Origin of the sequence: Citricoccus alkalitolerans (genome assembly GCF_039528175.1) — a bacterium.
Lineage (GTDB): Bacteria > Actinomycetota > Actinomycetes > Actinomycetales > Micrococcaceae > Citricoccus > Citricoccus alkalitolerans.
Window position 1 is genome coordinate 637611 of sequence record NZ_BAAALH010000002.1, and the last position, 57671, is coordinate 695281.

General features: G+C 67.3%; 50 protein-coding genes and 3 tRNA genes. 26 read left to right on the forward strand and 27 right to left on the reverse strand.

Features of this window, described 5'->3' with window-relative positions; translation table 11 throughout:
- The first annotated feature begins 85 nt into the window (after positions 1 to 85).
- A complete protein-coding gene (locus tag ABD134_RS08825) occupies positions 86 to 727 on the forward strand; it encodes a hypothetical protein (protein WP_344228715.1) in 642 nt (213 codons plus the stop codon).
- Between the two features lie 95 nt (positions 728 to 822).
- Here ABD134_RS08825 and ABD134_RS08830 read toward each other — a convergent pair whose 3' ends face one another.
- Together ABD134_RS08830 and serS are read right to left on the reverse strand one after the other, a co-directional pair.
- Positions 823 to 1746 (reverse strand): HAD family hydrolase, encoded by a 924-nt coding sequence (locus tag ABD134_RS08830; protein ID WP_378108242.1) that lies wholly within the window; start codon positions 1744 to 1746, stop codon positions 823 to 825.
- Positions 1747 to 1877: 131 nt separating this feature from the next.
- Entirely contained in the window at positions 1878 to 3182 is a 1305-nt protein-coding gene (serS, locus tag ABD134_RS08835; protein ID WP_344228717.1) for a serine--tRNA ligase, read from the reverse strand.
- A gap of 75 nt (positions 3183 to 3257) precedes the next feature.
- On the opposite strand from serS, the gene ABD134_RS08840 reads away from it, so the two are divergent.
- Positions 3258 to 4490, forward strand: a complete 1233-nt coding sequence (locus ABD134_RS08840) for a diacylglycerol/lipid kinase family protein (protein WP_344228719.1) — start codon at positions 3258 to 3260, stop codon at positions 4488 to 4490.
- 3 nt (positions 4491 to 4493) lie between these two features.
- On the opposite strand, the gene pheA is transcribed toward ABD134_RS08840, so the two are convergent.
- Positions 4494 to 5489: a prephenate dehydratase gene (pheA, locus tag ABD134_RS08845; protein WP_344228720.1), complete on the reverse strand. Its 996-nt coding sequence runs from the start codon at positions 5487 to 5489 to the stop codon at positions 4494 to 4496.
- Entirely contained in the window at positions 5486 to 5812 is a 327-nt protein-coding gene (locus ABD134_RS08850; protein ID WP_344228721.1) for a rhodanese-like domain-containing protein, read from the reverse strand. The genes pheA and ABD134_RS08850 overlap by 4 nt, the downstream gene beginning before the upstream one ends.
- Before the next feature lie 81 nt (positions 5813 to 5893).
- Between ABD134_RS08850 and ABD134_RS08855 the strand changes: the two genes are divergently transcribed.
- Positions 5894 to 7303, forward strand: coding sequence for an amidase (locus ABD134_RS08855; protein WP_344228723.1), 1410 nt, complete (start codon positions 5894 to 5896; stop codon positions 7301 to 7303).
- A 6-nt stretch (positions 7304 to 7309) separates the two neighbouring features.
- Here ABD134_RS08855 and ABD134_RS08860 read toward each other — a convergent pair whose 3' ends face one another.
- The gene (locus ABD134_RS08860; RefSeq protein WP_344228725.1) at positions 7310 to 7945 is read right to left on the reverse strand and encodes a DUF4190 domain-containing protein; all 636 of its coding nucleotides are present in this window, start codon (positions 7943 to 7945) and stop codon (positions 7310 to 7312) included.
- Between the two features lie 70 nt (positions 7946 to 8015).
- Between ABD134_RS08860 and ABD134_RS08865 the strand changes: the two genes are divergently transcribed.
- From ABD134_RS08865 to pgm, 3 genes are all read left to right on the forward strand, one after another.
- On the forward strand, positions 8016 to 9230 hold the full coding sequence (locus ABD134_RS08865) for a M4 family metallopeptidase (RefSeq protein ID WP_344228727.1): 1215 nt from the start codon (positions 8016 to 8018) through the stop codon (positions 9228 to 9230).
- A 161-nt stretch (positions 9231 to 9391) separates the two neighbouring features.
- Complete coding sequence (locus ABD134_RS08870) at positions 9392 to 9715, forward strand: hypothetical protein (protein ID WP_344228729.1); 324 nt, start codon at positions 9392 to 9394, stop codon at positions 9713 to 9715.
- Between the two features lie 93 nt (positions 9716 to 9808).
- A complete protein-coding gene (gene pgm / locus ABD134_RS08875) occupies positions 9809 to 11539 on the forward strand; it encodes a phosphoglucomutase (alpha-D-glucose-1,6-bisphosphate-dependent) (RefSeq protein ID WP_344228731.1) in 1731 nt (576 codons plus the stop codon).
- A gap of 18 nt (positions 11540 to 11557) precedes the next feature.
- Here the strand turns inward: pgm and ABD134_RS08880 are convergent, their stop codons facing one another.
- The 4 genes from ABD134_RS08880 to ABD134_RS08895 form a co-directional block, all read right to left on the reverse strand.
- The gene (locus tag ABD134_RS08880) at positions 11558 to 13168 is read right to left on the reverse strand and encodes an aldehyde dehydrogenase family protein (protein ID WP_344228733.1); all 1611 of its coding nucleotides are present in this window, start codon (positions 13166 to 13168) and stop codon (positions 11558 to 11560) included.
- 112 nt (positions 13169 to 13280) lie between these two features.
- Positions 13281 to 14192, reverse strand: coding sequence for a glycerophosphodiester phosphodiesterase family protein (locus tag ABD134_RS08885; RefSeq protein ID WP_344228735.1), 912 nt, complete (start codon positions 14190 to 14192; stop codon positions 13281 to 13283).
- A 16-nt stretch (positions 14193 to 14208) separates the two neighbouring features.
- Entirely contained in the window at positions 14209 to 15120 is a 912-nt protein-coding gene (locus ABD134_RS08890) for an HAD family hydrolase (protein WP_344228737.1), read from the reverse strand.
- 60 nt (positions 15121 to 15180) lie between these two features.
- Positions 15181 to 16131 carry a carbohydrate kinase family protein gene (locus tag ABD134_RS08895; protein WP_344228739.1) on the reverse strand — a complete coding sequence of 317 codons (951 nt, stop codon included), beginning with the start codon at positions 16129 to 16131 and terminating at the stop codon, positions 15181 to 15183.
- Between the two features lie 242 nt (positions 16132 to 16373).
- Between ABD134_RS08895 and ABD134_RS08900 the strand changes: the two genes are divergently transcribed.
- Positions 16374 to 17684 (forward strand): uracil-xanthine permease family protein, encoded by a 1311-nt coding sequence (locus tag ABD134_RS08900; RefSeq protein ID WP_344230812.1) that lies wholly within the window; start codon positions 16374 to 16376, stop codon positions 17682 to 17684.
- Between the two features lie 87 nt (positions 17685 to 17771).
- On the opposite strand, the gene ABD134_RS08905 is transcribed toward ABD134_RS08900, so the two are convergent.
- Together ABD134_RS08905 and ABD134_RS08910 are read right to left on the reverse strand one after the other, a co-directional pair.
- Positions 17772 to 18701, reverse strand: coding sequence for a hypothetical protein (locus tag ABD134_RS08905; RefSeq protein WP_344228741.1), 930 nt, complete (start codon positions 18699 to 18701; stop codon positions 17772 to 17774).
- Between the two features lie 6 nt (positions 18702 to 18707).
- Positions 18708 to 19430: a dienelactone hydrolase family protein gene (locus tag ABD134_RS08910; RefSeq protein WP_344228743.1), complete on the reverse strand. Its 723-nt coding sequence runs from the start codon at positions 19428 to 19430 to the stop codon at positions 18708 to 18710.
- A 170-nt stretch (positions 19431 to 19600) separates the two neighbouring features.
- On the opposite strand from ABD134_RS08910, the gene aqpZ reads away from it, so the two are divergent.
- Positions 19601 to 20386 (forward strand): aquaporin Z, encoded by a 786-nt coding sequence (gene aqpZ / locus ABD134_RS08915; RefSeq protein WP_344228744.1) that lies wholly within the window; start codon positions 19601 to 19603, stop codon positions 20384 to 20386.
- A 117-nt stretch (positions 20387 to 20503) separates the two neighbouring features.
- On the opposite strand, the gene ABD134_RS08920 is transcribed toward aqpZ, so the two are convergent.
- Positions 20504 to 21073 (reverse strand): YceI family protein, encoded by a 570-nt coding sequence (locus ABD134_RS08920; RefSeq protein ID WP_344228745.1) that lies wholly within the window; start codon positions 21071 to 21073, stop codon positions 20504 to 20506.
- A 384-nt stretch (positions 21074 to 21457) separates the two neighbouring features.
- Here ABD134_RS08920 and ABD134_RS08925 point away from each other — a divergent pair, with 384 nt between their 5' ends.
- Positions 21458 to 22756, forward strand: a complete 1299-nt coding sequence (locus ABD134_RS08925) for an NAD-dependent epimerase/dehydratase family protein (RefSeq protein WP_344228746.1) — start codon at positions 21458 to 21460, stop codon at positions 22754 to 22756.
- Between the two features lie 18 nt (positions 22757 to 22774).
- A complete protein-coding gene (locus ABD134_RS08930) occupies positions 22775 to 23980 on the forward strand; it encodes a glycosyltransferase (RefSeq protein WP_344228747.1) in 1206 nt (401 codons plus the stop codon).
- Between the two features lie 186 nt (positions 23981 to 24166).
- On the opposite strand, the gene ABD134_RS08935 is transcribed toward ABD134_RS08930, so the two are convergent.
- Positions 24167 to 24250: transfer RNA gene (locus ABD134_RS08935), tRNA-Leu, on the reverse strand.
- A gap of 268 nt (positions 24251 to 24518) precedes the next feature.
- On the opposite strand from ABD134_RS08935, the gene ABD134_RS08940 reads away from it, so the two are divergent.
- The 7 genes from ABD134_RS08940 (at position 24519) to ABD134_RS08970 (ending at position 34390) form a co-directional block, all read left to right on the forward strand.
- Complete coding sequence (locus ABD134_RS08940) at positions 24519 to 25427, forward strand: FHA domain-containing protein (protein WP_344228749.1); 909 nt, start codon at positions 24519 to 24521, stop codon at positions 25425 to 25427.
- A complete protein-coding gene (locus tag ABD134_RS08945) occupies positions 25424 to 25963 on the forward strand; it encodes an FHA domain-containing protein FhaB/FipA (RefSeq protein ID WP_344228751.1) in 540 nt (179 codons plus the stop codon). Before ABD134_RS08940 ends, ABD134_RS08945 begins: the two co-directional genes overlap by 4 nt.
- A gap of 5 nt (positions 25964 to 25968) precedes the next feature.
- Positions 25969 to 27540, forward strand: coding sequence for a PP2C family protein-serine/threonine phosphatase (locus ABD134_RS08950; protein WP_344228752.1), 1572 nt, complete (start codon positions 25969 to 25971; stop codon positions 27538 to 27540).
- Positions 27540 to 28955, forward strand: a complete 1416-nt coding sequence (locus ABD134_RS08955) for an FtsW/RodA/SpoVE family cell cycle protein (protein ID WP_344228753.1) — start codon at positions 27540 to 27542, stop codon at positions 28953 to 28955. The genes ABD134_RS08950 and ABD134_RS08955 overlap by 1 nt, the downstream gene beginning before the upstream one ends.
- Positions 28952 to 30400, forward strand: coding sequence for a penicillin-binding transpeptidase domain-containing protein (locus ABD134_RS08960; RefSeq protein ID WP_344228754.1), 1449 nt, complete (start codon positions 28952 to 28954; stop codon positions 30398 to 30400). The genes ABD134_RS08955 and ABD134_RS08960 overlap by 4 nt, the downstream gene beginning before the upstream one ends.
- Entirely contained in the window at positions 30397 to 32145 is a 1749-nt protein-coding gene (locus ABD134_RS08965) for a protein kinase domain-containing protein (protein WP_344228755.1), read from the forward strand. Before ABD134_RS08960 ends, ABD134_RS08965 begins: the two co-directional genes overlap by 4 nt.
- A gap of 94 nt (positions 32146 to 32239) precedes the next feature.
- Entirely contained in the window at positions 32240 to 34390 is a 2151-nt protein-coding gene (locus tag ABD134_RS08970; RefSeq protein WP_344228757.1) for a protein kinase domain-containing protein, read from the forward strand.
- Between the two features lie 57 nt (positions 34391 to 34447).
- On the opposite strand, the gene ABD134_RS08975 is transcribed toward ABD134_RS08970, so the two are convergent.
- A complete protein-coding gene (locus ABD134_RS08975) occupies positions 34448 to 35140 on the reverse strand; it encodes an anthranilate synthase component II (RefSeq protein ID WP_344228759.1) in 693 nt (230 codons plus the stop codon).
- A gap of 218 nt (positions 35141 to 35358) precedes the next feature.
- Here ABD134_RS08975 and ABD134_RS08980 point away from each other — a divergent pair, with 218 nt between their 5' ends.
- Positions 35359 to 35655 (forward strand): cell division protein CrgA, encoded by a 297-nt coding sequence (locus ABD134_RS08980; RefSeq protein ID WP_344228761.1) that lies wholly within the window; start codon positions 35359 to 35361, stop codon positions 35653 to 35655.
- Here ABD134_RS08980 and ABD134_RS08985 read toward each other — a convergent pair.
- The 3 genes from ABD134_RS08985 to ABD134_RS09000 all read right to left on the reverse strand — a co-directional run bounded on the left by ABD134_RS08985 (position 35652) and on the right by ABD134_RS09000 (position 38292).
- Positions 35652 to 36191 carry a DinB family protein gene (locus ABD134_RS08985; RefSeq protein ID WP_344230814.1) on the reverse strand — a complete coding sequence of 180 codons (540 nt, stop codon included), beginning with the start codon at positions 36189 to 36191 and terminating at the stop codon, positions 35652 to 35654. The genes ABD134_RS08980 and ABD134_RS08985 overlap by 4 nt on opposite strands.
- Positions 36192 to 36672: 481 nt before the next feature.
- A complete protein-coding gene (locus ABD134_RS08990; RefSeq protein ID WP_344230816.1) occupies positions 36673 to 37362 on the reverse strand; it encodes a rhomboid family intramembrane serine protease in 690 nt (229 codons plus the stop codon).
- A 384-nt stretch (positions 37363 to 37746) separates the two neighbouring features.
- Positions 37747 to 38292, reverse strand: coding sequence for a peptidylprolyl isomerase (locus ABD134_RS09000; RefSeq protein WP_115933452.1), 546 nt, complete (start codon positions 38290 to 38292; stop codon positions 37747 to 37749).
- 199 nt (positions 38293 to 38491) lie between these two features.
- Between ABD134_RS09000 and ABD134_RS09005 the strand changes: the two genes are divergently transcribed.
- Entirely contained in the window at positions 38492 to 39370 is an 879-nt protein-coding gene (locus ABD134_RS09005) for a hypothetical protein (RefSeq protein WP_344228765.1), read from the forward strand.
- Between the two features lie 147 nt (positions 39371 to 39517).
- Here ABD134_RS09005 and ABD134_RS09010 read toward each other — a convergent pair whose 3' ends face one another.
- The 10 genes from ABD134_RS09010 to dnaA all read right to left on the reverse strand — a co-directional run bounded on the left by ABD134_RS09010 (position 39518) and on the right by dnaA (position 52057).
- The gene (locus ABD134_RS09010) at positions 39518 to 39766 is read right to left on the reverse strand and encodes an ATP-binding protein (RefSeq protein ID WP_344228767.1); all 249 of its coding nucleotides are present in this window, start codon (positions 39764 to 39766) and stop codon (positions 39518 to 39520) included.
- Positions 39767 to 40342: 576 nt separating this feature from the next.
- Positions 40343 to 40415, reverse strand: a tRNA-Ala gene (locus ABD134_RS09015).
- A 221-nt stretch (positions 40416 to 40636) separates the two neighbouring features.
- Positions 40637 to 40710, reverse strand: a tRNA-Ile gene (locus ABD134_RS09020).
- A 171-nt stretch (positions 40711 to 40881) separates the two neighbouring features.
- Complete coding sequence (locus ABD134_RS09025) at positions 40882 to 41475, reverse strand: DUF3566 domain-containing protein (RefSeq protein ID WP_344228769.1); 594 nt, start codon at positions 41473 to 41475, stop codon at positions 40882 to 40884.
- Positions 41475 to 44213: a DNA gyrase subunit A gene (gene gyrA, locus ABD134_RS09030; protein WP_378108240.1), complete on the reverse strand. Its 2739-nt coding sequence runs from the start codon at positions 44211 to 44213 to the stop codon at positions 41475 to 41477. The genes ABD134_RS09025 and gyrA overlap by 1 nt, the downstream gene beginning before the upstream one ends.
- A gap of 119 nt (positions 44214 to 44332) precedes the next feature.
- A complete protein-coding gene (gyrB, locus tag ABD134_RS09035; RefSeq protein ID WP_344230820.1) occupies positions 44333 to 46423 on the reverse strand; it encodes a DNA topoisomerase (ATP-hydrolyzing) subunit B in 2091 nt (696 codons plus the stop codon).
- 443 nt (positions 46424 to 46866) lie between these two features.
- Positions 46867 to 47448, reverse strand: a complete 582-nt coding sequence (locus ABD134_RS09040) for a DciA family protein (protein WP_378108239.1) — start codon at positions 47446 to 47448, stop codon at positions 46867 to 46869.
- Positions 47445 to 48644 (reverse strand): DNA replication/repair protein RecF, encoded by a 1200-nt coding sequence (gene recF, locus ABD134_RS09045; RefSeq protein ID WP_344228771.1) that lies wholly within the window; start codon positions 48642 to 48644, stop codon positions 47445 to 47447. Before recF ends, ABD134_RS09040 begins: the two co-directional genes overlap by 4 nt.
- Before the next feature lie 38 nt (positions 48645 to 48682).
- Complete coding sequence (dnaN, locus tag ABD134_RS09050) at positions 48683 to 49813, reverse strand: DNA polymerase III subunit beta (protein WP_344228773.1); 1131 nt, start codon at positions 49811 to 49813, stop codon at positions 48683 to 48685.
- Positions 49814 to 50608: 795 nt separating this feature from the next.
- Positions 50609 to 52057, reverse strand: coding sequence for a chromosomal replication initiator protein DnaA (dnaA, locus tag ABD134_RS09055; RefSeq protein ID WP_344228775.1), 1449 nt, complete (start codon positions 52055 to 52057; stop codon positions 50609 to 50611).
- 365 nt (positions 52058 to 52422) lie between these two features.
- Here dnaA and rpmH point away from each other — a divergent pair, with 365 nt between their 5' ends.
- From rpmH to ABD134_RS09090, 7 genes are all read left to right on the forward strand, one after another.
- Positions 52423 to 52560, forward strand: a complete 138-nt coding sequence (gene rpmH, locus ABD134_RS09060) for a 50S ribosomal protein L34 (RefSeq protein ID WP_115932474.1) — start codon at positions 52423 to 52425, stop codon at positions 52558 to 52560.
- Positions 52561 to 52598: 38 nt separating this feature from the next.
- Positions 52599 to 53060 carry a ribonuclease P protein component gene (gene rnpA / locus ABD134_RS09065; RefSeq protein ID WP_344228778.1) on the forward strand — a complete coding sequence of 154 codons (462 nt, stop codon included), beginning with the start codon at positions 52599 to 52601 and terminating at the stop codon, positions 53058 to 53060.
- On the forward strand, positions 53057 to 53422 hold the full coding sequence (gene yidD / locus ABD134_RS09070; RefSeq protein ID WP_344228780.1) for a membrane protein insertion efficiency factor YidD: 366 nt from the start codon (positions 53057 to 53059) through the stop codon (positions 53420 to 53422). Before rnpA ends, yidD begins: the two co-directional genes overlap by 4 nt.
- 6 nt (positions 53423 to 53428) lie before the next feature.
- Complete coding sequence (yidC, locus tag ABD134_RS09075) at positions 53429 to 54397, forward strand: membrane protein insertase YidC (RefSeq protein ID WP_344228782.1); 969 nt, start codon at positions 53429 to 53431, stop codon at positions 54395 to 54397.
- A gap of 2 nt (positions 54398 to 54399) precedes the next feature.
- The gene (locus ABD134_RS09080) at positions 54400 to 55080 is read left to right on the forward strand and encodes a Jag family protein (protein WP_344228784.1); all 681 of its coding nucleotides are present in this window, start codon (positions 54400 to 54402) and stop codon (positions 55078 to 55080) included.
- A gap of 25 nt (positions 55081 to 55105) precedes the next feature.
- Entirely contained in the window at positions 55106 to 55801 is a 696-nt protein-coding gene (rsmG, locus tag ABD134_RS09085) for a 16S rRNA (guanine(527)-N(7))-methyltransferase RsmG (RefSeq protein ID WP_378108316.1), read from the forward strand.
- A 76-nt stretch (positions 55802 to 55877) separates the two neighbouring features.
- Positions 55878 to 56831 (forward strand): ParA family protein, encoded by a 954-nt coding sequence (locus ABD134_RS09090; RefSeq protein ID WP_378108237.1) that lies wholly within the window; start codon positions 55878 to 55880, stop codon positions 56829 to 56831.
- The last annotated feature ends 840 nt before the right edge of the window (positions 56832 to 57671 follow it).

A 57671-nucleotide genomic window follows, 5' to 3' on the forward strand; every position in this document is an offset into this window, starting at 1 on the left:
ACGGCCCTCGACGTGGTTAAGAGAAGTTGTCACGAGGGAGGTGGCCCTGCCGGCCGGGGCGCGGGTTGCTGGCAGAATCAAGGCCATGCCCAACTATGTCCTGACGATCAACCAGCGTGATTCGCGGGAAGTCGGGGACATGGTCGGCGACCTGTTGCGATCGCTGCGGCCCGTGAGCACGGTGGTGCCATTCCAGCGCTCCTTCGGCGACGAGGCCATCGGCATCGTGCCGGACGCCCGATCTGCCGTCGATGCCGCCATGCGGGCCCTGCGCCAGCGGCGCTGGAATGTGGGCATCGGTGTCGGCCCTGTGGGTCCGGCCAGCGCGGAGCACGGCGGTTCCCTGCCGGACACCCAGGTCATCCACGACGTCGGCGGGCCGGGGTTGGTCTACGCGCGGCGGGCGGTAGAGGAGGCGGCCAGGACCGGGACCCGCGTTCCGGTGGCCGTGGACGGCCCCGACGCGGACGTGGCCGAGGAGGCCGAGGCCGTGCTGCGACTCATCGGGCAGTTGGTGCTGACCCGCACTGATGCGGAATGGGCGGTACTCGACCTGCTGGTCCCGGGGGTCCGGGGACAGCAGAAGCCCGTGGCCGCCGAGCTCGGGATCACGGTGCAAGCCGTCTCCAAGGCGGTGCAGCGCTCCTTCTGGAATGAGGAGCACGCCTGCCGCCCAGCGGCCGAACGACTGCTCTCACTGGTGGACGCGGTCGAACTCCCGCGTTGAGGTTCTCCCTTGCTGACTGTCGGTCGACTCTGGGTGGGTGTCCGAGCCGGACACCCACCTGAGATCGACTGAGGACGCCGTGGTAGTGAAGTGGATCAGGTGAGCAGCGAGCGCAGGACGGCGGCGGCGCCGTTCTCACTGACGTTTCCGGTCACTTCATCGGCGACCTTGACGACCTCCGGCGGCGCCTGGCCCATGGCCACACCGCGGCCGGCCCATGCCAGCATCTCGATGTCGTTGCGACCGTCACCGACGGCCACCGTGTCGTCGATGTGCACGCCCAGGTGGTCGCGCAGGGCCTCCAGCCCGGACGCCTTGGTGACGCCGGCGGCGGCGATGTCCAGCCAGGCGGACCAGCCCACGGAGTACGTGACACCCTGCAGGCCGATGGATTCGACGGCCTCGCCGAATTCCTCGGCCGAGGAATCGGTCGAGAACACGACGAGGCGCACCGCGGTGGCCTCCATCAACTCCTCGAAGGTCACTCCCTCGGCCTGGACACCGAAGCTCATGTCCTGGAAGCGCTCGGTGGACAGGAAGCGTCCACGGTCGTCCTCGATGGCGTACTTCGCGCTCGGCAGGCGGTGGCGCAGGGAACGCAGAGCCGGCGCCGGGTCGAAGGTCCTGCGGTCGATGACCTCGTAGCCGGCCTCGAGGTCAGTGGACAGCTTCAGGGTGACGCCGCCGTTGCTGCAGACGCTGTGCCCCTGCTCCAAGCCGATGGTCTGGATGATCGGCAGGGTCGCCGCGAGCGATCGGCCCGTGGCGATGAGGACGTGGTGGCCTGCCTCGACCACGGCACGCGCGGCCTCCCGCACCTCATCGTCCATGTGGCCGTCGTGGTCCACGAGCGTTCCGTCCACGTCCAGGCACACCATCTTGCGGGACTCGTTGCCGTGGGGCTGGTGGCCCGACGAGGTCATGTCCGAGGTGGGACGGTAGGTGGTCTGGAGGGAACCGGTGATCGGGTTCCGGTCTTCATGCCGGTCTTCGGTGCCGGCGTTCCTTGAATTGAGCATGCCCCTAGTCAAGCAGACCGCACGGACACGCAGTAGTCGGTTCCCTGTCGGCGGATGACGGGACGGTTAACACTCACAGGTTGTCCCCAGTGTGGACATCTTGTCCCCAGGGTGGATTCCATCCTGAGGGGCTACTTCGAGAGGACCGGCAGGACCTCGAGGCCGCCCAGGTAGGGCCGCAGGGCCGCCGGAACGTTGACGGAGCCATCCGCATTCTGGTGGTTCTCCAGAATGGCCACGAGCCACCGGGTGGTGGCCAGGGTGCCGTTGAGGGTGGCGACCATGCGCGTGCCGCCCTTGGAGCCGCTCTTGCCGCCTTCTCCGGCGGTCACGCGCTCACGGATGTTCAGGCGGCGGGCCTGGAATGTGGTGCAGTTCGAGGTGGAGGTCAGCTCCCGGTACGTCTCCTGGGTGGGGACCCAGGCCTCACAGTCGAACTTGCGGGCGGCACTCATGCCGAGGTCGCCGGCGGCCGTGTCGATCACGCGGTAGGGCAGCTCGACCATGGCGAGCATCTGCTCCTCCCAGTCCAGGAGCCGGGCGTGCTCCTCGGCGGCGCGCTCCGTCGAGGTGTAGATGAACATCTCCAGTTTGTTGAACTGGTGCACGCGGATGATGCCGCGGGTGTCCTTGCCGGCAGAGCCCGCCTCGCGGCGGTAGCAGGTGGACCAACCGGCGTAGCGGATCGGCTCTTCCCCCAGTTCAAGGATCTCGTCCGCGTGATAGCCGGCCAGTGCGACCTCGGAGGTGCCGACCAGGTACAGGTCGTCCCGCTCGAGCTTGTAGATCTCGTCATCGTGCTCCACGTCGAAGCCCGTGCCCTGCATCGTCTCGGGACGTACCAGGGTGGGGGTCATCATGGGGATGAAGCCGTTCTTCAGGGCTAGGTCCAGGCCCATCTGCATCAGCGCCAGTTCCAGGCGGGCGCCCACCCCCTTGAGGAAGTAGAACCGGGACCCGGAGACCTTGGCACCGCGCTCCATGTCGATCGCGCCGATCAGCTCACCGATCTCCAGGTGATCCCGTGCGGCGAAGCCGTCGGCGGAGAAGTCCCGGATGGTGCCCACGGTCTTGATGGTGCTGAAGTCGTCCTCACCGCCGGCGGGCACGCCATCCTCGATGAGGTTCGGGAACCGGCGCTGCAGGCCGTCGAGCCGGGTCTTCGCCTCGTCTGAGGCGGCCTCGGCCGCCTTGACGTTGGCGGAGAGCTCCTTGACCTCTGCCAGCAACCGCTGCTTCTCTTCACCCTTGGCGGCGGCGACCCGCTTGCCGAAGGCCTTCTGCTCGGCGCGGAGCTCCTCGAACGCCGTGATCGACGAACGGCGCTCCGCGTCGGCGGACACGATCTGCTCGACGAGTGACTCGTCGGCGCCGCGTGCGCGCTGGGAGGCCACATAGAGGTCCGGGTTTTCAATGAGGTGCTTGACGTCGATCACGCACACCAGCCTAGCCAGTCTCCGGCCGCGTCACTGCAGGATGGCGATGCCGGGCCTCCCCGTAGACTGCTGCTCATGCCCGTTGAACTGGTCCTGGTCATCATCGCCCTCGTCCTCGTGGTGGCCGCGCTGGCTTTCGCCACGGGGCTCTGGACCGGGCAGCGGCGCCTGCGCCATCGTATGGACCGCCTCGACGGCCAGGTCACCTCGCTGCACGGCAACGTCCAGACCCTGCCGGGCCGGATGGACGACCTCAACGGCAGAGTCCAGGCCCTGGACGGGCAGGTCAGCGAGATCGCTGACGCACCCCTGGTGGCTCGCGCCATGGACCACCCCCAGCGCGTTGCCCTCGTGCTCAACCCGTCCAAGAACGGGGCGGACCGCATCCGCGCGAAGGCCACTGCCGCCGTCGCCGAGGCCGGACTGCCCGAGCTGAAGGTCTACGAGACCACCGTGGAGGACCCAGGCCAGAAGATGGCGCGGGATGCCATCCGGGACGGCGCCGACGTCGTGATCGCCGCAGGTGGCGACGGCACGGTGCGGTTCGTGGCCGAGGAACTGGCCGGGACCGACGTCGCGCTGGCGCTCGTGCCGATGGGCACCGGCAACCTGCTGGCGCGGAATCTCAAGCTGCCGTTGGACGACCACCAGGCCTGCATCAACACGGCCATCCACGGGTCCACGCGCGAGATCGACTCCGTCACCATCAAGCTTGAGGGCACCGACGGCGAGGTCAAGAAGAACACCTTCCTGGTGATCGCCGGCGCGGGCATCGACGCGGAGGTCATGGGTGACACCCGTGATGACCTCAAGGCTCGGGCCGGCTGGCTGGCCTACGGTGAGGCGGGCATGCGCCACCTGGCCGGCAAGCGCAAGGAGATCTCCGTCTCCCTCGACGGCGGCGCCCCCCAGCGGCGCAAGGTCCGGTCCGTGATGGTCGCCAACTGTGGCGAGCTCACCGCGGGAATGGACTTCATCCCGGACGCCCGGTTCGACGACGGCCTGCTGGACGTGGTCATGCTCTCCCCGCGCCATGTGGGCGACTGGGTCCGCATCGCCGCCAAGACGCTGTCCAAGTCCACCACGGAGATCCCCGTGATGGAGACCCACCAGGCGACCCGGTGCCGTGTGGTGCTGCACGAGCCGATGGTCGCCCAGCTCGACGGTGACGCGATCATGGAGGTCAAGGTCATCGACGCGCGGGTCAAGCCGGATTCCCTGCGGGTGCAGATGCCGGCCACGGACGTGCCGGACTCGGCCGCCGCCCCGGCCATGCGGCCGGAGGCCGTCCCGGAGGCGGCGGACTGAGCCCTACCGCTCCATGATGGCCGTGACCCACTCCTGCCCGGCCCGGTAGGCCGCATCCTGGGTGTGCGCCGGGATCGAGTACTTCAGCTTGTCGGCACGGGGGTAGGACCCGAGAAAGCGGATGCCGGGGATCATCCGGTACAGGGCGGCGAGCGCGGCCTTCACCCGCTCCTCGGCCACATGGCCCTCGAAGTCGATCGAGAAGAAGTAACTGCCCAGGCCGGCCCCGGTGGGACGGGACTCGATCCGCGAGAGGTTGATTCCGCGCGTCGAGAACTGGTCGAGGATGTCCATCAGCGCGCCGGGGTGGTCCTCCGGCAGTGGCACGACGACGGTCGTCTTGTCCGAGCCCGTCGGCGCCGGCACGGGGCCCGGGCGGGAGACGAGGACGAACCGGGTCACGGCACCGGCCGTGTCCTCGATGGCCGAGGCCAGCACGGGCAGGCCGGTCTGCTCCGCCACGAGCGGCGCACAGACGGCGGCATCGTAGGTCGTGGAGTCGTCGAGCAGGCCCCGGGCCGCGCCGGCGGTCGAGTTGCCCGGGACGAACTCCGCCTGGGGGATGTGGGCCGCGGCCCAGTTGCGCACCTGCGCCCAGCCGTGGGTGTGGGTGGAGACCGTCCGGATCTCGTTCAGCTGAAGCTGACGCCGGCCGACCAGCACGAAGCTGATCGGCACGAGGATCTCCCGCCGGATCTGCAGGTTGTCGTCCGCGGCGATGTCATCCAGGGTGGCGGTGACGCCGCCCTCCACAGAGTTCTCGATCGGCACCACGGCAAAGTCGGCGGTGCCGTCGCGGACCTCCGCGAGCGCTGTGATCACCGAGCCGACAGGGTCGCACTGGGCTCCCTTGGTGTCCGGGACCTGGCGCAGGGCCGCCTCCGTGAAGGTCCCGGCGGGGCCGAGGTAGACGTACCGCGCACGCTCGGTGCCCGTTTCGCCCGGGGTGGGCGAGCCGGCGTCGTACGTGGGTTCGGCCGGCGGAACAGCAGCGTTCACTTGACGGTCGGCTCGGCTCCGCCGTCCGCCTCCATGGGCCGTTCGGACTCGAGCCAGGCACCGGAGCCGCCGGCGATGTTGATGGCGGAGTAACCGCGGTCCACCATGAATCCGGCCGCGCGCATGGAGCGGCCGCCGGTTCGGCAGATCACGTAGTAGTCGGTGTCCGGGTCCAGCTCCTCGATCCGCTCGGGCAGCTCACCGAGGGGGATGTGCAGGGCGCCGGCAGCGCGGCCCAGGACCCATTCATCATCCTCCCGGACATCGAGGATGGTGGCGTTCTCGGGGACGTCGCCGACTGGGACGGTTTCGAACATGCTCATGGTGACCAGCCTATCGAGGGGGGCGGACGGCTGGAACCATGCGACCCGGCGTCGCCCGATGGCGCTCGTTACAGTGGGGGGATGAACCACCCGGATACCCCCGCCGATGCGACCGGCTCCAACCTGGATGGCCTGACCGCCCTGCAATTGCGGGACGCCCTGGCGGCCGGGGAGGAGTCCGCCGTCGCCGTCACGCGGCACTTCCTGGCCGTGACCGAGGGGCGCAACCCCGAACTGGGGGCGTTCATCACCTTCGACCCGGAGGCAGCCCTCCAGCGCGCCGAGGAGCTGGACTGGCGCTTCGCCGACGCCGGCGTCACCGGTTCCCTGCACGGATTGCCATTGGCGTTCAAGGACCTGGTGGACGTGGCCGGGATGCGCACCTCGTACGGCTCCCGCGTGACGGCGCAGGCCCCCGTGGCCACAGAGGACGACCCGCTGGCGGCCGCACTGCACGCCGCCGGGGCCCTCTCCACCGGCAAGACCACCGTTCCGGAGTTCGGCCTGCCCTGCCACTCGGAGAACCTCATCTCCGCCCCGGCGCGCAATCCGCTCGACCCGGAACGCACCGCGGGCGGCTCCACGGGCGGTGGTGCCGCGGCCGTGGCGGCCGGCATGCTGCCGTTCGCCCCCGGGAGCGACGGCGGCGGGTCCATCCGCATCCCGGCGGCGGCCTGCGGACTGGTGGGCCTGAAACCGGGGCGGGGGACCGTTCCCACCGATCAGCAGGACGACTCGGTGCGAAACCTCACGGTCTCGGGGCCGTTGGCGCGCAACGCCGCGGACGCCGCCCTGTTGTACGACGCCATGCTGGGCGGCCCCGGCGGCGAGGGTCGAAGCCTGCCGCGGGCCCTGGAGGCCGCGTCGGGACAACTGCGCATCGGGTACTCCACCGCCTCCCCCTTCTCCCCGGACCTGGACATCACGCTGGCCCGGCCGGCCGTGGACGCCCTCACCGCCGCCGCCGCGGCTCTGGGCCGGGACGGGCACGAGGTGGTGGAGGCCGACCTCTCCTACGCGACCGGGTACCACCGGGATTTCCGCACCGTATGGACGTCGGCCCTGACCAAGGTCCCCCTGCCGGAGGGGGCAGAGCCTCTCCTCGGGCCGCTATCCGCCCACTTCCTGGAGCTGGCCCGGGGCTACTCCGAGGACCACCTCGTCACCTCGGTGGGACGCCTGACCGACTGGGCCGCCGATGCCCGCCGTCAGCTGGCCGCGCACGATGTGGTGCTGACGCCGGTCCTGGCCTTCGCCCCGCCGGCGATCGGCACGTTCACCGCCCTGCCCCCGGCCGAGGACTACGAGCTGCAGTGCCGGTTCACGCCGTACACGTCCATGGTCAACGTCATGGGGCTGCCGGCCATCTCCGTCCCCGTACTACGGGACGCGGACGGGTTCAGCTGGTCCGTCCAGGCCATTGGCCGGCCCGGAACGGAGGGCCCCTTGCTGGCGCTGGCCGCCCGGATGGAACAGTTGCTGGCCGGTTAGACCCGGTCAGACGAAGAGCAGCGCCATGAATCCGAGAACGGCGAGGAGCGTGAACCCGGTCATCAGATAGCCCATGACCAGTCCGGCGATCGCGAAACCCCGGCCCTGACGGTCGCGGTGCAAGCTGAGGTGGCCGAGGATGACCGCCAGGATCTGGGGCACGAAGAGGAAGCCGCCGGTCACCACGCCGACGATGCCCAACACCATGGATGCCACGGCCAAGCCGGTGGGCTGGGCCGAATGGCCTGCCGATGGGAACGGGCTGCCCGCTTGACGACCGGACGCGTCCCACGGTCCCGTGTGGCCCGGGCGTGGGCCGTAGGGGTTTCCGGCCCCGCTCTGGCCGTAGGGTCCGCTCTGTCCGGACGGAGTGCCCTGACCTGACGGATTGGCGATGACCGGATAGTCACCCTGGATAGGGTACTGGCCCTGGCCATTGCCGTAGGGGCCGGCCAGGGGCTGGTCTGCGTAGGGGTTGCGCGCGGCGGCCTCGTGGCCGGGTGCCTGCCGAGGATCGGCGGGCGTGGCCGGTGCGGAGGGGTCCGAGTACCAGGAGGGGTGTTGCGGGTCATTGAACGGACGGTTGCCGTCCGACGACTCGGACGGCTGGCCACCGTGCTGACGTGCGTCCCGATCGGACATGGCTCCCCTTGGCTCTTCGACTGGTGCGGGCCCGCCCGGATGCTGGGCGAGCCAGCCGCCGGAGGGCGGGATGATGAGCATCAGTCTACGGAACGGATCGGGCACCGTCCCGGTCGCCGCCGATCCCTATCGTGTCCGCGCCCGCATGCAGGATGATCGAGACCGCAGGGCCGGACCGTCCGACGCTGGCGGCAACGGGAGGGATTCGATGACGATGTTCACGGCGACCACGCCTCGCGATATCGATGCTGCACCGGGGTATCGACGCCGCTGCGCCGTGCCCCCGTATCTGCTGGAGCACTTGTCTCGGCACCGGCCGCCGGTCGCCGTCGCGAGGACCCTGGGACTGGATGAACAGGTCCGCGAGCGGCGACACCGTGGGGCCCTGCCGGAGCGCGCCCTCGCCGCCCCGGCGGGCACCCTGGATCGCACGATCTCGGATGCGGAGAACACCGAGGAGCTCCCGGGCAGGACCGTGCGAACGGAGGGACAGCCACCGGTGGAGGACGTGTCCGTCAACGAGGCCTATGACGGGATCGGCTCCGTGCACGCGTTCCTCGAGGAGGTCTACCGGCAGTCCTCCCTGGACGGGACCGGGCTGGGACTGCTCGCGACCGTCCACTATGGCCAGCGCTATGACAACGCGTTCTGGGACGGGACGCAAATGGTGTTCGGGGACGGCGACGGTGAGGTCTTCACGGGCTTCACGCCTTCGGTGTCCGTGATCGCCCACGAGCTCGCGCACGGGCTGATGCAGTATTCCTCGGACCTGCTCTACGAAGGCCAGTCCGGTGCCCTGAACGAGTCCTTCTCCGACGTGCTCGGCGTCCTGGTGGACCAGTACGCGCAGGGCCAGACGGCCGAGCAGGCCAGTTGGCTGATCGGCTCGGAGATCTTCGGTGAGGGCGTCCAGGCTGACGGACTGCGCTCCATGGCCGCGCCGGGGACCGCCTATGATGACCCGCGGTTGGGGCGGGATCCGCAACCGGCGCACATGGACGACTACGTGGAGACTACGGCGGACTACGGCGGGGTGCACCTGAACTCCGGCATCCCCAACAAGGCCTTCCACCTCGCGGCGATGGCCCTCGGCGGACACTCCTGGGAGCGGGCAGGGCAGGTCTGGTTCGATGTCGTCACAGGCGAGTCGCTGCCTCGGGATGCCGACTTCGTCAGCTTCGCAGGGGCCACCGTGCTGATGGCCGGGGAGCGATTCGACGAGGCCGTGGCCACGGCGATCCGAGACGCCTGGGAGCAGGTCGGGGTCCTGGCGGCCCGGTCCTGACCGGCGGCCCCGGATCAACCGGCACCGGCAGCCCCCCTGCGTAGGCTTGCACCATGGATGGCACTGCTGACAGCCCCCCGGGACCGCCGGGGAAACCTGGAGAACCTGCAGAACCCGGAGAACCTCAACGAGGTTCGGGAGCCGCACGGTTCGAGGTCACAGTGGAGCGTTCCGGCGGGATCGCCGGGATGGTGCGTCGGTGGTCCGCCCCGGTTCCCGACGACGGCGGACCGGCCGCGCGTGCGGCACACCGGATCGCAGGCCTTGGCTCACCAGGGCAGCACAGCCACCGTGCCGAGGAGGACGACCGTGGAACCGGCCCCGCCCTGCAGACCGAACCCTCGCAGGAGGAGCCAAGCCGGGTGCGGGACGGCTTCGTCTGGGCCGTGACCTGTGGGGAAGGCTCCCTGCGATGCGACGAGGAGGGCCGGCGTCGTGATCCGGAGGTGGATGCCCTCATCTCCGTGGTGACCGCGCCCCAGTAGTCCGGCACGGACCGGACGGCTGAGAGAAACCGAGTGGTGTCACGGTAGGCACACTCTCTGTCCGCCCCGGGCCGGGCGTGCCACAGTGGTGACATGAGCTTTGAGAACACCTCTCCCGATGCCGCTGTCACCCAGGTGAAGCCCGCCGCCGAACGAGCCGGGACTCGCGCCCTCGCGCAGGATCTGGTGGACGTGCCGGCCTTGCTGGCCGCCTATGCCGAGCTGCATCCGGACCCCGCGGATTCTGCCCAACAGGTCGCCTTCGGAACCTCTGGGCACCGCGGTTCCTCGCTCAAGGCCTCCTTCAACGAGGACCACATCGCGGCCATCACCCAGGCGATCATCGAGTACCGTGCCGCCCAGGGCGTCACCGGGCCGCTACTGATGGGCAAGGACACGCACGCCCTGTCCGGGCCGGCCCAGGACACTGCGCTGGAGGTGCTCATGGGCAATGGCGTTCGGACCCTGATCGACTCCCGGGAGGGCTACACCCCCACCCCCGCCCTCTCCCACGCGATCCTCGCCTTCAACGCCGAACCCTCGAGCGGGGAGGGCGAGGCGGACGGCATCGTCATCACCCCGTCCCACAATCCGCCCACCGATGGCGGCATCAAGTACAACCCTCCCCACGGTGGACCCGCGGACACGGACGCCACGAACTGGATCGCCGACCGCGCCAACGCCCTGCTCGCCGGCGGCCTCGCGGATGTTCAGCGCCTCCCGCTGGCCGAGGCCCGGCAGCATGACGCGCTGGGGACCTACGACTTCCTGGACCGATATGTCACAGACCTGCCGACGGTGATCGATCTGGATGCCATCCGCCAGGCCAGGGTACGCATCGGCGCGGACCCCCTGGGCGGCGCGTCCGTGGGGTACTGGGGAGAGATCGGAGCCCGGCACGGCCTGGACCTGACCGTCGTGAACCCGGAGGTCGATCCGCAGTGGGGATTCATGACCCTGGACTGGGACGGGAAGATCCGCATGGACTGTTCCTCCCCCAACGCGATGGCCTCCTTGATCGAGCGGATGCGGGCCGAGGGGACCGGTGAGAACCAGTCGGCCGGCGCTGCCCCCTTCGACATCGCCACCGGCAACGACGCCGACGCTGACCGCCACGGGATCGTCACCCCGGACGGCGGGCTGATGAATCCGAACCATTTCCTGTCCGTCGCCATTGACTATCTCTACCGGCACCGTCGCGGCTGGCCGGCCGGTGCCGGCGTCGGGAAGACCCTCGTCTCCTCCTCGATGATCGATCGGGTGGCCGCGGGACTGGGCCGGCCCCTCGTGGAGGTGCCGGTCGGCTTCAAGTGGTTCGTGCCCGGACTACTGGATGGCACCGGGGTGTTCGGCGGCGAGGAGTCCGCCGGCGCCTCCTTCGTGCGTTTCGACGGCAGCGCCTGGTCCACGGACAAAGACGGATTGCTGCTGTGTCTGCTCGCCGCGGAGATTCGCGCGGTGACGGGCAAGACCCCCTCCGAGTACTACGCGGAGCTGGTGGAGCAGTACGGCGATCCCGTGTACGCCCGCATCGACGCCCCGGCGACCGCCGAGCAGAAGGCGAAGCTCAAGAGGATGTCCCCGTCCGACGTCACCGCTGACACTTTGGCCGGCGAACCGATCACCGCCAAGATGACCGAGGCCCCCGGCAACGGCGCGGCGATCGGCGGTCTCAAGGTCACCACCGAGAACGCCTGGTTCGCGGCCCGGCCCTCCGGCACCGAGGACGTGTACAAGATCTACGCCGAGTCGTTCGTCTCCGCCGAACACCTTGCTCAAGTGCAGGCGGAGGCCAAGGCGATCGTGGACGCCGTCATCGCCTGATCCTCTCCCGCCGGCAGGTCACAGCAGGCGCTTGAGGGCCTGTCGCTTGGCCCAGGTGTAGGGCGGGTAGACCATCCTCAGGGTGTCCACTTGGTCGGTCTTCGTCACGGCAGGGCGCAGCTGGGAGAACGTCTCGAATCCCGCCCGCCCGTGATAGGCACCCAGGCCGGAGGCGCCCACCCCGCCGAAGGGCAGCGTGGGCAGTCCCACCTGCAGCAGGGCCACGTCGAAGGCCATGCCGCCGGCGGTGACGCGCTCCTCGAAGGCCCGGTGGTAACGGTGCTTGTCCGTGAACAGGTAGGCGGCCAGGGGGTGCGGCCGGGCCGTGATGAACTCCACGGCCTCCTCGAAGGTGTCCACCCGGACGATCGGCAACACCGGCCCGAAGATCTCCTCCGCCATCAGGGCACTGTCCGGGGACACATCCGCCACCACCGTCGGCTCCAAGAACCGGTCGGCGACGTCGGCCCGGCCGCCATGCACGAGCCGCGCCGGCGGGCGCCCCTCGACTCCGGACCGAGAACTAGCACCGCCTTCAGCAGCCTCACCCGTACTGGCACTGTCCCCGCCTCCGCCACCCGACAGGGAATCTTCCAGCAGGGCCACGGTCCGTTGCAGGTGCTCGGTGCTGACCATGCGGCCGTAGTCCGGCGATTGCTGCGCATCCCTGCCGTAGAACTCCTCGATGGCCTTCGGCAGGTGCTTCTCGAGCTGCCGCTGGGACTCCTCCCCCACGGCCAGCACGTAGTCCGGGGCCACGCAGGTCTGGCCGGCGTTGGTGAACTTGCCGAAGGCGATCCGGCGGGCGATCGCCGGCCAGTTCCGTCCGTCCGCCACCACGCACGGGGACTTGCCGCCCAACTCCAGGGTCACCGGGGTCAGCTGCTTCGCGGCGGCCTCGTAGACGATCCGCCCCACGCGCTCCCCGCCGGTGTAGAAGATGTGGTCGAACTTCTCGGCCAGCAGGGCCTGCACGGCCTCGGCCCCGCCCTGCACCACGGCGACGGCGCGCGGATCAAGGTACTGCGGGATGAGCCGGCCGATGAGTTCGGCGGCGGCGGGTGCCTTCTCGCTGGGCTTGAGCACCACGGAGTTGCCGGCCGCCACGGCCGCCACCAGCGGGCCAAGCAGGGTCTGGATCGGGTAGTTCCACGGCCCGATGATCAACACGGTCCCCAGAGGCCTCGCCTCGATCTTGGCGCTGGCGGGGCGGAACGCCAGCGGCACCTTCGCCGACTCCGGCTCCATCCAGTCGGTCAGGTACAGCAGGGCGTGGTCCACCTCGGAGCGGGTGGGCTGGACCTCGGTCAGCATCGCCTCGACGGCGGGTTTGCCGAGGTCTGCCGCCAGAGCCGCGCAGATCGCGTCGGCCTGCTCCTCCAGCATCCGGCGGATCCCCTTGAGCTGACCGGCCCGGAAACGCCGCGGGTGCGCCAAGCGCAGGGCCGCCGCCTGGCGCATTCTCGTGACGGCGGTGGCCGGCTCCTCGTTCCCGCTGGCCACGTCCGGTCCGGCCGGAACGTGCAGCATCGGCGCCGGGTCGAGCGCCGTGTCCTCCGGCTCGGGGCCGTCCCCGTGATGGCCGGGGTTCAGGGTCTGGTCCGCGATGAAGTCCGGAATCTGGGGCATCCCCCCACGGTAACGTCATAGGCCCACGCCGCGCAGCCGCTCAGGCCGCACCAGACTCACTCCAACTTTGCGGGCAGAGATCAGTACTGATATCTGCCCTGAAAGTGCGGGTTTAACGCTGTGGCCAGTACCCGCGGGCCTCCATCACGGAGGCCAGTGCCTCGGCATCGTCCGTCATCAGGCCGTCCACACCGAGGGCCAGCAGGCGCTCCATCTCCGCGGGCTCGTCCACCACCCAGACGTGGACCTGCAGTCCGGCGGCCTGGCACCGGGACACGAAGGTGCGCGTCACCACGGGGATGGGACCCTGCTTCACCGGGACCTGGACGCAGTCGACGTGGACCAGCCGGCGCGCCACGAACCGGGTCAACCCCAGGGGTGCCGCCAGCACGAGAGCGGCGATGGCCCATCCGCCGCCGGACATCGCGATCCGGCGGCCGGCCGTCCGGGTGAAGCGCCGGCGGCGGGAATCATGGAATGAGGCGATCAGCACCCGGTCCCAGGCATCATGGCGGGCCAGCAGGGGCACCATGGCCTCGCCCGCGGCATCGTCTTTGAGATCCACGTTGAGGTGCACATCAGGCCACGCGGTCAGCAGGTCCTCGAAGCGCAGCAGGTGCTCGCCCTCGAGCAGGTCGCTCCCGGCGAACCCCGCCTCGGACACCAGCGCCTCACCTCCACCCGAGGACACCCGCTCCCGCACCGGACCGCGGGAAGACCCCTGCCCGGTGGCTGGATCCAGTACCCGGAGCGCGCTGAGTTCCTCCCAGGTGTGGTCCGAGATCCTCCCCGAACCGGTCGTGACGCGGTCCAGGACCTCATCGTGGAAGACCATGAGCACCCCGTCCTTCGAGGTGCGCACGTCCAACTCGAGGTAGCCGTATCCGCGGTCCACGGCGCTGCGAAACGCGGTCAGCGTGTTCTCCCGGGTGGTGTCTGCCCCGCGGTGGGCGAAGGCCAGTGGCCAGCCCCGGCGGGCGGGGAGGGAATCCGTCAGATAGAGAGGCAGGAGGGTGCGCTTCACGCGTCCACCCTATCCGTCAGCCGAGGGTGAGCAGTTGTTCGATGACCTGGGCCACCCCGTCGTCATCGCAGGCTCCGGTGGTCGCGTCCGCGGCCGCCAGCAGGGTCGGGTGTCCGGATGCAACGGCGTACCCGGTGCCGGCCCAGTGGATCATCTCCAGGTCGTTGGGCATGTCCCCGAACGCCACGACCTCGCTGGCGAAGATGCCGTGTTCGGCGGCGAAGCCGGCCAAGGTCGTGGCCTTGTTGACCTCCGGCCGGGACAACTCCAGCAGGCTCATCCCGGGTGCGGAATGCGTCACGGCGAGCAGGTCCCCCAGCAGGTCCCGGACCTCGGCCAGGAAGGCATCGGGCTCATGGGAGCGCGTCTTGACCAGGAACTTCACCACGGCGGGATCCGCGGGCAGGACCTCGTCCAGGCGCGGTGCAACGTGGACGCCGGCGGCCAGTTCGCCGGACACCAGGTCCCCCGTGGCCTCGGCATCCTGGCGGTCGATGAAGGCGGCATCCAAGTGGAAGCCCTCGAGGGTTTCCATTCCGAACGACGCCGACGGGTCCAGAGTCGCGATCATCTCGCGCGCCTGCAGCACGGTCTCGAAGTCCATGGGCTTGGAGTCGATCACCTGTTCCCGCACGAGGTCGTAGACGACGGCTCCGTTCGAACAGATGATGGGCCCGGCATGACCCAGCGCCTCGGTCAGCGGCGTCAGCCAGCGGATGGGCCGGCCGGTCACGAAGACCACCTGGATGCCGGCGTCATGCGCCGCCTGGAAGGCCTCCACCGTGCGCGGCGAGATCAGGCCGGTGCGGGTGTGGTCATAGCCGATGATGGTGCCGTCCAGGTCGCTGGCGATCAACCGGGGCCGGCGGAGGGCCGGACCGGCCGGAGCCGGCGGCACCGGTTCGTAAGTCGGTTCTGGACGGGACATGGCCCCATTCTAGGCCGGGTGCCGGTGGGGGCGACGATGCAGGCGAACCGGCGGGGCGCCTCAGCCGAGCTCGTCCCGCGTGGGCGGATCAGCCCCCAGCCGGGACGAGGTGATGGCCGCCGCCCGCGCGGCATAGGCGAGCACCGCCGTCGTATCCTCCGGGCTGATGTTCCGCAGTGCCTCGCGGTTCTCGGCGCCCAGGAGCCGGCGGTCCTTCAGGGCGACCAACAGGGCAGCGGTGAAGGAGTCGCCCGCCCCCACCGTGTCCGCGACCTCCACGGGCGTGACGGGATGTTCGGTCACGCCGGCGGCAGTGGCGCACAGGAGCGAGGTCTCCCCGCGGGTCACCACCACCATCGCCGGCTCGATCCGCTGCCACTCGACGAGCACGTCCTCGAGTGCACGGTCCGGGTACAGCCAGGCCAGATCCTCGTCCGAGGCGTGCACGATGTCCGCGAACGCCACTGACTCCTCGGCCCGGCGGCGGGCGGTTGTCCGATCGGGGACGATCGAGGGGCGGCAGTTCGGGTCGTAGCTCAGGGTGACATCCGGCTCGAGCGTGGTCAGCAACTCCATGACGGTGGACGCGCCCGGCTCGAGCATCGTGGCGATGGATCCCGTATGCAGGTGCTCGAGGGTCCGTGCCCGGCCGTCCCGGTCCAGTACGGCGCGCACCAGCCGGGCCGTCTCATCAGGATCGGGCAGCGACCAGTCCAGGTCGAACTCGTAGTGGGCCACCCCGGTGGGGTCCAGGCGGGCAGTGGCCACAGAGGTCGGCAGGCTGTCAGGGTCCAGCACCGAGTCCACACCGTTGCGGTCGAGGTGCTCGCGGACCATGGTGCCGTAGTCATCATGGCCATAGCGGCCGGCGAAGAACACGTTCTCTCCGAGCCGGGCCAGGCCGACGGCCACATTGAGGGGACTGCCGCCGACGTGGACCCGCGGCGTCGCGGTATCGGAAAGGACGACGTCGACGAGCGCCTCGCCGACCACACCCACGTAATCAGTCACAGATCAACGGTACCCTACCGCTCAGTTGCCCTCTCGGTTTTCGACCGGCCCTCCGGACGTCCGCCAGGCAGTTCCCACACCCCGACCCGACCGGAAAGACGCCCGTGACCTCGAAGGACCCCACAGAGCCCACCAACGGACCCGCCAACAGGCCTACCACGGGAGCCTCCGCAGGTGCGGCTGCCGCACCCATCACAGCGGCCGCCGCCGGAGAGCAGCGGTCCCCGGGCCGCCGGCTCGGCATGGGTTGGCGCCTGCATGGCGACGGCCGTCACATCACCCCGGGCGAGGTCGTTGCCCCGGACGAGCGGCTCGCCTGGCCACAGACCATCGGCGTCGGCATCCAACATGTGATGGCCATGTTCGGCGCCACCGTGCTCGTGCCCACCATCACCGGCTTCCCGGTGACCGCCTCCCTGTTCTTCTCGGGCGTGGGCACCCTGCTGTTCCTGATCATCACCGCCGGCCGGGTGCCGTCGTATCTCGGCAGCTCGTTCGCGTTCATCGCGCCCATCAGCGCGGCGATGAACCAGCACGGCATCGGTGGGGCCCTCGGAGGCGTTTTCGTCTCCGGAGCCGCGCTGTTCCTCGTCGGCCTGGTCGTGCAGCGGGCCGGGACCGGGTGGATCCACGCGCTCATGCCCCCCGTGGTCATGGGGACGATCGTGGCCCTGATCGGCCTGAACCTCGCCGGTTCCACCACTGAGGCCATGGTCTCGGTGCCCCTGACCACGTTCTCCACCTCACTGGCCATCGTGGTGTGCGCCGTGCTGTTCAAAGGCCTGCTGGGGCGGCTGTCCATCCTGCTCGGCATCATCGTGGGCTATCTCGTGGCCCTGGCTCAGGGGCAGATCGACTTCAGCCCCATCGGTGAGGCCGCAGTGGTCGGAATGCCGCCCTTCCACGCTCCCGAGTTCCACTGGGACGTGCTGTTCCTCTTCCTGCCCGTGGTCCTGGTCCTCGTGGCGGAGAACATCGGCCACGTGAAGACGGTCGGCCTCATGACGAACCGCAACCTGGACTCCTCCAACGGTCGGGCCCTGATGGCCGACGGCCTGGCGACCACCCTCTCCGGCCTCGGCGGTGGCGTGGGCACCACCACCTACGCCGAGAACATCGGCGTCATGGCCTCCTCCCGCGTCTACTCCACCGCGGCCTACTGGGTGGCGGGGAGCGTGGCCCTCGCCCTCGCGTTCTTCCCACAGTTCGGCGCCCTGATCAACACCATCCCCGGGGGAGTCGCGGGAGGGGCGGGGATCATTCTCTACGGCATGATCGGCGTGATGGGCGTGCGCATCTGGGTGCAGAACCGGGTCGACTTCTCGAACACGATCAACCTGATGTCCGCCGGTGCGGGTCTCATCGTCGCGATCGCCGACCCGACCCTGGACGTCGCCGGTATGCAGTTCGGCGGCATCGCCCTCGGAACCGCGACCGTGCTCGTGGTCTTCCACCTCATGACCGCCATCGCCCGCTGGCGCGGCACCGAGCCGGTCCCCGCAGATCCGGACGAGAATCCCTACGAGTCCTCCGAGCCCGGCCGCCTGGGCTGAATCACCCGGCTGCGGCGGAAGCGGCGGAGGCGCACGACGCCGGCCGCACGCTTCGCGGGTTCGGCCGGCTCCCGGATGGGGTCTCGTTCAGCGGCGCTTGCCGCCCTTCGATCCGTGGGAGCCCTTCGAGCTTTTGGCCGCGCCCTTGGAGCTCTTGGAGCCTCTGGGCCCTTGGGCTCCCTTTCCACCTTTCGCGAACGCGCCATTGCGGCCCGCGGTGGTGGCCTTGCCGCTGCGGGATGCACCGGTGGCCGCGGTGGAGGTCTGGAGGTGGTCATTCCGGGACGACCCGGGGCGGCGGCCCTTCGCGGCGCCGACGAAGTCCTGCACGAGCTGGGAGTCCACGGCCTTCAACCAGGCCAGGCCCACGCCCCACCCGGGGTGTGCGTCCGACGCCTCCGCGGCGTCACCTCGACGTTCGAGCGGCAGCACCAGGACATCCTTGCGGCCGAACATGCGGGCCACCGAGGCGGGCAGGACTACGTGGCCTGCGCCCGTGGCCACGATCTCCACGGCCATCCGCTCGCCTGCACCCGGGACCTCCGGGGCGTCCAGGGGGTCGGCTGGCGGCTCGGGGGCGAAGCTCGCCGGGTCCATCCGCTCGGATGAATCCAGCTCGGAGCACGGCACGGGGCCGTCGGCGGCGGCATCCCACGCTGCCAGCAGGTGGTCCTGGCCCACACAGACCACCGGGTCCTCCTCGTAGAAGCGGACCACGTGCACATCGGCGGGATCCACGCCGCTGGCGACGAGGAGTGCCTCGGGGGTGGAGTCGAGCCGCCAGCGCAGGTAGCCGAGCTGCGGGAGCCCGCGCGGAGCCGAGCCGTCCGGGCCGGGGGCGAGGAACGCGACTTGCGCGCCGACGTCGTGGTTCACCAGGTGGACCCGGCGCTCTCGAGAAGTGAAGCGGTCCACCCACTTGGAGGGCGAGGCGCCGGGGATGGTGGAGAGGAACAGTGTCTCCGGGACGAACTCGTCTGCTGGCGACGGCCCGGAGGGGGGCGGAGACGGGGGCACCGGTGGTTACTCGACCTTGTCCTTCAGGAATCGCACGGTGCGGGACCAGGCGAGCTCGGCCTCCTCGGGGCGGTAGTTGCCCTGCGGGTTCTCGTCATTGTGGAAGGCGTGCGGGGCATCGTAGAAGAAGTACTCGACCTCGGCTCCGGACTCCTCGCGGATCTGCTGCTCCTGGGCGCGGGCGTCCTGGGGCGGGAACATGGAATCCTGCTCGGCGTAGTGGCCCTGAATGGCGGCCTTCACCCCGGCGTAGGCCTGCGGGACGGCCTGGCCGACGCCATAGAACGGAACCGCGGCGGAGACCTTCGCACCCTGGTCAGCGGCCAGGGCGAGCACGAACCCGCCACCCATGCAGAACCCGACGGTACCGACCGTCTTCGAGGTGACCGAGTCCAGGGACAGCAGGTAGTCGACGGCCCCGGCCAGCTGGCGCGCCCCCTCCTCGGCGGGAAGGTTCTGCATCATCTCGCCGGCTTCCTCGCCATCGTGGGCGACCCAACCGCCGAACAGGTCCGGGGCCAGGGCGGTGAAGCCCTCCGCCGCCAACCGGTCGCAGACATCCCGCATGTGGTCCGTGAGCCCCCACCATTCCTGGATGACGATGACGCCAGGACCGGACCCGGATTCGGGGGTGGCCAGGTAGCCGTGACCCCGACCGTCGCCGCCTTCGCTCCCCTCCTTTTCCGGCAAGGCAAAGGTGGTGTTCTGGTGCGGGGTCTTTTCGGCCACTGGTCCTCCTTGGATCCGCGGGTGAAGCTGGTGGTGAGCGTCACGGCCAGTCTAGGGGTGTTCTCGAAGGCGACAAGTGTTGATACTGGGTTTTTAAGCGACCGCCCGTGTTGCCCGTCCACCAGGAGGGCCGGTGACGGTCTGCCGTCACAGCACTGGAGGATCGCACCATGTCTGTCCCGTACAAGCCCAGCACCACAGCCCGCTTGGTGGCCGAGTTCCTCGGCACCTTCGTCCTCGTCTTCGGCGGTTGCGGCACCGCCGTCTTCGCAGCCCAGGTCATGGACGATGCGGCCGGCGTCAACATGGGCGTCGGCTTCCTCGGGGTCGCCTTCGCCTTCGGCCTGACCGTGGTCGTCATGGCCTACGCGGTGGGACACATCTCCGGTGGCCACTTCAACCCCGCTGTCACGCTGGGCACCGCACTGGCGGGCCGGACCAAATGGTCCGACGTCGGCCCCTACATGCTCATCCAGGTCCTGGGCGCCACGGTGGCCGGCGGTGTCCTGCTGGCGATCGCCTCCGGAAAGGCCGGATTCGACGCCCAGGAGTCCGGATTCGCCACCAACGGCTACGGCGAGCGCTCACCGGACGGCTACTCGATGCTGTCCGTGCTGCTGATCGAGATCGTCCTGACCGCCGTGTTCCTCTATGTCATCCTCGGCGTCACGGACCGCCGCGCCCCGGCCGGCTTCGGCCCTTTGGCCATTGGCCTGTCCCTGACCCTGATCCACCTCATCTCCATCCCCGTGTCCAACACCTCCGTGAACCCGGCCCGCTCCCTCGGCGTGGCCTGGTTCGCCGGCGGTGAGGCGCTGGGACAGGTCTGGCTGTTCATCCTGGCCCCGCTCGTGGGAGCCGCGATCGCCGGGTTGACCTACAACCTGCTCTTCCCGGACCGCGGATCCGTCAATGCCGACATCGCCGGGCAGGAAGCCAACGACGACACGGCCTGATCCGCTCTCGGCCCCGCCAGGTCACATCCTGATGTCCGAAGCGCCCCGTCGTCCCGGTTGATCTCCAGGACAACGGGGCGCTCTGACCTGCGGCTGCAGGCGGGGGCGTGCTCAGGCTCAGACCTGGGCGCCCTCTTCGGCCGGCAGGACGAAGGAGGCGTCGATCTGGATCTTGACGGCGTCGGAGACGAGCACGCCACCGGCCGCGGCCTGCAGCGGCGCGTTCCAGGTGATGCCGAAGTCCTTGCGCGAGATCTCACCGGAGGCCTCGAAACCGGCGCGGGTCATCCCGAAGGCGTCGACAGTCTGGCCGCCGAACTCCGCCTTGAGCTGGACCGGGTTGGTGACGCCCTTGATGGTCAGGTCGCCCACGAGGGTGAACTCCTGCGGGTCGTTGCCGTTGGCACGGACCTCGGTGGAGACGAAGGTCATGTTCGGGTGGGACTCGGTCTCGAAGAAGTCGGCGGCCTTGATGTGGGCATCGCGGTCCGGCTGGCCGGTGTCGACCGAGTTGGCGTCGATGGTGATGTCCACGTTGGAGGCGGTGGCGTCATCGGCCACGACCAGCGATCCCTCGACGGCGTTGAAGGTGCCGCGGACCTTGGAGATGCCAGCGTGGCGGACCGTGAAGTCCACATCGGTGTGGGTGGCGTCCAGGTTCCAGGTTCCGGGGGTCAATGCGGTCATGAGAAGTCTCCTTGCGTTGAAAGCGGTGGCGTCCGGACCGCAGCCCGTCCGTTCCACCCATATTGGTTGAACGTTCAAGAGAACCATGGTGGATCCGATACTATTCCCCGCCCCGGCATGAACTTCGGATGAACTGATCGAGGCGCCCCCGCGGACGGCGGCCGACGGCGGCCGTTCCGCCTCGCGGGTAACCGGGCCTTCCGCGCGTTCTGCCGAGCGAATCCTCAGACACCCAGGCGCCTCAACCGCTCCTGGGTGCCGGTCGTTTGGATAGGCTCAAGACAGCCCTTCGGCCGATACGGCAGACAAGCCCGGTGCCCGCCTGGGCACTGTGAGTACGTCTCGCCGTGATCGGCCCCTCGACAACCTGCATTGGGAGTACTTGTGAAGATTGCGATCCTCGGCGGCGACGGCTTCTGCGGCTGGCCCGCATCCCTGCACCTCTCGGACCAGGGCCACGAGGTCATCATCGTGGACAACTTCTCCCGGCGCGTGATCGACGAAGAACTCGAGGCCGAGTCCCTGACCCCCATCCGGTCCCTCTCCGAACGACGCGCAGCCTGGCGGGAGGTCTCCGGCCGTCAGATCGGCTTCGCCTTCATCGATGTGGCCCAGGACTACGAGGGACTGCTGGAGCTCTTCCGCACCGAGCGTCCGGACGCCGTCGTCCACTTCGCCGAGCAACGCGCCGCGCCGTACTCCATGAAGTCCTCGAAGAACAAGCGCTACACCGTGGACAACAACGTCAACGCCACGCACCACGTGCTGAACGCGATCGTCGAGTCCGGCGTGGACATCCACCTGGTCCACCTCGGCACCATGGGCGTCTACGGCTACGGCACGGCCGGCATGAAGATCCCCGAGGGCTACTTGGACATTGAGGTCACCGCGGACGGCGACGCGAACGATGACACTCATGGCGCTGCGAACGGCCTGTCCGATCAGCCGGCCGCACCGCGGCGCATCGGACAGCAGATCCTGTATCCGAGCAATCCGGGCTCGATCTACCACCTGACCAAGGTCCTGGACCAGCACCTCTTCGCCTACTACGTGAAGAACGACTCGCTGCGGATCACCGACCTGCACCAGGGCATCATCTGGGGTACCCACACGGCCCAGACCCAGCTCGACGAGCGCCTGATCAACCGCTTCGACTATGACGGCGACTACGGCACCGTGCTGAACCGCTTCCTCATGCAGGCCGCCGTGGGCCATCCCCTCACGGTGCACGGCACGGGTGGCCAGACGCGTGCGTTCATCCATCTGCAGGACATGGTGCGTTGCGTGCAGATCGCCCTGGAGAACCCTCCGGCCGCGGGCGAGCGTGTCAAGATCTTCAACCAGATGACCGAGACCCACCGCGTGCGGGACCTGGCGGAGTTGATCGGCAGGATCACCGGCGCCGAGGTGGCCCTGGTGCCGAACCCGCGCAAGGAGTCGGCCGAGAATGACCTGCACGTCGTCAACGACACGTTCCTGGACCTCGGACTCCACCCGACCACCCTGTCCGAGGGGCTGCTGCTCGAGGTCGAGCAGATCGCCGAGAAGTACCGGGACCGCGCGGACCTGTCCAAGATCCCCGCCACCTCGCTCTGGACCGCCGACCAGCAAGCCGGCGTCCCGGCAGCGGCACCGGCCGGGCCGGCGTCGTCCTCGGTCCCGGACCTGGCCCCGGTGAAGTAGCGGGAGCGGGTCCCGCACATGCGCATCGCGATGTTCACCGAGGTTTTCCTGCCGAAAATCGACGGCGTGGTGACCCGGGTGGTGCGCACCCTGGAACAGCTGGAGGAGATGGGGCACGAGGTCCTGCTCTTCGCGCCCGGCGATACGCCGTCGGAGTATGCCGGGCACGAGGTGGTGAGGGTGCGGAGCTTCTCCCTGCGCTTCCTGTACCCGGAGTTGAAGGTGGGAGTACCGACGTCGGCCATCGCCCGGCGGGTGGAGGCCTTCCGCCCGCACGTGGTGCACACGGTCAACCCGATCTGGCTGTCCGCCTACGGCGTGCTCTCGGCCGGGCGGCGGGACCTGCCCCAGCTGGCGAGCTTCCACACGGACGTGCCGAAGTACACGGAATCACTGCGCGTGGGTTGGGCCCGACACCCGCTCGAGTCCTGGATCCAGTTCCTCCACAACAAGGCCGAGGTGAACCTGTGCACCTCCGGGCCCATGGTGGAACGTGCCCGTGAGGTCGGCATCCAGCGGGTGGACCTGTGGCCGAAGGCCGTGGACACGGTCGGCTACCACCCCACCAAGGCCACCGAGCAGATGCGGGCGAAGCTGACCGCAGGCCATCCCGAGGCCCCACTGGTGGTCTATGTGGGGCGCATGAGCCGGGAGAAGGACCTGGATCAGCTGGTCGAGCCGATGCGCCGTGTCCGCGAGCGGATTCCCGGTGCGCGGCTGGCGATGGTCGGCTCCGGCCCATACCGAGAGGACCTGGAGCGGATGTTCGACCCGGCGTACACCGTTTTCACGGGTTATCTGTCCGGCGCGGATCTCGCCTCCGCCTATGCCAGCGCGGACGCCTTCGCCTTCCCTTCCACCACGGAGACCCTGGGCCTGGTGGCCCTGGAGTCCATGGCCTCCGGGGTGCCCGTGGTCGGAGTCCGCGCCGGTGGCATCCCCTTCGTGGTCGACGACGGCCGCACCGGCTTCCTGGTCGACCCCGGCGATGTGGACGGCTGGGTGGACCACCTGGTGCGCCTCCTCGGACACTGCGGGCTCCGGGCCGCGATGGGCGAGGCGGCCCGCGCCGAGGCCGAGCGGCATTCGTGGCGTGCCGCCACCGAGGCCCTCGTGGGCTTCTACGAGCGGGCAATCGAGACGCACTGGGGCAGCACCCACCGGGAACTCAACGGCCCCCTCCTGGACCGCTTCGCCAAGCCGATGCCCCGGGCGCTGGACTGAGGAACCTCGCTCGCCGCCAGCTATAGCGATCCTGCCGGGCCACGGCGATTATCACTGTGGCCCGGCGGGATCGCTGTGTATGCCGATAGCACCGCAACCCTGAGCGGGCCGCTGACCAACAGAGGCCCCGGGGACGACGAAGGCCCCGGATCCATGATCCGGGGCCTTCGCTGTACTTGACTCGCGTGCGCGAGGGGGGACTTGAACCCCCACGTCCTTTCGAACACTGGCACCTGAAGCCAGCGCGTCTGCCAATTCCGCCACTCGCGCGAGGTTTTGGTCTGTCTTCCCGGTCGAAAGGCCTGTATGGAATCCTTCGTACCGGTCAGAACAGCAGGATCTATCCTATCCCCACCCCCACGGATTCCCAAATCGAGGACAGACCGAGGACCAGTTGAGGGCCAACCGAGCGCCTGGAACCAGCCTGAAAGATCGCATTGAAACCGCATTGAGACCCGTCACCGGCCTGTTCCTCACAGTTTGCTCATTCGTGCCGCGTACTATCGACACAGACATCTGCGGAAAGGAGCACCCCCGCGTGGGTCTTCTGGATAACCTCGAGCGCGGCCTGGAGAAGGCTGTGCAGTCAGCCTTCTCGGCCGGCGGCTCCCGAGCAGTCAAGCCGGTCGAGATCGCCAACGCCCTGAGACTGACCATGGACGATGAGGCCATGGTCCTCTCCGAGGGCCGCACTTTCGTGCCCAACGTCTTCATCATCCGGTTCTCCTCCCCGGACTTCGAACTGGCCCGCAAATGGGGCTCTGCCCTGGCGGAGGAGCTCTGTGACGAGGCCATCCGGCACGCCCGGGACCAGGGTTACACCCTGCACGGCCCGGTCCGCGTCACCTTCGTGGAGGAGGCGTCGCTGCGCGCCGGCAAGCTGGACATCGAGTCCGCCTCGGACCGCTCCGGCGGTTCGGACCAGATGCACGACGCCGGCTCCTCGCCTTCCGGAACCGGCTCGGCCGCCGTCGTGTCCCAGGCTCCGGTGGACCGGAACGTTCCGGTGCCGCCCGTTGCCCCGGCACCCCGGCCCGCGCCCTCAGCGGCTGCGCAGGCGGAGGTCCCCGGGCGGACGCCGAGCCCGTCCCCCCAACGTCCGGCCCAGCCGTCCCGACCGGCCACCGCGCCGCTGCAACCCGTGCTCGAGATCGACGGCCGCAAGTACGGCATCAACGCCGACTCGGTCGTGCTCGGCCGTTCCGCCGATGCGGACATCCTGGTGGAGGACACGGGTGTCTCCCGCCGCCACCTGGAGATCATTACCCGGGGCAGCACCGTCATGGCGGTGGACCTGGGCTCCACGAACGGCATCTACGTCAACGACCGTAAAGTGGACGGCTCCACCGTGCTGCGGCACGGTGACCGAATCACGATGGGACGTGTTGCCATGGTCTTCAGGATGCTGCCCGCGCGGGACACGCCGGGCCAGGGAGGAGCCTCATGAGTGAACTTGCCGTGGCCGCCCTGCGGCTGGGCCTGCTGCTGGTCATGTGGATCCTCATCATCTCGATCGTCTCCTCCCAGGGGCGGGACCTCATGGTCGGCGCCCGCAACAAGGTCCGTCCCCGCGGCAAGGGCACCGCGCCCGTCGCCGCCGGAGCTGCCGCCGGTACGGCCGGCGTTCCCGGTGGCGGTTCATCCGCATCGGGGGCCGGAGGCCAGAACACCGGCCAGCAACAGGCCCGGCCGCTGCCGACGCGGCTCCAGGTCACGGAGGGCCCGCTCCAGGGCTCCGTCGTGGAACTGCACGGAGCTCCTCTCCTGCTCGGGCGTGCCCAAGAGGCTGACCTGGTGCTGGACGACGACTACGTCTCGGGCCGCCATGCCCGGCTGTTTCCGCAAGGTTCACGCTGGTTCCTCGAGGACCTCGGCTCGACCAACGGCACCTACGTGTCCGGATCCCAGCTGACCCGCACCGTGGCTGTGGACCCGGGCACCCCGATCCGGATCGGCAAGACCGTCCTGGAACTGAGGGCCTGACGCCGATGCCTTTGGTCCTCCGCTTCGCTGCGCGATCCGATGTGGGCAGGGTCAGGTCGAAGAACGACGACTCTGCCTATGCCGGATTACACCTGGCCGTCGTGGCCGACGGCATGGGCGGGCACGTGGGGGGCGACGTGGCCAGCGCCTCCACGGTGCTGGACCTGGCCCCCCTGGACGCCACCGGCTATGCCAGTCCGGAGACCGTGCTACCGGACGAGATCCAGAACGCGAACCTGATCCTCAACGACCTGGTCCATGCCAGTCCCAAGCTCGCCGGAATGGGGACCACGTGCACGGCGATGCTGCTCGCCGGGCGGACCATCCACATGGCGCACATCGGAGACTCCAGGGCCTACCGGCTCAAGGACGACACCTTCGAGCAGATCAGCATCGACCACACCTTCGTGCAGCGGCTCGTGGACGAGGGACGGCTGGACCCCGCCGAGGCCGAGTCGCATCCCCACAAGAACGTGCTCATGCGGGTGCTCGGGGACGTGGACGCCTCCCCGGAGCTGGACATCTCGGCCGTGGACGCCGCACCCGGTGAACGCTGGCTGCTGTGCTCCGACGGGCTGACGGCCGTGGTGCCCCCCTCCGTGATCGAGCAGAAGCTGCGCCACCGGAGCGACTTGCAGGCCGTGGTCGATGAACTGGTCGAACTGACCCTGGCCGGCGGCGCTCCGGACAACGTCACCATCGTGGCCCTGGAGGTGGACGAGGCCACCGAGGCCGAGGCTGCCCTGCCCTCCCCCGCCCACCTCTCCGACCAGGCCCTCGCCGCCGCCACCCCGGGCGAGGCTGGCCCCGTCTCGGCCTCCCTGTTGCGGGAGGACCTGGAGTCCCGTCCCCACGTCCTCGTCGGCGCCGCCGACCTGGCGACCCAGACCGGCAAGATCCCGATCGTCACCCGCCGCAGCACCCAGAAACGCGCGGCGGCCCTGTTGACCGGCGCGGCCAGCCACGGTGCCCAGGCCGACGGCGCCCTGACCGACCCGCTGGCGGTTTCCGCCGCCTCGGAGCTCATCGAGGGCCATCGTGACCGGATCGATGGCTCAGCTGACGGTCTCGGTGACGGCTCGGACTCCGACGGGCCCGAACCGGAGGAAACGCGGGACGGGACACAGGAGGAGGAGCGGCCGCGCCGACGTCGTTCAGTCTTCATCCCGGTCTTCACCGCACTGTTGGCCCTGATCTTCGCGGTGCTGTTGCTCTGGGGTTACCTGTGGACCCAGACGCAGTACTACGTGGGTGCCCAGGACGGGCGGGTCGCCATCTACAACGGCGTCTCGCAGCGACTGGGTCCGATCCAGCTGTCCCACCTCGACAGCGAGACGGACGTGGCGCTGGAGGACCTGCCGGCGTATTCGCGTCAACGTGTTGAGTCCGGCCTGCCGGCCCGCGACCTCGAGCACGCCCAGCAGATCGTTGCCGACCTGGAGAACTCCGCGACCCCGGATCCACCCGCTACACCGAGCCCGACCCCCTCTGGGACGCCGAGCGACTCTCCGTCCGGGATTCCCACGGGCAGTCCTACCTCCACGCCCCCAACCACCCCTCCAGGAGGTGATCGCTGATGTCCCAGGTCACGTCCACCCCCCGCCCGCGGCGCAACACCGAACTAGTGCTGCTGATCCTGGGGCTGTGCATCGGCACCGGTGCCAGCCTGCTCGCCGGCCTCGGCATGGACCGCGAGATCACCTCCGACTACTGGGTACAGGCGGCCGTGCTGGCCATCATGTCCCTGGTCTTCCACCTGGTGCTGCGCCTGCGGGCACGGTATGCCGATCCGTACATCCTGCCTATCGTGGTCACCCTCAACGGACTCGGGATCGCCATGATCCACCGCATCGACGTGGCCGAGGGGGACGACGCCGCCTCCCGCCAGCTGATGTGGACCGTGGTGGCCATGGGCGTGTCCATCGCCCTGCTCTGGCTGCTCAAGGACCACCGGGTCCTGCGGCGCTGGCCCTATCTGTTCCTCGCTGCCTCCGGCATCCTGCTGCTGTTGCCGCTGATCCCGGGCCTGGGCATGGAGATCAACGGGGCCCGGATCTGGATCAACCTCGGCGTGGGATCCTTCCAACCGGGGGAGATCGCCAAGATCACCCTGGCCATCTTCTTCGCGGGCTACCTCTCCGCCAATCGGGACCTCATCCTGCTGGCCGGCAAGAAGATCGGCCCTGTGACCTTCCCCCGCTTCCGGGACATGGGGCCGCTGGTGATCGCGTGGCTGATCTCCATGGGCGTGCTCGTGTTCCAGCGGGACCTCGGCTCCGCCATCCTGTTCTTCGGGCTGTTCATGGCCATGATCTACCTGGCCACCTCCCGGGTGTCCTGGATCATCCTCGGTCTGGTCCTCGTGGCTGTGGGCGGGCTGATCGCCGTGAACACGATCTCCCACGTGGGGCTGCGCGTGGATGCCTGGCTCCATGCCTTCGACCCGGAGGTCTACAACCGTGGCGCCGGCAGTTACCAGATCGTCCAAGGCCTGTTCGGCCTCGCCTCCGGTGGCCTCCTCGGCACCGGTCTGGGCGGAGGGCGGCCAGACATCGTGGCCTACGCCAATTCGGACATGATCATCGCCTCGTTCGGCGAGGAGCTCGGCTTCATCGGCCTGTCCGCGATCCTGATGCTCTTCGTGCTGCTGGTGACCCGCATGCTCCGCGCCGCCTTGGGAACCCGTGACTCCTTCGGCAAGCTCCTGGCCGCCGGGCTGGCCTTCACCATGGCCCTGCAGTGCTTCGTGGTCATCGGCGGAGTCACCATGGTGATCCCGCTGACCGGCCTCACCACGCCGTTCATGGCGGCCGGTGGATCCTCGCTGTTGGCCAACTGGATCGTGGTGGCGCTCGTGCTGATGGTGTCCCAGTCCGCGCGCAAGCCGGTCGCCGTCGGTCCCATGGTCAACGCGTCCGGCTCCGGATCAGGTCATCAGGACCGCACGTCCGGCGTTCCGGTCGAGACGCCGGCAGGAGGGGTCACCGCATGAACCAGGCCATCCGCAACTCGTGGGTCGTCATCGTCGCCATGTTCATGGTGCTCCTGGTGGCCATCTCCGTCATCCAAGTCATCGCCGCCGATGCCCTGAAGAACAACGACTTCAACTCGCGTCAGCTCTACCAGGAGTTCGGCTCCGCCCGGGGCCCGATCCTCGTAGACGGCAATCCGATCGCCGAATCGGTGGAGTCCAACGACGACTTCAACTACCAGCGCGTCTACCACGACACCGAGCTGTACTCGGGGCTGACAGGTTTCTACTCCCTGACCTACGGTGCCACCGGCCTCGAGGACAAGCTCAACCGCTATCTGGCCGGATCCTCGGACGGCCAGTTCGTGGATCGCATCATCGAACTGTTCTCCGGCACCCAGATGGAGGGCGCCCAGGTCGAGCTGACCATCGATCCGGCCATGCAGGAGTTGGCCTACTCGGTGATGCCGGAGGGGGTGGAGGCCTCCGTGGTCATCACCGATCCGGAGAGTGGGGACATCCTGGCCATGGCCTCCAAGCCCAGCTATGACACGAACCTGCTCGCCACGCACAGTGGGGCCGAGGCCTCGGCGAACATGGAAGAGCTGCAGTCCGTGCCGGGATTGAGTCCCTATGTCAACCGGCCCACCGCCTCCCTGCCGGCTCCAGGCTCCACGTTCAAGCTCATCGACACGGTGGCCATGCTCGAGTCCGGTGAGTACCAACCGGATCAGGTCCTCGACGTCCCGGATTCCATCACCCTCCCGAACACGAGCACGCCCCTGGGCAACTTCGGTGGTGGCCTGTGCGGCAGGCTGGACGAGGCCACCCTCGACGAGATCTTCGCCCAGTCCTGCAACACGCCCTTCGCCCTCGCGGCCATGGAGCTGGGCCAGGACCGGATCCGCACCACGGCGGAGAACTTCGGGTTCAACGAGTCCTTCGACATCCCCCTGACGGTCGCCGCCTCGCAGTTCCCCGAGGACCTGGACGACGCGGCCCTGGCCCAGTCCTCGATCGGCCAGCGGGACGTCAAGGCCACCGCCCTGCAGATGAACATGGTGGCCGCCGCCATCGCCAACGACGGGACGATGATGAAACCGCAGCTGATCGACACGATCCGCGGCTCGGACCTGACGCTGCTGGAGGACGTGCAGCCAGAGGTCTTCAAGCGCTCCACCACCCCAGAGATCGCCGAGCAGATGACGGAACTGATGCGCGGTCCGCTCGACGGCGGAACGGCCTACCGCGCCCAGTCCGACCGGGTGGACATCGCCGCCAAGACCGGCACCGCCCAGTTGGGTGCGGACAACGACCTGGTCAATTCGTGGATCACCGGATTCGCTCCGGCCGATGACCCGCAGGTGGCCGTCACGATCGTGTACCAGAACATCGACTTCGACACCGGCAGCGAGCTGACGTCGACCAATCTGAAGGAAATCATGGAGGCGGTGGTCACACAGTGAGGCCGACATCGGGTATCACGCTGGGCGGCAGGTATCAGCTCACCGAGCGCATCGCCATCGGCGGCATGGGCGAGGTCTGGAAGGCCAAGGACAAGATCCTGGGCCGGCTGACGGCGGTGAAGATCCTCAAGGAGGAGTACACCGGTGACGCGAATTTCCTGCGCCGCTTCCGGGCGGAGGCCCAGCACACGGCGTTGTTGAACCATCCCGGCGTCGCGAACGTCTTCGACTACGGCGAGGAGGACGGCTCCGGCTACCTCGTCATGGAGCTGGTCCCCGGGCCGCCGCTCTCGGCGATCCTGGACAAGGAGAAGGTCCTCTCTCCGGACCGGACCCTGAACATCATCGCGCAGACCGCCCGTGCCCTGTCCGCCGCCCACGCCCAGGGCCTGGTACACCGCGATGTGAAGCCCGGGAACCTGCTGATCACTCCGCACGGCCGCGTCAAGGTCACCGACTTCGGCATCGCCCGGCTCGCCGACCAGGTGCCGTTGACCGCCACCGGCCAGGTCATGGGCACCGCCCAGTACCTGGCCCCGGAACAGGCCACCGGACAGCAGGCCACCGGTTCCTCGGACATCTACTCCCTCGGTGTCATCGGCTACGAGAGCCTCGTGGGACACCGTCCCTTCTCCGGCGAGTCCCAGATCGCGATCGCGCTGGCTCAGGTCAATGACCCGCCGCCACCTCTGCCGGACACCATCCCTGAACCGGTGCGGGCCCTGATCATGTCCATGCTGGCCAAGGAGGCCCACGAGCGTCCGGCCAACGCTACCGCCCTGGCCGAGGCCGCGGAGTCCCTGCGCCAGCAGGACACGGCGGCGGCCGCCGCCGCCGTGCCCGGGATGATTCCGTTCCTGACCGGGGGAGCCGCCGCCGCGGCCCTTGCCGCCCAAGGCGCCCAGACGCAAGCCCTCACGCAGGCCGTGGACTACTCGGGCATGTCAGACACCCATGCCACCGAGGTCATCAGCGGTGCTTCCGGTTCGGAGGGCACGGGCACCTCCGCGCTGCCCGTGGCCGAGGCCGCCGGCGCAGGTGCCGGCGCGGCCGGTGCCATCTCGGCCACAGAGGACCCGGATGCCTACCGCGCCGGGGACTCCCCGGACCCGGACGCCGAGGGCTACAACGACGAGCTGGATCGCACGGCCGGACGCAAGAAGCGCAGCCCGTGGACCTGGCCGATGATCGGGCTGCTTGCCCTCATCGTCTTCGTCATCCTCGGCATCTGGCTCGGGCCCCAGTTGACCGGCGGTGGCGAGGAGTCCTCCTCGGCTCCGGTGACCTCCGCCTCCGAATCGCCGTCGTCCAGCTCATCAGGACCCGAGACCGTATCCATCAACTCAGAGGACTACGTCGGTTCGGACATCAACACTGTCGAGGCTGCGCTGCGGGACCTGGGCATGGACGTCACCAGCCAGGAGGTCCCGAGCAACGAGCGCCAGGGCATGGTCCTGACCCTGTCACACACTGGCGACGTCCCGGTGGGAACCCTCATCACCGTGCGTTACTCTGCGGGTCCTCCCCCGGAGCCCACCACCCAGGCGCCGACCACCCCGCCCCCGCCTCAGGAAACCGCTACACAGGCGCCACCGGACGAGACCACCACGCAGGAGCCCACACAGGCTCCCACCTCTCAAGAGCCGTCCGAGGATCCCACCACCCAGGAGCCCACACAGGAGACGACCGAGGCTGCCACCACCCAGGAACCGACTCCGACGACCACCGACGAGCCGGCACCCTAACCAGGACGAGAGCGGAGGGACCGGACCCGGAACCGTCGGCCTGGATCTCCTCGACCACCGCCAGTATTCGAATCCCAGAACAGGACGAACGACAGTGCCACATCAACGCATCCTCAACGGCCGTTACGAGGTCGGTGACCTCATCGGCCGGGGGGGCATGGCCGATGTGTTCCAAGGTCGGGACCAGAAACTCGGTCGCAGGATCGCCATCAAGCTGATGCGACCGGACTTGGCCCGCGATCCGCAGTTCCAGTCCCGATTCCGCCGGGAGGCCCAGTCTTCCGCCGCGCTGAACCACCCGAACATCGTCTCGGTTTTCGACACGGGCGAGGAACGGTTCGAGGACGGCGCCTACGAGGGCGTCGCCTGCCCCTTCATGGTCATGGAGTTCGTGGACGGCCGCACGCTACGCGACCTGTTGCGCCATGAAGAGATTACCGTGGACCAAGCCATCGAGTGGACCTCCGGGGTGCTCGCCGCCCTGAACTACAGCCACGAGGAAGGCATCGTCCACCGGGACATCAAGCCGGCCAACATCATGGTCACCAAGTCCGGGGCCGTGAAGGTCATGGACTTCGGCATCGCCCGCGCCCTGTCCGATTCGGCCGCCACGATGACACAGACCCAGGCCGTGGTCGGAACCGCCCAGTACCTGTCACCGGAGCAGGCCCGGGGCGAGTCCGTAGATTCGCGGTCGGACCTGTACTCCGCAGGCTGCCTGCTGTTCGAACTGTTGACCGGGCGCCCACCGTTCGTGGGGGATTCCGCCGTGGCAGTGGCCTATCAGCACGTCCGGGAGGAACCTCCCGTCCCCTCCACTCTCAATCCGACCGTCTCGCCTGCCCTGGACGCAGTGGTCTCTCGCGCGCTCTCCAAGGACCGCGTGGACCGGTTCCAGTCCGGCCTGGAATTCCGTGCCAGCCTGAACCGGGCAGCTGAGCAGCCCGACGCCGGCCCCGCGCAGCATTCGTCCCGCTCGGCCGCCGCGGGGGGCCGGTCCGGGGGCATTGCCGGTCCCACCGCCGGCTCCGCCGCGGGGGCAGCCGCCGGTGCCGCCGCCGTCGGAATGTATCCGGACGGCGCCACGGAGGCCATGACCGCCGTCTCTCCCCGGCCGGAGAGAGAGACCAGGGCGATGGCCGCCGTCGGGAACGAGCCCGGTAGCGAACCCAGGACCGAGAGGTACTCAGGCCTCTCGGGTGACCCGTACTCGAACCAGCAGACCGGGGACCTCTCCGCCCCCACCGCGGCCACACCTCCCGCACCACGGGAGGACACAGGCCACCTCCTGGACCTGAGGGACGAACCGCGCGCGGACGGTCAGCCGAAGAAGCGCAAGGCACACCGTGTCTGGGTGCCCATCCTCGTGGTCATCCTGGCCCTGGCTGCTGTGGCCGGTGGGTGGTTCCTGATGGAGGAACTGAACCGGCGCAATGTGGAGGCCAATCAGGTGACGGTCCCGTCCGTGACCGAGATGACCCAGATCGAGGCCCAGAACGCGCTGACCTCCGCGGAACTGCGGCCCATCCTGGAAGAGGTGCACGATGACGAGGTCCAACGGGACCTGGCCGTCGGCACTGAACCTGACAGCGGAACCATCGTCCAGAAAAACCAGGAGATCACCCTCTTCATCTCCAAGGGTCCTGAACAAGTGGAGATCTCCGCGGACCTGGCCGGGCAATCGGAGGCCACGGCGCGGGACACCCTTGAGGGACTGGGTCTGTCCATCTCCTCGGTCCGCTATGTCCCCTCGGCCGACGTCCCGCGGGACCGGCTGGTCGGCACCTCCCCGGAACTCGGAGCCACCGTGAGGTCGGGCTCTTCTGTGGAGCTGCAGATGTCCTCGGGCAACATCGGTGTGCCCAACCTCGTCGGCCTGACCCAGGAGGAGGCACGAGCGGCCCTCCAGGAGTTGGGCCTGCAGATGACCGTCTCCGAGGTAGAACGCGAAGCGCCGGTGGAACCGGGCACCGTGGTCGGTCAGGAACAGCCTGAGGGAACCGAGGTGCCCCAGGACTCTTCCGTCACGGTCGAGGTGGCGAAGGCCCCCGAGGAGCCGTCTGCCTCTCCTTCCCCATCCCCGTCTCCGTCTCCGTCGAGTGAGTCACCCAGCGGATCCCCGAGTCCGAGCGACTCCGCGTCCGACTCACCCAGCGAGTCGCCCAGCCCGACGGAGTCATCTGCCGGCGCCTCCGGGTCCCAACCCACCGGCCCGGGCAACAATCGGGGCCGCGGGAGCGGCTGAGCCGCAGGCTGGCCGCATGCAGTCACGGCGGAACGCGTTAGTTCGTCACCGGTGAGGTCAGTTCATCACCGGTGAGAGGGTGTCGGCCCGCGCGGCCGCACCCTCCATGCCCAGGAATTCGAGCCAGTTCCCCAGCATCCGGTAGCCGCCCTCGGTCAGCACGGATTCCGGATGGAACTGGACCCCCCACAGCGGAGCGCTGCGATGGGCCACGCCCATGACGATCCCGCTGTCCGTCTCCGCGGTGATCTCCAGGTCCTCGGGGATGGTGGCCCGCACGGCCGCCAGGGAATGGTAGCGGGTGGCGGTGAAGGGGTCCGGGACGCCGGCGAACATCGGGTGCCCCCCGTGGACGACCCGGGAGGTCTTGCCATGCATGAGTTCCTCAGCGTGCGTCACGGTGGCCCCGTGGGCCTCGGAGATCGCCTGATGGCCCAGGCAGACGCCGTAGAGCGGCTTGCTCTGCACGGCGGCCCATCGGACCATGTCTGTGCTGATGCCGGCCTCGGCGGGTGTCCCCGGTCCGGGAGACAAGAGGATCCCATCCCGTTCCGCCGCTAGCTCGGTCGCCTCATCAACGCTCACAGCATCGTTGCGGACCACGAGGGTGTCCGCCCCCAGTTCCCGCAGATAGCCCACGAGCGTGTAGACGAAGCTGTCATAGTTGTCGACCACGAGGATCCGGGCGGGGGATTCTGCGCCGGAGTCGGTGGCATGGTCCGAGTCGGTGGATTCGGTCGGAGAGGTCATGAGCGGAGGTCCCATCGAGTGTCGGGCGATCAGGGCTGCGGAGGCGGGTCGGGAGGTGCTCGGCGCACCGGGGAGAGCCTCCGGGTGGTCTCACGGGCGGGCCCATGGTCTCCATGGGTTCGCCGCTAGACTGGGCCGAGTACTTCATCTGAAGCAGACTACGCCGTGACCGGTTCTGGTGCGGCGACGTGACCGAACCATCGTGGACAGGAATCGAAGTGCCCGAGTCGGAGTCCCGCAAGACCGGCCAGATCGGCCAGAAGAGCAAGAGTGCTGGGCAGGCCGAGCGAGGCCAGCGCCGGGCCGATCTCCGCGCGGAGAAGCCCGAGCCCGGCCCGTTGCCCACCTGGTACAAAGCGATCATGTTCGGCCTGATGATCGTCGGCCTGCTGTGGATCGTCGTCTACTACCTCACCATGGGGGTGGCTCCCATCCCGCAGGCCGGTGGCTGGAACATCGGCATCGGCTTCGGCATCGCCTGCGTGGGCTTCCTCATGACCACGCGTTGGCGCTAGACGTTCCTGTCCGCTCGATAGAGGTCCCTCAGTAGACAGACCTCGGCCCCGTGGTGGATGGCCTCGCGGTTGATGTGCAGAACCAGCTCCAGCATGGAGTGCTCACTCCACGGCCCCTCGGCCTCTCCCGCGGCTGCGCCGAGGGCGTCCTCATCGAGCGAGTCCACCGCGTCACACCAGGCCGCCACAGCGGCATCGAGCCTCTCGTAGGCCTCCCGAGCCGTCCCCGGGTAGTCGTAGGTGAAGTAGTCCGTGTCCGGGCCGCCGAAGTGCCCAGCCATCCGTGCCCCGAACACGCCCACGAGCAAGTGGGCCATCCTCCACGCGATCGTCGTCATCGGTGCCGGATCCGGCTCGGGGAAGGCGAAGTCGACCACCCAGTCGCCGCCACCAGCCTGCACGGCACCCGGATAGTCCGGCGCAGTAGCACCCCGTGGACGTAGCCCCCACGCCCCACGTGCCGGTTCCCAGTGGTACTCCTCGTCGCTCATCCCCGCCAGCCGACGGGACAGATGGTGGTCCCAATGCCCACCCAATTGGTGGGACAGCTGTCCGAGCGGCAGGGCGACGGGCCTGTGGTTATCTTTTGACGAGCCTGTGGATTCAACGGGGTGATCTGTCATGATCCGATGCTCGCGTCTCCGTAGCAATTGTGGAAGACCTAACGAGTGAGACCGCCGAAACGCCCGAGTTTTCCACAGTGGGCGAGTTTTCTGCAATTAGGCTTCTGACATGGGGTTTTATTATCCACAGGGCTATCCACAGTGTGAACAACATGCCTGTCATTCATCCACACTGTGGATAACGCCTGTGGATAACTTGAGCCACGAATCACAAGCATGTCATTCCATCCACATCAGTGGATAACTCTGTGGATAAACAAAAGACCCGTGGAGGGTCGATCCTCAGGGATCGTTCCTCCACGGGTCCGTGCTGCCTGACCGACGCGCTGTGACTCAGAGGGCGTCGACCGTCGTGAGTCGACGGCCCGGCGTCAGGCGACCAGTGACGTCCTGCTCACATGTCCAGCCAGTATTCGACCAGGGTGGAGTCCGTGAGTCGCAGGATGCCCACGACCGTGAGTGCCACCAACACCGCAAGTATTCCCGCCAGGAGGAGCCACTGGACGGTGGACGCCCGCTGGTCCAGCCGCGCCGGAAACCCTGGTCCGCGATGACCACGGGGCAGATAGGCCACCACTGCGGCACAGGCGGCCCCGGTGACCAGGCCGCCGATGTGCCCCTGCCAGGAGATGTTGGCCCCCGGGAGGAAGGAGATCACCAGGTTCACTCCGATCAGGGCGGCGATCCCGGTGACGTTCCCCCCGGTCCGGCGCATCACGATGAACAGGGCCGCGAAGAGCCCGTACACGGCACCGGAGGCGCCCACCACCGGGACGTACGGGTTGGAGAGCAGCAGCACTGCCACGGAGCCGCCGAAGGCGGACAGCAGGTAGAGCGCCAGGAACCGACGCCATCCGAGGACGGGTTCCAGCATGCGTCCCATGAGCCACAGGGTGTACAGGTTGAGCACGATGTGCAGCGGATTGCCCAGCGAGTGCAGGAAGGCCGAGGTCAGCATCCGCCACGGCTCCATGGCCTCGGAGGAGGTATGCAACCCGGCGAAGAAGAACTGCTCGGTGATCCCGATGCGCTGACCCGAGGTGATCCACTGCAGGGCATACATGGCCACACAGAGCCCGATCATGGTCCAGGTGACCCACGGTTGCCCAGACCGGCGGCGCACGACGGTCCGGGCCGGCCGGCCCGTGCCCGCGCCAGGAGGAAGGATCAGCCGGCCCTGGCCATAGGCAGGCCCCGCCGCCTCGGCGGGTCCGGAGGACGGAACTCCCCACGGATCGGTGGACGGCTGTCCAGAGCCGGCTGTGCCTGTTCCGTCCGGACCTCGGCCAGCGGCACAGTCGGCACAGTGGATGCCGACGGCGGCCGGACGCTGGCATTCCGGGCATGCCGGACGTCCGCAGCGTTGGCATTGGATAAACGAAGGGCGGTCCGGATGGCGGGGGCAGACCGGCAGTCGCCGGCCCACCCCCTCGTCCGGACCGCCCGCGGTCTGGTGGGACAAGGAGACTCAGGCTTCCTTGATCTCGATGGACTCGATCGAGACGCCCTCGAGCGGCTTGTCACGACCATCGGTGGCCACGGCATTCAAGGCGTCGACGACCTTCTGGGAGGCCTCGTCCTTCACTTCACCGAAGATGGTGTGCTTGCCCTGCAGCCAGGTGGTCGGCACGGTGGTGATGAAGAACTGCGAGCCGTTGGTCCCGCGTCCGTTCTGGATGCCGGCATTGGCCATGGCCAGCTTGTAGGGAGCGTTGAAATCCAGGTCCGGGCTGATCTCGTCATCGAACTGGTAGCCGGGGCCGCCGAAGCCCTGGCCGAGCGGGTCGCCGCCCTGGATCATGAAGTCCTTGATGATGCGGTGGAAGACGGTCCCGTTGTACAGCGGGGTGCCGTTGTGGGTCTCCCCGGTCTCCGGGTGGGTCCACTCACGCTCACCGGTGGACAGTCCGACGAAATTCTGGACGGTCTTCGGGGCGTGGTTTCCGTAGAGCTCGACGAGGATGTCGCCGGCGGTGGTCTTGATGGTGGCGGTGTGCGTTGCAATGGCAGTCATGGTCGCCATTGTTCCACCACGCCGCCGGTCAGAACCCGCCGCGGCTCAATGGTGGTGACAACTTCGCCCACAGCCGAATCCCCATGCTCCGCGCTCACCGTGCCGTGTCGGCCCGGACCCCGTAGGCTATCTCCAGGACCGGCGTACCGGTGGGTTGCCGGCACACCACAGTGCACAACCGCACGTCATGGAGGTTCAGATGAGCAAGAAGACGACTGTCCCGAGCATCGAAGACCGGATCAACGCCGGCGTGGACCATGCGGCGCATTGGGCCGCCCCAAAGGTTGAGGCCGCGCTGGCCTGGGCCGAACGGGGCCTCGGTGAGGGCAAAGTCCAGGGCAGGACCGCCGGGGAGAAGACCTCCCAGCAGCTGTCCGAGGCCGTGGAGAAGCTCAGCCCGCAGGTCAGGGCCGGCCTGACTCAGGCGAGCTCAGTCCTGTCTGGGGCCGTTGACAAGGTCTCCCCGCAGGTCCAGGCTCAACTTGACCGACTGGCCCCGGTCTTCGAGGAGGCTCGCAGCAAGGTGGAGAGCGAGTACGTCCCCGCCGCGTCGGCACGCCTCGCCAGCGCGGCCGGCCAGGCCTCGAAGACAGCCCACGGCATCAAGGTCTCCCCAGCCGTCGAGAAGGCCCTGGTGAACATCACCGGTGACAAGAAGGCCGTGAAGAAGCTCAAGAAGGCCGCTGAGGAGTACGCCAAGACGGCGGAGAAGCAGCTGAAGAAGCAGGCCAAGAAGCAGCACAAGGGCGGCAAGGGCTGGATCGTGACCGGCATCGTGGTGGCCGCTGGCGTGGCGGCCGTCGCCGTCTGGCAGCTGACCAAGCCGGTCGAGGATCCGTGGAAGACCCCGGCCCCCTCACCGCTGCCGAAGCAGGACGCACCGTCCGCCCCGGCACCGTCCGGCGCCGATCCGGACCTGGCCGTCACGGCTCCTTCCGTTCCGGGGCCGACTCCGGCCGCTGGCTCCGCGCCAGCCGCCCCGGCTCCCAGTGTCGCCGCAGGCACCGCCACCGTGGACACCGTGGATGCCACCGAGGAGAAGGTCGAGGGGATTCCCGCCCCGAAGTCCGCAGAGTGACGCTGACCCGGCTCCCGGCCGCCGGTTGAAACAGAAGGGGCCCGGGTCACCAGTGGTGCTGGTGTCCCGGGCCCCTCTCTCGTGCTCGAAGCAAGACGTTGGTGTCGCGTCCGTGGTCGTTGCACCCGTCGACCTCGACGATCTTCCTCAGGTGGGAGGCGACGTCTCGAAGGTAGGACGGAACGGCAGCACCAGGTGCAACCGGCCTCCGCCGTCAGGGTTGACACCGAGCTCCGGCGAGCCGCCTCGGCTCTCCGCCCGAGCACGGTGGGGGGCCAGTCCCGAAAGCATCGGATCCACGGAACCGGGCCCACCGCCGTCGTCGTCGAAGACGGTATCGAGGACCCAGGGGGCGCCCGATTCGGAGGGCCGCTCAATGTCGATCCGCACCGTCACCGGGCTTGTCCTCGGCGGGGCGATCACCCCCAGCAGACCGACGCCGCCTGGAGCTCCGAGGAGACCGGCACCGTGGCGGTGAGCACCGGGTCGATCGCCCCTCCCGTCATCACTTGCGAGGGCTGGAACTCCCGGCCCAACTTGCTGCACCTGGCTGCCGACGAGGACTGGCTCCCCGTCAGCGGCTATCTGGTGACGATCTCCTTCGGAGACGGCGACGGGGACGGCGTGGACGACGAAGTTCCCGCGTCCTGGGGCGACAGGACAGGACACCGACGGCACCCGTTTCGTCCCCGCCAACACTCCGACCTACGTCCCCGCCTCCGCCTCGGCGATCGCGTGGGAGTATCAACAGCGGATGGGCATACACCTGGCAGGGCACCGTGTCCGTGTCGGCGATCGGAGCCGGCGGCTGGGCCTCTGCGGCCAACGTCCTACCCCTGGACGATCGGGTACAACGTGCTCGGCGGTGGATTCGGCACCTGAGGCTTAGGGGGCGACTACCCATGTCGGCTGCCGACTGATGCAGAGAGGCCCAGGACACCAGTTACTGGTGACCCGGGCCTCTACTCTCGGTGGAGGCAAGGGGACTCGAACCCCTAACCCCCTGCTTGCAAAGCAGGTGCGCTACCAATTGCGCCATGCCCCCGAGGGGTGTTCAGTTATGTGCGTCCGGAAGATCCTGACGCGGACTTCCGGCTCCGTCCAATGAATCTGTAGCCGAGCTCCAGACCTGCTTGCCGCGTTCGTTCTCCCGCCAGAAGCGGATCCCGAGCACTGCGGCCACGCCCGCTGCCAGGGCAACCAGTCGAACTACCGGCTTCATGGTGCCGCCTTCCCCGGCCTACGGCCGGATGGGGACTGCGTGGGTGGGCGTACCAAGACTTGAACTTGGGACCTCTTCGTTATCAGCGAAGCGCTCTAACCGCCTGAGCTATACGCCCTCACGTTTCGAAAGACCGAACCAAATCGCGTCTCCGGAACGAGAGTCAACATTACCCCAGCGTGGCTGACCGTCAAAATCGAGGAACGATCCCGTCGAGCCTCTCGTTGTGCGGGCAGAGATTGGGGGTGCTCACTCCCAATCTCTGCCCGCACAACGACCACTGTGGGGTTCAGTCATCGGTCAGGGTGACTCCAATGCCGCCGACAAGGGTCGCGGAGATGTTGTACAACACGGCTGCGAGCATGCTCAGGGCCGTCAGCAGCACCACATTGACCACCGCGATGATCGTGGCGAAGGAGGCAACTTGGCCCAGCGAGATCAACTGCTGCACGGTGAACGATCCTCCCTCAGAGCCCAGGACCTGGGCCAGGAGATCGTTGACCTGGTCGAAGATGCCGGTCAGGTCCATGACGGTCCACAGCACCACGGCTCCGACCACGGTGACGATGCCCAAGGCCACCGACAGCAGGAAGGCCATCTTCAGCACCGACCACGGATCCACCTTGGAGACGAGCAACCGGGCCTTACGGACCTTGGCCTTGGGTGCCGGACGTACCAGCCCCTGGGCGGCAGGCCGCTGCGCGGGGCGCTTCTGGGCGGATCCCGTGGATCCAGCGGGACGGGCATTCTGCGGACGCTGTCCGGGCTGACGGGAACCCTGCGCCGAAGGACGCTGCTGCGTCCCGCGAGGTGTGGCTCCCCTGTCCGACGAACCGCCGGCCGGGCGTTGGCCTGCGGGCCGGGGCGTTCCGGATGTGCTCACTACTGTCCTCCGTCAATCTCCGCGTCTGGGTCAGGATCGACCGCTGCGGATTCGGTGGCTGTCACGGTCGTGTCGGTCCCCTCCGCACTGGCGGGGGCGGCCGTCTCAGAGTCCAAGGGTACTTCACCCTCGGTAACATCCCCCGCGACCTCGCCTTCGGGATTCTCGTCTGCCACACCGTTGAGCTGCTTCTCGTTGTTGAGCGTGACGGCGATGATCCGGTCGTTCTTGTCTGGCTTGGCGAAGATGACACCCATGGTGTTGCGGCCCTTGGCCAGGACGCCAGTGACGGCTGAGCGGACCACCTTACCGGAATTCATCACCACCAGTACCTCGTCCTGTTCCTCCACCACCAGGCCACCGGTCAGCTCGCCGCGATCCTCGACGATGTTGCCGACCTTGATGCCCAGACCACCGCGATTCTGCACGCGGTACTCGTCCACCGTGGAACGCTTGGCGTAGCCACCCTCAGTGACAATGAACACGAAGGCGTCCTCACGGATCACGTCCGCGGTGAGGAGCTCGTCTCCCTGGCGGAATTTCATGCCGGTGACGCCGGAGGTGGCGCGGCCCATGGGACGCAACGCCTCATTGGTGGCATTGAAGCGCAACGACTGACCGTTCTTGGAGATCAGGATCAGGTCATCCTCCTCCGAGACCAGCTTGGCCGAGACGACCTCGTCGTCATCGCGCAGCTTGATGGCGATGACGCCGGCAGAGCGGTTGGTGTCGTAATCCGCCAACAGGGTCTTCTTGACGAGGCCCTGCCGGGTGGCGAGCACCAAGTAGGGTGCCCGTCCATAGTCGGCGAGGGGCAGCGCCTGGGCGATCCGCTCCTCGGGCTGGAAGGCCATCAGGTTGGCCATGTGCTGGCCCTTGGCATCCCTTCCTGCTTCCTGCAGCTCGTAGGTCTTGATGCGGTAGACCCGGCCCAGATTCGTGAAGAACAGGATCCAATGGTGCGTGGACGTGGTGAAGAAGTGCTCCACCACATCATCGTTGCGCAGGGCGGCACCACGCACGCCCTTGCCGCCGCGGTTCTGGGCACGGTAGTTGTCGATCCGCGTGCGCTTGATATAGCCGCCGCGGGTGATGGTGACCACCATCTCCTCTTCGGGGATGAGGTCCTCGATCGACATGTCGCCGTCATAGCCGTACATGATCTCCGAACGGCGTTCATCGCCGTACTTCGTGACGATCTCGGCCAGTTCGGTGGAGACCACCTCGCGCTGGCGTTCCGGGGAGGCCAGGATCGCATTGTACTGGGCGATCTTCGCCTGCAGCTCGTCGTACTCTTCCTGGATGCCCTGGCGCTCCAGTGCGGCCAGCTGCCGCAGCTGCATGTTGAGGATGGCCTTGGCCTGGTCGTCGTCGATGTCCAACAGCGTCTTGAGAGACTCCCGGGCGGCATCGGCGCTGGCGGAGGCCCGGATGGTGGCGATGACTTCATCCAGCATGTCCAGGGCCTTGAGCAGCCCCAGCAGGATGTGGGCGCGTTCCTCGGCCTTGCGCTTGCGGAACTCCGTGCGTCGGACGATCACTTCGATCTGGTGCATCACCCAGTGGTGCACGAATCCGTCCAGGGACAGGGTCCGCGGGACTCCATCCACGAGGGCGAGCATGTTGGCGGAGAAGTTCTCCTGCAGCTGGGTGTGCTTGTAGAGGTTGTTGAGCACCACCTTGGCGACTGCGTCCCGTTTGAGGACGATCACCAGGCGCTGCCCAGTGCGGCCTGAGGTCTCGTCGCGCATGTCCGCGATCCCCGAGAGCTTGCCGTCGCGGACCATCTCGGCGATCTTGGCGGCCAGGTTGTCCGGGTTGGCCATGTAGGGAAGTTCGGTGACCACCAGGCACGTCCGGCCCTGGATCTCCTCGACATTGACCACTGCGCGCATCGCGATGGACCCACGCCCGGTGCGGTACGCGTCCTCGATGCCCTTGCGTCCGAGGATCTGTGCGCCGGACGGGAAGTCCGGGCCCTTGATCCTCTGCATCAAGGCGGCCAAGAGCTCCTCGCGGGAGGCCTCCGGGTTCTCCAGGTACCACTGCACGCCGTCGACGACCTCACGCAGGTTGTGCGGCGGGATGTTGGTGGCCATGCCCACGGCGATGCCGGAGGAGCCGTTGACCAGCAGATTCGGGAACCGGGCCGGCATGACGGTCGGCTCCTGCTGTTTGCCGTCGTAATTGTCCTGGAAGTCGACCGTGTCTTCCTGGATGTCCCGGACCATCTCCATGGCCAGGGGTGCCATCTTGGTCTCCGTGTAACGCTGGGCGGCGGCCCCGTCGTTGCCGGGAGAACCGAAGTTGCCCTGGCCGAGCGCCAGCGGGTAGCGCATGACCCAGTCCTGGATGAGGCGGACGAGGGCGTCGTAGATCGCCGAGTCACCGTGCGGGTGATAGTTGCCCATCACCTCGCCGACCACACGGGCGGACTTGTTGAACGAGCGGTCCGGGCGGTAGCCGCCGTCGAACATGCCGTACAGCACCCGACGGTGCACGGGCTTCAGCCCGTCGCGCACGTCCGGCAGTGCACGGCCCACGATGACCGCCATGGCGTAGTCCAGGTAGGACCGCTTCATCTCAGTCTGCAGGTCAACCTGCTCGACCTTGTCATGCTCGGTCAGCGGCGGGGCGATCACCGCGGTTTCACCCTCATCAGCCGGCAGGCCGGCGTCGGGGTTCCCGGTGTTGTCCGGGTTCACGTTCTCGTTCTCAGGGTTTTGCTCGTCAGTCACGCGCGGTGTCCTCGGGTCTCAAAGTGTGGGCCGGCGCCACGGTCCGGGCGCCGATCACTCGGTGCCGCCGGGCCGCGGCCGTTCCCGGCCGGGATGGGTAGCGGAGGGGATCAGAAGGCTCAGATGTCCAAGAAGCGGACGTCCTTGGCGTTCTGCTGGATGAAGGAACGGCGTGATTCGACGTCCTCTCCCATCAGCATGGAGAAGATCTCATCCGCTGCGGCCGCGTCATCCATCGTGACCTGCAACAGGGTCCGGTGTTCCGGATCCATGGTGGTGTCCCACAGCTCCTTGAAGTCCATCTCACCCAGGCCCTTGTAGCGCTGGACGCCGTTGTCCTTCGGGTAACGCCAGCCGCGGGCGAGGCCGGCCTCCACGGCCCGGTCCCGTTCCTCATCGGAGAAGACGTAGTCATGCGGGGCGTTGGACCACTTGATCCGGTACAGCGGCGGCTGCGCCAGGAACACGAAGCCGTGCTCGATCAGCGGCCGCATGTAACGGAACAGCACCGTCAGCAGCAGCGTGGTGATGTGCTGGCCGTCCACATCGGCATCCGCCATCAGGACGATCTTGTGGTAGCGGAGCTTCGTGATGTCGAACTCCTCGCCGATGCCGGTGCCGAAGGCGGTGATCATCGACTGGACCTCGGCGTTGGACAAGGCCCGGTCCAGGCGGGCCCGCTCCACGTTCAGGATCTTCCCGCGCAAGGGGAGGATGGCCTGGGTGCTGGGGTTGCGGCCCTGCTTGGCCGAACCGCCGGCGGAATCGCCCTCCACGATGTAGACCTCGCACTCGACGGGGTTCTTCGAGGAGCAGTCGGCGAGCTTGCCGGGCATTCCGAAGGACTCCAGTGGAGACTTGCGGCGGGCATTGTCCCGGGCCTTGCGGGCGGCCATCCGAGCCTGGGAGGCCAGTTGGGCCTTGCGGATGATGTCCTTGGCCGGGCCGGGGTTGCGCTCCAGCCAATCACCGAGCTGATCGGAGACGATCTTCTGGATGAAGCCCTTGGCCTCGGAGTTGCCGAGCTTGGTCTTGGTCTGCCCCTCGAATTGGGGTTCGGAGAGCTTGATGGACAGCACGGCGGTGAGGCCTTCGCGGACATCGTCGCCCGAGAGGTTCTCGTCCTTGGCCCTGAGAATCTCCTTCTCCCGCGCATAGCGGTTGACCAGGGAGGTCAGGGCGGCGCGGAAGCCCTCTTCATGGCTACCGCCCTCGTGCGTGTTGATGGTGTTGGCGTAGGTGTGCACGGATTCGGAGTAGGCCGTGGTCCACTGCATGGCCACCTCGGCGGCCATCTTGCGGTCGGTGTCCTCGGTCTCGAAGGCGATGACGTCCGCGTGGACCATGTCGACCTTCTTGTTCGAGTTCAGGTGTTCGACGTAGTCCAGCAGACCGTTGTCGTACTTGTAGTCGACCATGCGCTTCTTCGCGCTGACCAGGTCTTCGCCGATCGTGTCCGGATGGGACTCCGCTTCGGTCCGACGGTCTGCCTCGGTGTCCGGCACGCCATCGCCATCGGTGTCTCCGGCGATCTCATCCTGCTGGATCTCGTTCGTCTCGATCAAGCGCTCATCCGTGAGGGTGATGCGCAGGCCCTTGTTGAGGAACGCCATCTGCTGGAAGCGTGCGCGGAGGGTCTCGAAGTCGAAATCGATCGTGTCGAAGATCTCCGGGTCCGGGTAGAACGTCTGGGTGGTGCCCGTCTCCTCTGTCTCTCCGGCCTTGACGAGCTCGCCCTGCGGCACGCCGCCATTGGCGAAGCTCATCTTCCAGAGGCTTCCCTGGCGGCGGATCTCGGTGTTCACGCGGGTGGACAGCGCGTTCACCACGGAGATGCCCACCCCGTGCAGGCCACCGGAGACCGCATAGCCCCCGCCGCCGAACTTGCCGCCGGCGTGCAGGATAGTCATGACGACCTCCACGGTCGGACGACCCTCGGTGGGGTGCATGTCCACCGGGATGCCGCGGCCGTTGTCCTCCACGCGGACGCCGCCGTCTGCCTGCAGGGTCACGTGGATGGTGTCGCAGTATCCGGCCAGCGCCTCGTCCACGGAGTTGTCCACGACCTCGGACACCAGATGGTGCAGACCGCGCGGTCCCGTGGACCCGATGTACATACCGGGCCGTTTGCGGACGGCCTCCAATCCCTCGAGGACCGTGATGTCCCCGGCACCGTACTCGTGCTCCACCTTGCGGGTCGCCTCGGTGATCTGCGTCGATGGGGTGGATGCCTCCGAGGCCGCCGCGTCGGTCTCCGCCAGGGCGGTGGACTCGACGGTGGGATCCTGCGGGGCGCCGCTCTGGTCTGTGCCGTTGTTCTCTTCGGCCACGGGCGTCTACGGCTCCTCTGTTGGGGTACTGGTCTTCACATCGCATGTACCAAGGGGGTCCTGGCGCCGGGGCGCACGGAAAGTGTCCCTTTCGGCACGATTCCGTCTCATTCTACCCCCCGACACGCCGTATCGTGCGTCTTCAGTGGGGTGTTCCGGGGATAAAACATGGCCTCTGCGGAACAGAATCGGCGATTCCGACCACCCGGGGTACCCCCTCCCGGTCCCGATCCGCCCAACGGGGTTCCAGTTCGCCAAATCGCCGTTGGCGGATTCTCCGGCGCATGCCGCCGTCTCCGGGAGCGGCGCCGTCACCGATCCGATCAGCCGTAGGTGTCCCGGGGGCCGCGGCCCTTGACCACCCGTGGGCCCTTGCGCCATGAGGGTGCGGCTGGGCCTGCCACCCGCAGGCTCGTCACTATTCCGGGGCCGAGGGCCTGTTCGAACCGCTGAAGGAGGGCCGGTGTCAACAGTTTGAGCTGGGTGGCCCACGCGGTGGAATCACAGCGGACGGTCACCACGGCGTTCTCGAAGCTCTCGGGCCGGCAGTGCAACCCGATGTCCGCGCCGACCAGTTCGTCCCATCGGGACAGGACGGATCCCACGGCAACGGGCGAGGACCAACCGCGTTCAGTGACCAACCGACCGAAGACATCGCCCACCATCCGCGGGTCGCGGGCATCCGGACCCCGACGCCGGCCCGGAACCGGTCCGATCCCGGCCTCCGATGCAGCGGTGGCCCCGCGGCCTTTGGCCGCCGGTCGCCGACGACGGACCTCACCTCGGGACTCCGCGGCCTGGCGCACGCGGTTGAGGGCCACAATCGCCGCATCGGGATCATCCTCGATCCCGTCCGGGGAGGTTTCCCTCTCCGGTGCGGGTACCGAGGCGTCTGGGCTGGTCACGGTGAGTCCTCCGGTTCGGCTGCGGCCGGTCCGGTGGACTGGGCCTGGTGGACCACGCTCCCGTCGTCCTCCAGAGAGACACTGATCCTCGGTCCAGCCAGCTCGTCCGGAATGTCCGCGGCGACGGCGGCCGTGACCAGCAATTGCTCGGCGCCGGAGGCCAGATCAGCAAGCCGGCTGCGGCGGGCGGCGTCGAGTTCGGCGAAGACGTCGTCGAGGATGAGCACGGGTCGGGCATGAGGATCCGGATCGTCGGCCACCAGGATGCGGTAGCTGGCCAGCTTGAGCGCCAGTGCCATGGACCAGGTCTCACCGTGGGAGGCGAACCCCTTCACCGGTGCCGGGCCGAGGGTCAGTGCCAGGTCGTCACGGTGTGGGCCGGCCAGCGTGACGCCGCGGTCCCGTTCCTGCCGATGACGGGACTCGAGTTCTGTGAGCAGTGCCTCGTGGAGGGCCTGTTCGTCCGGAACCTCCTGGTGCTGGCCACCCGCCAGCGGGACAGTGGATTCATAGCTGAACCCTGCGGTCTTCACACTCTCCGCCAGGGCCGTGTAGGACTCGGTGAGCGGATGGGCGAGCATCTTCAGCACGTGGAGCCGGCCGTTGAGGACCCGAGCACCGGCACGGGCGAGGTGTTCGTCCCACACCCCGAGGGTGTGAACGTGTTCCTCAGTCCATCGTCCGGACTGTTTGGCGTTCTTCAACAAGGCGTTGCGTTGCTTCAGCACCCGGTCGTAATCGCTGCGGGCATCTCCCAGGGCTGGGCGCAGCTGCACCACGAGATCGTCCAGGAATCGACGTCGAACGGACGGGTCGCCATTGATCAGGGCCAGATCCTCCGGAGCGAACAGCACCGACCGCAACAGTCCGAGACCCTCGCGGGCCCGTTGTGGGGCGCCCCGGTTGACGGCGGACCGGTTGGATTTGCCGGGATTGATCTCCAGTTCGAGGGACATGGCCCGGTCTCCTCGGTGGATACGACCGCGGATGATCGCTTGTGAGGCACCGAAGTGCACCAAGGGGGAGTCGGTGGACACCCGGTGGGAGACCTGCGTGGCCAGGTAACCGACGGCCTCGACGATATTCGTCTTTCCGGCCCCGTTGGATCCGACCAGCACATTGGGGCCCGGCATCAGGGAGACATCGGCCTGCTGGTAGGAGCGGTACTGCGTGAGGGAGAGGTGGGAGAGAAACACGTTTCGGTGTCGGTGACCTGACTGGGCTGGCAGTCGGGTCAGTTGGCCAGACGCACCGGCATGACCAGGTACCGGTAGTCGTCCTGTTCGGGTGAGTCCTGTTCCTGCTGTGCGGTCATCAGGGCCGGCTTCGGTGCTGTGGTGAAGGAGAAGCGCACATATGGGGCGTTGATGACGTTGAGTCCTTCACCCAGGTAGGACGGATTGAACGCCACGGTGATCTCGTCGCCGTCGAGGACCGAGTCCAGGGATTCGTTTGCCGAGGCGTCGTCGCCAGCACCGGCGTCCAAGGTGACGTGGCCGTCATTGAACATCATGCGCACAGCGGTGTTGCGTTCGGCGACGAGGGCCACGCGTCGGACGGCCTCGACCAGCGGACCCGTCGGGACCACCGCGTGGATGGGGCTCGACTCCGGGAAGAGTGCCCGGATCTTCGGGTACTCCCCGTCCACCAACAGACTCGTGGTGCGTCGGCCTCCGGAGGCGAAGCCCACCAGGTCCGAGGTGGACGACTCCTTGGGTAACCGAAGCTGGAGATCTCCGCCGCCAGCCAACGATTTGGCGACTTCCGTGAGGGTCTTGGACTTGACCAGAAGCGACGTCGAGATCGAGGGATCGGCAGGGGACCAGTTGAGTTCCTTCATGGCCAGCCGGTATCGATCCGTGGCCAGGAAGGTGATGCGGTCGCCCTCGATCTCAAGCTTCACCGCGGTGAGGATCGGCAGGGTGTCATCCTTGGAAGCCGCCACGGTCACTTGCGCGACCGCATGGGCGAAAGCCTCTCCGTCCACAGTGCCTGCGGACTCAGGCATCTCCGGAAGGGCCGGATACTCATCGACGGGCATGGTGGCCAGAGCGAAGCGCGAGTTCCGGCAGGTCAGGACCACCTTGGTGCCATCGGTTTCCACGGTGACGGGAGCCGCCGGAAGAGAGCGGACGATGTCGTTGAGCAGCCGGCCGGAAACGAGGATCTTGCCCGGTGTCTCGATATCGGCCTCGATCTCGAGTTGCGCCGAGGTCTCATAGTCGAAGCTGGCGATGGAGACCAGGTTGTCCTCGGCGGTGATCAGCAATCCGGACAGCACTGGTAGCGGCGGGCGAGGGGACAGGGAACGTGCGGTCCAGGAGACGGCGTCCGTCAGGATGTCTCGCTCAACGGTGAACTTCACAGAAGTTTCCGCCTTTCTCGTAGACGGCAGGTGGTGTTGGTCTTCCTCCAGATGCCCCCGCCGGGCATCTTTTGAATCACACGTCTGAGCCGTGTGCTGTGTCAGCTTACCGTGACTCGCCGAGGGCGCGAATGTTGGCATTTGTGCCGTGGATGTGGTTGAGAGATGTGCCTCGGCGATGAGGACCGTCTTCGAAGCGTCCCACGTTTCGAGGGGTTGGTCAGATCGGGCGAGCGCGTTCGGCAGGCAGGGGTGGATGTTCTTGGGATTCATTCTTAACAGGGATCAGTAGTGTTAATAAGTCCTGTGGATACTGTGGATAACGCGATCCGACGGTGTGATGCCGCCCTTCTTCCTGTGGACCCTGCAGTGGACTTCTCTCGCTTGCGCTGTGCACCGTCGGTGCATAACTTTCGGGCGTGGATCTGCGAATTCACAGGGAAGCGTGTAGTTATCCAGAGACTCGCCCGAACACTCCACTTAAGCATCCACAGGTTTGTCCACAGCTGTGGGTTGAGTTCTGCGAGACCTCCCACAACCTGTGGATATCTGTGGACAACTGTGGATAAGGTGCGACCGAGAGCGGCCACTCCGGGGTTCTTCCTGTGGAATGACCTTGTCGTTAAGGATCAAGGTTGCCTCTGGATGTGGGACAGCCCGAGGCGGAGTCTGGAACTGGGCTCGGGGTGGGCTCGGGATGGAGGCACGGTGGCGAAACGCGCGCAGCTTTGAACCAACGCGTCTGAGAGCGACGTCAGGTCTGCAATGACGTCAGCCACGCCACGACCGGTGAGGTCAGCGGGCGCGCTGCTGCTGCTTGATCCGGTTCGTCAGCTCGGTGACCTGGTTGTAGATCGTCCGGCGTTCAGCCATCAGCTCGCGGATCTTGCGGTCTGCGTGGATCACCGTGGTGTGGTCCCGCCCACCGAGCTCCTGACCGATCTTCGGCAGGGACATCTCCGTCAGCTCCCGCAGGAGGTACATGGCGATCTGCCGGGCCGTGACGAGGGTCCTGGTGCGTGACTTGGAGGTCAGCTCCTCCATGGTCAGGTTGAAGTACGCGGCCGTCTCGTTGAGGATCGTCGGCGCGGTGATCTCATGGGCGTCCTCATGGGTGATGAGATCCCGCAGAACCTGCTCCGCCAGTTGGATCCCGACCGGCTGCTTGTTCAGCGACGCGAAGGCGGTGACACGGATGAGGGCACCCTCCAACTCGCGGATATTGGTGGAGATGTTGGAACCGATGTACTCGAGGACCTCGGGCGGGGCCGTCAGTCCCTCGGCTTCTGCCTTCTTGCGGAGGATGGCGATGCGAGTCTCCAGGTCCGGCGGCTGGATGTCCGTGATCAGGCCCCACTCGAAGCGGGAGCGCAGCCGTTCCTCGAATCCGGACAGTTGCTTGGGGGGAAGGTCGGAGGTGATCACGACCTGCTTGTTGTTGTTGTAAAGGGTGTTGAACGTGTGGAAGAACTCCTCGACGGTCGCTTCCTTGTCCGCCAGGAACTGGATGTCGTCGATGAGCAGGATGTCCACATTGCGGTACACCTGTTTGAAGCTCGCACCCTCGTCGTGGCGGATCGAGTTGATGAAGTCGTTGGTGAACTCCTCGGAGTTCACGTAGCGGACGCGCAGTCCCGGATACAGGTGACGGGCATAATGGCCGATCGCGTGCAGCAGGTGTGTCTTCCCCAGCCCGGATTCACCGTAGATGAACAGCGGGTTGTAGGCCTTCGCGGGTGCTTCGGCGACGGCGTTCGCGGCGGCATGGGCGAAGCGGTTCGAGGAACCGATGACGAAGGTCTCGAAGTGGTACCGCGGGTTCAGGCGGCTGGTCTCATCCGAGGTCGACGGCGGCGCGGGAGCCGGCGCTGCTGAACGGAGCGGGGCATGGGGGGATGGAGCCGAGCGGGTGTGCTGCGCCTCGCGGACGGGCGGCGCCGCGGCGGTCGGGGGCTGATAGTCCTCGCCCGTCTGGGCCATCAGGGTCGAATCGATCGAATAGGCGCACAGGATCTCGGTCCTGAACACATTCCCGAGCGCTTCGGCGAGGGAGTCCTTGAGTTGGGACTGCAGGACCTCACGGGTGAGTTCGTTCGGGACAGCGAGCAACAAGGTCGTGCCGATCAGCCCTTGGGGCTGGGCGAGGCCCACGTGGCCGAGTTGCCGAGGGGAAACACGGTCGTCTTCCTCAAGGGTGCGAACCACCTTGCGCCACGAGCTGCTGACAGCCTCATCTGCAACCATGGGGGCTGGGGTCCTTCCGTCGGCGTCGAACCGAGTCTAACGGCAATCCACAGAGTTATTCACAGGCAGTGGATAACTTCGGGGAGGGTACAGGTCCAGTGTGCGCAGCGGCATCGAGACTGTAATTTGACGCTGGCAGCCCACCATCCCTAAACTTGATTGGTCCCCGCGGGGTTGTTTAGCCGTGCTCTGAATCGACTGGAATACTCCGGATCGACCTCAGGGCGTAGTCAACCAGCGGACAGCCGAAGGCCCAGGCCTGTTGGATCGGTGTCTTCAGCGGGGAAGTCCTAGTCAGAGCGTCTACCGGTTCTTCCCCCAGGTACAACGGGTCCGGGCGCATACACACGTTGTGGAGATATCAAGTGAGCAAGCGGACTTTTCAGCCGAATAACCGCCGCCGGGCCAAGAAGCACGGTTTCCGCGCCCGGATGCGTACCCGCGCCGGCCGCGCCATCCTGGCAACCCGCCGTACCAAGGGCCGCACGGAACTGTCCGCCTGATCCGGCCTGAGGCCGATCAGCAGAGCGGACGACACGGCGTGCTGCCCCGCGAGAAACGGGTACGCACCCCCGCGGATTTTTCCCAGACACTGCGTTCCGGCGCCCGAACAGGGCGCCGGAACGTTGTCGTGTCCGCACACCTTTCTGATCCCACGCTCCCCAGTGAGGCCGATAGCTCGGCCGGACCGGTGCGCGTGGGTTTCGTCGTCTCCAAGGCCGTCGGCAATGCGGTGGTTCGCAATCGCGTCAAGCGCCGGCTCCGGGCCGCCGTGGCCGAACAGCTCAGGGGACCACTGGCGCAGCACCCGGGTGCGACGGTCGTGGTCCGTGCTCTGCCGCCGTCGGGAACGGCCGCCTGGAACGAGCTCAGGAAGGACCTGGACTCGGCCTTGGCGGGTGCCCTGCGGAAGGAAACGGGCCGGCGTCGTCCCACCGGTGCTGTGCCTCACGGCCGGTCCTCGTCACAGGTTCAGGGCCCGGGGATGGAGATGAACGCATGATCACGCAGTCCCCGTTCACCACTCGGCCCGGCGCGGCCGAATGGAGCTGGCTCCGCGCCATGCCGTCCACCGTGCTGGCCTGGTTGCTGGTGGCCTACCGCGCCGTGATCTCGCCGCTCTACGGCCAGGTCTGCCGCTACTTCCCCTCGTGCTCCGCCTATGCGCTCGAGGCGGTTCACGTCCACGGGGCCCTGAAGGGCTCGTGGCTCTCGGCACGCCGACTCGGCAGCTGCCACCCCTGGTCTAAAGGCGGCGTCGATGCGGTCCCACCCGGCAAGAGGATTTGGCCACTGGGCCGCCGACCCAAGATCATTGACCTTAACCATCCCGTCATCCCCCCGGATCCTCCGGCGGAACAGTAGGAGATCATGGACTTCTTCCAAATCATTCTCTGGCCCTTCAAGTGGGTGATGTCCTGGATCCTCGGTGCCTTCCACACGGTCCTGGAACTGGTCGGCATGGACCCGAACAGCGGGTTCACCTGGACCCTTTCGATCATCCTGCTCGTGGTGCTGGTGCGGACCCTGTTGATTCCGCTGTTCGTCAAGCAGGTCAAGTCTCAGCGCGCCATGCAGGCACTGCAGCCGGACATCAAGAAGCTCCAGGCCAAGTACAAGGGCAAGACGGACCAGTTGTCCCGTCAGGCCATGGCCATGGAACAGCAGACCCTGTTCAAGGAACACGGCACCAGCCCTTTCGCGGCCTGCCTGCCGATGCTCGTGCAGATGCCGTTCTTCTTCGCCCTGTTCCAGATCCTGACCGGGGCTGGGGCTGCCGCCGAGCGTGGCGAAGGGGAGGCCGCGCTGACCGCGGACCAGATCCGTTCCTTCGGAGACGCGATCTTCCTCGGTGCCCCCATGCAGGCCACCTTCCTGGGATCCCTGGGAGAGAACCTCAACGTGTCCGTGATCATGGTCTCCGTCGTCATGATCATCCTCATGTCCGGCTCGCAGTTCTACATGCAGAAGATGCTGATGAGCAAGAACATGTCCGAGGCCGCCATGACGGGGCCCTTCGCCCAGTCACAGAAGTTCATGCTCTACATCCTTCCGTTGGTGTTCGGCATCGGCGGCATCAACTTCCCGATCGGCGTGCTCATCTACTGGACCGCCACGAACTTCTGGGCCGTGGCTCAGCAGATGTGGATCATCCGCAACAACCCGACCCCGGGCTCGCTGGCGGAGCAGGAACTGAACGAACGTCGTGCGGTCAAGGGCCTTCCCCCCGTTGGCAAGGCAGCCCAGGAGGCGGCCGCCAAGGCGGAGATCGAGGCGGCCAAGCCCCAGCAGACCGGTCAGCGCCAGCAGCCCAAGCGCAAGACCAAGAAGAGGAGATGACCATGACTGACGCGTCCAGCAGACCGGCCGAAGAGGTCGCGGAGTCGGTCGAGACGTCAGAGCAGCCCGCTATGGGGCAGACCACCGGCCAGAGCGGAGATCAGAGCGGAGCGCAGGCTACCGAACAGGCTTCGGACCAGGCCGTGGACGGAGGATCCGGCCAGGACGCCGCTGCATCGCCGGACGCGTCCGATGACTCCTCCGTCCCGTCCGCCAGCCGCCTTGAGGAGGAGGGGGACATCGCAGCGGACTACGTCGAGGAGCTGCTGGACATCTCCGACCTCGACGGTGACATCGATATCGAGATCCGCAACGGCCGCACCTACGTCTCCGTGATCGCGGAAGAGGGGGACGACCGCCTGCGCGATCTCCTGGGCAAGGACGGCAAGGGCCTGGAGGCCCTGCAGGAGCTCGTGCGCCTGGCAGTGCTGTCAGCCACCGGCAACCGCTCCCGTCTTGTCCTGGACATCGCGGGGTACCGCACCGAACGCGCCCAGGAGTTGGAGCAGCTCGCCCAGGAGGCCATCGTCAAGGTCCGTGAGACTGGAGAGCCACTGCACCTGCGGCCGATGGGCGCCTACGAACGCAAGATCGTGCACGATGTCATCGCTGAGGGCGGTCTCGTGAGCGAATCGGAGGGCGAGGGCCCGCGTCGGCATGTGGTGGTCTCCGACGGTGTCTGAACAGTCCCAACCAGATCGTGAGCAGATCCCGCCGCAGTCGACTCGGGACGCTGAGAATCCTCCGATTGAGCCCCAGGACCCCCCGGAACTGACCGGTGACCTGTTGACGGCGGCCGAGGAACTCTTCGGCGACCGGATCGCTCTTGCCGTTCGTTTCGTGGAACACCTGTCCTCCACCGGAATCGAGTGGGGACTCCTGGGTCCGCGGGAGGTACCGAGGCTGTGGGAACGCCATGTCTTGAACTGTGCAGTGGTGGGAGACCTGCTGCCGGAAGGTGCCCTGGTGGCCGACGTCGGCTCGGGCGCCGGACTGCCGGGCCTCGCCCTGGCTTTGGCCCGGCCTGATTGCCAGTTCATCCTCATCGAACCGCTGGAACGGCGGGTGGCCTGGTTGGACATGGTGGTCGATGATCTCGGGTTGGACCACGTCGACGTGGTCCGGGCCCGGTCGGAACAGGTGGTGGGCAACGTGGTCGTGGACATCGTGACCGCCCGAGCCGTGTCCGCCCTCAAGACCTTGATTCCGTTGACCCTTCCGCTGTTACAGGGCTCCGGGCAGTTGTTGGCCATCAAGGGCCGAAGTGCTGCCGAAGAGGTCAAGTCGGCAGCCAAGGTCCTCAAGAAGCACAAGGGGTCCACCCCGATTATTGAGACGGTGGGCGAGGATCTGTTGGCCGAGCCCACCACAGTGGTACGGGTGCGTGTGGGCTCCTCACGCTGACCAGTAGGCTGGAGTGGTTGGATGCCACGGCCGAAAGTTCGTTTCGCCGTCTATCAACCTCGGGAGGTTGTTCTCATTGACTAATGAGTCGGAAGTTTCACGGGAAACCGTCAGTACCGTGGACTCGTCCGTGGCGGACGACATCGAGACGCCCTTGGCCCGCGAACTGGCCCAGGAGAATCGTCGACGGGACAAGCTGAAGGGTCGCAAACTGCCCTCCCCGAGTGAAACGCGCATTGTCACCGTGTCCAATCAGAAGGGCGGTGTCGGCAAGACCACGACGACGGTCAATCTCTCGGCAGCCCTGGCCCGAGCGGGCATGCAGGTCCTCGTCGTGGACATCGATCCTCAGGGCAACGCCTCCACGGCGCTGGCTATCCCCCACAACTCGGATGTGGACAGTGTCTACGACGTCCTTATCGATGAACTGCCCATGGCCGATGTGGTCAAGCCTTGCCCCGATGTGGAGGGGCTCGTGGTGGCTCCGGCTACGATCGACCTCGCCGGAGCTGAGATCGAGCTGGTCTCCCTCGTGGCACGTGAACAACGCCTGTCGCGTGCGTTGAACGAGTACTTCACCTACCGGGAGAAGCAGGGGCTTCCGCGGCTCGACTATGTCTTCATCGACTGTCCTCCAAGCCTTGGCCTGCTCACCGTCAATGCCTTTGTGGCCGCGAGCGAGGTTCTCATCCCCATCCAGACCGAGTACTACGCTCTGGAGGGGCTCTCCCAGTTGCTCAACAACATCCGGATGATCCAGAAGCACCTGAACTCGTCTCTCAAGGTGTCCACGATCATCCTGACCATGTATGACGGACGCACCAACTTGGCGACCCAGGTAGCCGGCGAGGTTCGTGAGCACTTCCCGGACGAAGTGCTCAAGACGGTGATTCCTCGCAACGTGCGCATCTCCGAGGCCCCCAGCTTCCAGCAGACGGTGCTCACCTATGATCCTCAGTCCGCCGGTGCACTGTCCTACCGGGAAGCTGCTGTGGAGATCGCTGATCGTGGACACGCGGCAGGAATGTGACCTGACCCTGCAAATCGCCGTCATCGGCTGACCCAACCTCTTGGGGTTTATATATTGTCTCTTCTGAGCCGGACGAGGCTGGATCGCGTTGCCCTCCAAGAGCCAGTCAGTGGCCGGAACATCGGGCTGGAGTGGCGGGTAGACCATACTGCGTGATAGAGAGCTTATCCTCATAGGCATTGCCTCGTGGCTGGTCCCCGTGGCCGTTCCACGTGAAACATTCCTGGAGAACTGACCGTTCGGGATGTTGACAGGCCGAAGGGCTTGGGTTGATGGGCGGCTGGCTTCGTACCGACGTCTCTCGTTCTCATCGGAGTCACGCATGCCGAAAGGCCACACCGCGTGGCCTATATCTGGATGGCCGCGCCTTGTCAGCAGAGTTTTGCCAGCTATCACAGTGATTCAGCTGGGAGAGGGCAGCTTGAATGGGCCCGCAGGCAGAGTCCGGGGTGAAGCTGTGTTCACTTTGGAGATGACGTTTCACCTGACGCCACTTGAGAGATGACGTTTCACATGAAACGGTCTACGCCGCCGAGTTGACGAGTCCGAAGAACTCCACACGTATCCGACTGGCAGGCTGCTGCGGCTGGAAACAATGCCACTCAGGAGGCTCTGCGGTTAGGCCACCGCTGCGGAGGATACCCGGTGCCGCTACCGATTTGGGGCGTGCCAAGACCCGCCGATGCCAGGCGAGTGGGTTCTGGCGAACCCGGTGGTCTGTCTGCTTGTTCCACGTGAAACATACGTCCTGGTGGTCCCTGCACTCGTGCTGGGCAATTCGTCGAGTCGAGCCCACTGGTACAAGGAGAGGTGTAGACGTTTGTGATTGATGTGCCTGTC

What these genes read in the sequence shown, in the direction of transcription:
- ABD134_RS09080 (WP_344228784.1), top strand. Translation starts at nt 54,400, where the DNA reads ATGACTGACGCGTCCAGCAGACCGGCCGAAGAGGTCGCGGAGTCGGTC.
- ABD134_RS08850 (WP_344228721.1), bottom strand. Translation starts at nt 5,812, where the DNA reads ATGAGCATGTTCGAAACCGTCCCAGTCGGCGACGTCCCCGAGAACGCC.
- ABD134_RS09000 (WP_115933452.1), bottom strand. Translation starts at nt 38,292, where the DNA reads ATGACTGCCATTGCAACGCACACCGCCACCATCAAGACCACCGCCGGC.
- ABD134_RS08950 (WP_344228752.1), top strand. Translation starts at nt 25,969, where the DNA reads ATGCCTTTGGTCCTCCGCTTCGCTGCGCGATCCGATGTGGGCAGGGTC.
- pgm (WP_344228731.1), top strand. Translation starts at nt 9,809, where the DNA reads ATGAGCTTTGAGAACACCTCTCCCGATGCCGCTGTCACCCAGGTGAAG.
- ABD134_RS08975 (WP_344228759.1), bottom strand. Translation starts at nt 35,140, where the DNA reads ATGACCTCTCCGACCGAATCCACCGACTCGGACCATGCCACCGACTCC.
- aqpZ (WP_344228744.1), top strand. Translation starts at nt 19,601, where the DNA reads ATGTCTGTCCCGTACAAGCCCAGCACCACAGCCCGCTTGGTGGCCGAG.
- yidD (WP_344228780.1), top strand. Translation starts at nt 53,057, where the DNA reads ATGATCACGCAGTCCCCGTTCACCACTCGGCCCGGCGCGGCCGAATGG.
- yidC (WP_344228782.1), top strand. Translation starts at nt 53,429, where the DNA reads ATGGACTTCTTCCAAATCATTCTCTGGCCCTTCAAGTGGGTGATGTCC.
- ABD134_RS08880 (WP_344228733.1), bottom strand. Translation starts at nt 13,168, where the DNA reads ATGCCCCAGATTCCGGACTTCATCGCGGACCAGACCCTGAACCCCGGC.
- ABD134_RS08840 (WP_344228719.1), top strand. Translation starts at nt 3,258, where the DNA reads ATGCCCGTTGAACTGGTCCTGGTCATCATCGCCCTCGTCCTCGTGGTG.
- ABD134_RS08930 (WP_344228747.1), top strand. Translation starts at nt 22,775, where the DNA reads ATGCGCATCGCGATGTTCACCGAGGTTTTCCTGCCGAAAATCGACGGC.
- ABD134_RS08920 (WP_344228745.1), bottom strand. Translation starts at nt 21,073, where the DNA reads ATGACCGCATTGACCCCCGGAACCTGGAACCTGGACGCCACCCACACC.
- ABD134_RS08860 (WP_344228725.1), bottom strand. Translation starts at nt 7,945, where the DNA reads ATGTCCGATCGGGACGCACGTCAGCACGGTGGCCAGCCGTCCGAGTCG.
- ABD134_RS08830 (WP_378108242.1), bottom strand. Translation starts at nt 1,746, where the DNA reads ATGCTCAATTCAAGGAACGCCGGCACCGAAGACCGGCATGAAGACCGG.
- ABD134_RS09005 (WP_344228765.1), top strand. Translation starts at nt 38,492, where the DNA reads ATGAGCAAGAAGACGACTGTCCCGAGCATCGAAGACCGGATCAACGCC.
- ABD134_RS08890 (WP_344228737.1), bottom strand. Translation starts at nt 15,120, where the DNA reads ATGTCCCGTCCAGAACCGACTTACGAACCGGTGCCGCCGGCTCCGGCC.
- dnaA (WP_344228775.1), bottom strand. Translation starts at nt 52,057, where the DNA reads ATGGTTGCAGATGAGGCTGTCAGCAGCTCGTGGCGCAAGGTGGTTCGC.
- ABD134_RS08855 (WP_344228723.1), top strand. Translation starts at nt 5,894, where the DNA reads ATGAACCACCCGGATACCCCCGCCGATGCGACCGGCTCCAACCTGGAT.
- ABD134_RS08865 (WP_344228727.1), top strand. Translation starts at nt 8,016, where the DNA reads ATGATGAGCATCAGTCTACGGAACGGATCGGGCACCGTCCCGGTCGCC.
- ABD134_RS08945 (WP_344228751.1), top strand. Translation starts at nt 25,424, where the DNA reads ATGAGTGAACTTGCCGTGGCCGCCCTGCGGCTGGGCCTGCTGCTGGTC.
- ABD134_RS08955 (WP_344228753.1), top strand. Translation starts at nt 27,540, where the DNA reads ATGTCCCAGGTCACGTCCACCCCCCGCCCGCGGCGCAACACCGAACTA.
- ABD134_RS08990 (WP_344230816.1), bottom strand. Translation starts at nt 37,362, where the DNA reads ATGATCGGGCTCTGTGTGGCCATGTATGCCCTGCAGTGGATCACCTCG.
- ABD134_RS08900 (WP_344230812.1), top strand. Translation starts at nt 16,374, where the DNA reads ATGGGTTGGCGCCTGCATGGCGACGGCCGTCACATCACCCCGGGCGAG.
- ABD134_RS08825 (WP_344228715.1), top strand. Translation starts at nt 86, where the DNA reads ATGCCCAACTATGTCCTGACGATCAACCAGCGTGATTCGCGGGAAGTC.
- ABD134_RS08960 (WP_344228754.1), top strand. Translation starts at nt 28,952, where the DNA reads ATGAACCAGGCCATCCGCAACTCGTGGGTCGTCATCGTCGCCATGTTC.